This is a genomic window from Fibrobacter sp. UWR3 (assembly GCF_900143055.1).
GTDB lineage: Bacteria > Fibrobacterota > Fibrobacteria > Fibrobacterales > Fibrobacteraceae > Fibrobacter.
Genome location: NZ_FRCW01000003.1, coordinates 287,634 through 345,304 on the forward strand (window position 1 = coordinate 287,634; position 57,671 = coordinate 345,304).

The window sequence follows — 57,671 nt, forward strand, 5'->3', positions numbered from 1 at the left end:
TTTTTTTATTCCAATGTGGAATATATCACACCCCTTTTGTCACGGAAATGTCATTTGGAGGGGAGATCCCCGCCTTCGCGGGGATGACAAAAGAAATTTAAGAGGTCTAAATGCCGTTTTTGAAGTAAATTCGGCAATTTTCTCTTAAAAAAAAAGCTTAAAACCTCTTAAATTTTCGACAAACCTCTTAAAATTAAGAGGTTTTCATTTCGATAAGACCCATTTCTTAGACGCGTTATACCTAATTCGTCCCGCCATTCTGAGACTAGAAAGCAGGTTCTCAATCTTACTCTTTTTCTGACGTTCATCAAGGTTTGCCGGCAAATGTTGTTGCAGCATTGCGAAAATTTGGGACTTGCTCAATTCGCCATAATCCTTCAGATAATCCACGATAATATTTCGGTAATTCGTGTTGCTCAGCCCTTTCGCTTGCGAATGTTCCATTTCCTGGCTAGTCGCCAAAGCAACATATTTCGATATGAAGATATTCTTTCCGCGGCCTTCGACAAGGCCATTCTTTTTCAACAACCTAATTGCTTCTTCCGACAATGCCCTTTTCTTCTGGAGAGCATCAAGTAATACGGCCTCATCCAAGCCAACGGAAGTATTCTCCAAAAGCATTTTGCTGTAGTCTTCGTCGATTATCGTTCCCGGAATACGCAGCACAACTTTATCATTTGTGCTCTCGTAATCAGGCATAGGTAAACAGCGATTACGTTGGCTAAGAAACATTGAATGTATGCCATAACCCTGCGTGTCAATCATCTTCAAATTGACCATTGCCTGAACAAGGAACGGATTTCTGTAACAAGCAGGCGTCCGCTGCCCGCGAATGTAGTCTTCAAAGCGACCTTCAAAGAATGAACCGGCATTTTCGAAACAAAGGCTGTCTTTCTCCTCGGTAACAACAACTCTTGAATTTGCACGATAATCTTGATGAGCAATGCAATTATGCAGCGCTTCCAATATTGTCTTGGTATCGTACTTCCAGACTTCTGCAGGAATTAAGCTTTTGCTTGGATAAATCTTAAATCTGTAGTTGCGAATTTTCGCCAACACATGGTCAGTAGAGAGGAGAAACGGGATAGAAAAAATGTCACCCGCCTGTTCGTCCCCCGAATTCAATCGCCAAACTATCTGGGAGATATGATTTAGATAATGAGATGACTCCTCCCTCCCCAACAACAGTAAGGTAGTTCTCGTAATTTTCCCGTCAATGGTTATTTTCGCCTTATCCAAAAACGCAGCGTCACTTAAAGAATCTATGTATTCCTTTTTGTCGGGATAACGCTCAACAAAGCCCAAACGAGCCCTTTTAATCGCCACAGGATCAAGATCGCATAATGCTGCCTCGGGAATGATTTCCTTACTCCAATCCAACCTAGAATTGTAGATGGTACGCATCCAGTCATGATAATCACGCAAGTTAGTTGTTGAACTATTTACCCTAATATAGGGGACATTCTGAAAGCAAGTCGGTTGCTCGGACGCAGCGGGAATAATAAAGACGGATACGGGGGATTTTTCATTTCCCTTGTAAAAAAAGCGTTCTACCTGAAAGTTAATCTTCGGAGTAATATTCACGCGAAGATAAAGTTCAAGGTGTTGATTTCCTTTCTTGGCAGTCGCAATATCAAATGACGTTCCAACAACTTCATAAGAATTGTCGTCCACACCGAAGAACAAATAGCCATTCTCTTCCCGTTCAAGACACGCACCATTAGAAAGTGCCGAAATGTACTTGCCCAAGTCTTCAGGACTCACATGATTGCTCTTGAACTCCAAGAAACGGTTTTCCATAGCAAACGTTTTTATACAGGAATCCAGCAGTTCTGTTAGCTCTTGGTCTCTAAATGTCATTTATTTTTCCGTTTTATGGCGGGAACGCCCCCGCGAAGGCGGACAGGGACACCCCCATCTATACTATAAAACGATTTCGCGGGGAAAATGAGCCAAACAGGGCGTGAAAATTTTGTTTACACAAATAAGGACGAGACGGTTCGCACACCATACTTCACAAAACAGTTGGCAAAATCAAGCAACAACTTGGCAAACTATTGCTTTTTGTTGGCAAACTTCTTGCGCAACAAAAGCACTGTCAAACCAGGTAATTATTCTGATATTCTAGTCATCGTTATAAATTACCTCGCCGGTAGCCAATAAGGCAATACGTTCCAGGTCAAATACCTTGCCGGCCCTGCCGTCCGGCCGGTCTACCGGCTTTATGACGCAGAACGAGCCTATGCCGTAGACTATATTCACTTCCGAATACAGGTCACGATATTTCAAGGTAAAGTTGTAATTTTCCCACTCGTCATCGTCGTCGTGCCATATGAAGTCGCCGAAGGCCTGGTTATACAGGTTCTGGTAAAAGAACTCCATGCACGTCCAGATTTCTTCCTTGTCCGCGCCTTCATAGCCGTACATCAGGGATTCCTCCTCAAACGACTTTCGTTCTTTTACGAGCTCGATAAGCTTTACCAGCCAGATCCCGCCTTCGAGGCTTCCCATATCCTCTTCGACAAGGGTTTTCCGTGTCATCTAATCGCAGTCCTTGCTGATAATATACTTTTCCTTGTTTAACTTTTAGGGCTTCGCCCAGCCTATTCTAAATATATCCGATTATTGCATTATGCGCAATAGCAACACTTTGGGTGTCTGAGCCGTCCCATCTAAATCATTGTTCGCTTTCCCAATTTCACGGTTTTGTCATTTGAAAGGCGCCTTTATTGCCACTTCAGGTTCAACCGACGCTTCGAAACAGCACAATCCGTCAAATATGAGTCTATCAGAACCTGGTACGGGATTCCCAATTCCTTTGCCATATTCTTAAAGTATTCGATTGCAGACAAGTTAAGTCTAATCGTAATCTGCTTCTTGAGAATCTTGGCATAAGGGTTCTTCACAGCCCTCATCTTCGCGAAGTCATATTCCTTTTTCATAATTCGTCTCCTTTCCGTTCATTCCAATAGTACTGAAATTCCTTTTTCGTAGCCCTGCGGGCACTTATTATACGATGAATTATATGTTCAGCGTCAATGCCACTGCGCTCAGTAAAAACAACAACCAGCGTTCTTAAGTTTGTCGACAAACCAATAAGAATAGACCGATCTTCTTGTGCCGAATGTTCTGCGTCAAAAAACACCCTGGCATGTTCATCTTCAAAACACGTCTTGGCTTCTTCAAACGAAATGTCATGTTTCCTTTGGTTCGCTGCATTTTTTCTTTCGTCCCAGATGAATTCTATCTGCATATAGAACTCCTGGATATAATTACAATATAATTATATTTCACACAGAAAGCAACATTTTCTTGTGGGAAAACTTTACGCTCCATTTTATAGTCCTTTTTCTGCGGGAACGCCCCCGCAAAGGCGAATAGAGACACCCCTATCTATACTATAAAACGATTTCGCGGCGAAAATGAGCCAAACGGGGCGTGAAAATTTTGTTTACACAAAAAGATCCCCGCCTTCGCGGGGATGACGAGAAAGGGTTACAAAGATCCCCGCCTTCGCGGGGATGACGAGAAAGGGTTACAAAGATCCCCGCCTTCGCGGGGATGACGCTTTCAGCGCGGGGATGACGAGAAGAGTCGCGGGGGTCGCCCCCATTTTTTGCAGCAAACAAACCGCGAAAAACGTCTAAAGACGACTCCGGCCAACAAGCATGTCACGCTTTTGTCATTTGAAGGGCGAGAGCCTACAGATTACAAACCGAATAAAGAGGTATATTCACCATCCAATCCTGGTCCTTGTAAGGTAAAAGCGAAAAGCGGATTGACTTTTCGGGATGGAACTTGTCATAGAACGCCTTGAGGCTTTGCGAGCGGACGTTCGTTTCTGCCTTGACTTCCACCGGGACGGCATTCATTCCTATTTGCAAAAGGAAATCTTGTTCGAAGGTCGCCTTATCCGTGCCGTAGTAATATGGTGTATAAGGGGTCTCGCATATAATCTGCTGCAAGACAAACTGTTCTGTCAGGGCTCCCTTGAACTCGACAAACAGACGACTTCCTTCCAAAATTGTTTTGATGTCAAGTTCGCTCATTGCCGAAAGCAGCCCTACGTCAAGCACGAACAACTTATATACCGAGAATTCCTTATATGCAGAGAGGGGCACGCGAGGTTCGTTTACGCGATTTACTTTGTGCACAAGCCCGCTATCAACAAGCCACTGAATTGCCACCTCAAAATCGCCGCTACGGGCACCCTTTTTCATTTTCCCAAAAAAGAATTTCCGGTTTTCCTTGGCGAGCTGCATGGGGATACTATCCCAGACCATGTTTATTTTGGGAAGTTCATTTGCGCTGGCATGCTTTCCGAAGTCGCCCCTATATTGGGTGATGATGGCGTTTTGCGCTTCACGGGCACTCTGAAAATCGCTGTTTTCTCTAAAGGCTTCGACTACTCCCGGCATCCCGCCGACATAGTAATAGTTTTTCAAGTGGTGCGTATATTTGTCGTGGAACACGCTGATTAGCGAATAATCCTTTGTCGCCAAAGCATCGGAGAGCGGCTTTTCACCGACAGCGCACAAGTACTCGCGAAAACTGAGCGGATGGAGCGACAAAAGATCCACTTTACCGACAGGGTACGATACGCCCTTATGCAAGGCGACTCCTAACAGCGACCCCGCCGCCATCACATGGTATTCGGGCGCGTCTTCGCAGAAATACTTCAGCGATTCGAAAGCCTTCAGCGCATTCTGTATTTCGTCCAAAATGATGAGCGTGTCGCCTGGCGTAATGGTCACGCCAGAAGCGATGTTCAGAACCGACAGCAGCCTTTTTACGTCGTAGTCAGATTCGAATTCCTTTGCAACAGACTCGTTATTATAGAAAGAAACATAGGCCACCTTCTTGTAGAATTGTCGGCCAAATTCCTTCATAAGCCAGGTCTTGCCAACCTGTCTGGCGCCCATAAGGACAAGCGGTTTTCGCCTTGGACTATCCTTCCACGCCTTCATTTTTTCTATTGCGAACCGTTCCACAAAGGTACCTCCAGGCTCAATATACATTTTTTCAGGGCTAAAATCAACAATATACTACATTTTTTCGTGACTAAATGGATGTTTTCCACACATTTTTTTGGGGCTTAAAAGAAAAAGCCCGGCGAAAAAGCCCGTTCAATGAACGGGCTTAAAGTGTTTTGTTGCGCGGGTCATGTATCCGGCGAATCGATTTCCTTCTTGAGTTCAAGGACGGTTGACTGGGGGAGCCCCGTATTGCGGGCCACTTTTTCAACAGAATCGCCGTCCAGAAGGAAATTCTTTGCCACTTCCTTCTTCGCTTTCCGGGCTGCGCCGTACTCCCAGTACGACTTGTCGATGTCTTTCATGATGTTGCTGAGCATATGAATTATTTTGCCGAATAAGGACGAGTCGTTTCGTTTTGTCATTTGATGGCGAGAGCCGCGTCCACTTTTTCGGCGGGAACGCCAATGGAACGGAGGTATTCCGCAATCCTAGCCTCACGGGCGGCGTTCTTTTCGCGTTCCTTCTGTGCTCCGAGCTTTTTGCCGCGACGAAGGCCGTTGCGCTCCGCAGCACGGCGACGGTCGCCGGCAGTAACAATACCCAGTGCCTGTCCTATACTCATGCGCATACGCAACTCCTCTACGACATTTTCGTCGATGTACTCTCCCAAAAACCTTCAAGCCGAGAGCAGCGGAAATGCTTGCATTTCCATTGCCGAGGCGAAGGGTTTTCTGCAAATATAGTTCAATTTTTTCGACAAGGGTAGCCCTCGATTCATTTTCCATCTTCGAGAGCATCCGAACAATTTGTTTCACGACACCTTTCAACTTTTCACCATCGAACGCGTACTTCATCACCAACGCGCCAACGGCTGCTTCAATGTTCTTTTCGGCAATACACTTGCTGTCGAGAATATCGGCAAGGTTCACAAGGACACATTCAAAAGGCAATTCGCGACCGTTGAACTCGCCCCTGAACTTCGCACGAAATTCTGCCATAGGGTCCCAGTCCTTCTGGCCGTTGTAGATGATGATAGCCTTCGTCGGGTACCAGCCGAAATCGGACGAGCCCTTGTTCACCATGATCTCGAATACATAGCGGTAGATTTGCGAGAGCACGTCCTTCTTGCGGTAGGACTTATGTTCAAGAAGAATACCCACGAAGATTTCGGGACCGTTCTTGAGACTCGCCTTGAAGGCAAGGTCCGCCTCGCCCCACTCCTTCACATTGCTGTAGTTACCGGGAATGAGTTCAAGGGTTTGCATATCGACTGATGCAAGCATCCTGCGGAGTTCAGGATTCCGGTACTGCGCAAGCCGCAGGAGGGCACGAGCATTCTCAGGGACAGCATAGATGTAACGGAAGAAGGGATCGTGCTTACGACGCACGGACACCTTCGGTTCTTTTTTCAAATCGGCTTTGTTCACAGCCATTTTATGGTCCTTTTGCGCGGCAATGCGACCGCTTCGCGGACAGGGACTCCCCTATCTATACTATAAAACGGTTTCGCGGCGAAAATAAGCCAAAAGAGGTGTGAAAATTTTGTTTACACAAAAAGATCCCCACCGTGGTGGCCACGCGCACTAAGCACTAAAGTGCTAAGTGCTGTCCGCCCGCCTGCGCGAGGATGACGAAAAAGGCTACAAAGATCCCCGGTCAAGCCGGGGATGACGAGAATGGTCGCGAGGGTGACGCTTTCAGCGCGGGGATGACGAGAAAAGAGTTCATTTTGGGTCTAGCAAAATTCCTATATTTACCGCATGCCCGCGAGCAACGAAAAATTCCTGGTCGGCCTTGTCGGCCCCGAAGTCCTCTCCGCAGTAGAGGCGGACGCGGCACACCCCGTGTCCATCGACATCGGGGCATGCAACGCGCTCGAAATCCGCTACGATTTCTTCCCCGAAAAGGAATGGCCCGCGCTTTCGAAGCGAGTGAGGAAAATCGCCCCGCACGCCATGCAGGTAGGCACCATCCGCCTGGAACGGGACGGCGGCAGGTTCCCCGACCGTGACGCGTACTCGCGCATCCCGCTCTGGTCAAAGATTCTCGCCGAGGGCGACGTACCAGAGTGGCTCGACCTGGAGCAGGACTGCCTGTACGACTTCAAGAACCTGAAGAACCTCGCCGACCTGCGCAAGACAAGGGTTCTCGTATCGCAGCACAACTTCTTGCGCATCCCGAGCCAGCAGGAACTGGACGACTTCGCCCGCGACTGCCTGCGCGTGAAGGCTGACGGCCTCAAGATTGCCGCCATGAGCAACGGCGACACCGACTGCGAGCGCCTGTACAAGTTCGCGCGCATCCACTCGCAGAACTTCGAGCTCTTCGCCGCCTTCGGGATGGGCGAAACGGGCAAGGCGAGCCGCGTGTGGTCGCTCAAGGAAGGGGCGAACCTCACCTACGGGTCTATCGGGCAGGCGCAGGCCCCCGGCCAGGTGGACGTCCTGAAAATGGCACGCGCCCTCCGCGAGCTCCCCGGCCTCACCACCCCCGCCGACGTGCTGAATTCCTTCGCGAAATTGTAGTTTTTCTTAAAAAAACGCACTTTTTGCAGTCAAAATCTTATTTTAACTATACATCTATACAAAACCCGGCCTTATTTTGCTAAAATGTTGGTGGAATAGAGTAGAGGAATAGAAACATGCGACTTTCTGAAAGATTCGTCGACAACTGCATCTTGATCAACTCCGCGAGTACGACCAAGGAAGCTGTCCTGAACGAACTGGTTGACACCCTGTGCAACGCGTACAAGCTCGAGCACCGGGACGAGATTTTCGAAGCCGTATGGAACCGCGAGCAGAGCCGTTCCACCGGTATCGGTTGCGGACTTGCCGTCCCCCACGCAAAGATTGACTACGTGGACCGCATGTGCATGGTGGCCGCCACCATCGAGAAGGGGCTCGACTTCCAGTCGTTCGACGGGGAGCCCGTCTACCTGCTTATTCTCATCGTGAGCCCGGGCAACACCGTGGGCCCGCACCTCAAGGCGCTCTCCTCCGTGAGCCGCCTCCTGGCCGACGGCAACGTGCGCAAGGACCTCATCGCCGCCAAGACCCCGGCAGAGTTCCTGACCATCCTCCGCGCCGCCGAGGACAAGTACCTGTAGTTGGTCACTGGTCATTGGTCAATAGTTATTAGATCTGCGCCATCAGGGCCTTGCTTCTGCTAATGACTAACAACTAATGACTATTAACCACGTATCCCTTGACACCCGAAACAAACTTTTATATATTTGCACCCACCTCGGACGGTTAGCTCAGTTGGTTTAGAGCGCTGCTTTCACACGGCAGAGGTCACTGGTTCAAATCCAGTACCGTCCACTCAAGGAAGGCCCGTACATGCGGGCCTTTTTTGTTATCTTATACGCTCAAGAAAACTGCAACCTGCGCACGAGGTCGGGCATCTAAAAGGCATGAACAACAGAAAGGCTATAATTCTCGCAGCCCTCATGACGGCAGCCCTCGCCCAGGCAGACACCTGGACTCTCGAAGCGTGCCTCAAGCAGGCCAAGGAAAAGAGCCTCTCGCTCGAATCCGCGAAACTGCGCGAACAGCAGGCCGAAATCAACATCAAGCAGGCGAGCGTCAGCAACCGCCCCACCGTTTCGGCAAGCATACAGAACACGCTCTACGACCACCCGTTCGTCCACGACGAGGACCACTACCGCCTGAACCTCGGCATTTCGGGCTCGTACACGCTATGGGACGGCGGGGTGAGCGGCGCCACCGTCGAAGTGAACCAGCTCAAGAAGCAGTCCGCGGCACTCGCCACAAAGCAGACCGAACGCAGCATCCAGGAGAGCGTGCTGAACGCCTACATGAGCCTGCTCGCCGCACAGGAAAACCTCCGCACGGCAGACGCCTCCGTGGAACTCTCGCAGGCGGAATTCGAGCACTACGGCAAGCTTTTCGAGGCGGGCTCCATCACCAAGAAGGACCTCACGCAGAGCCAGTCCAACGTTTTGCAGAAGCAGGTGGCGCAACTCTCGGCGCAGCTTGCGGTAAGTACCGCGAAGACAACTCTCCGGCAGCTGCTGGAACTAAGCGACGACGCCGAGTTCGATATCTCCGCGCCGGAATCCGCAATTGCCTCCCCCGATTCTCTTGAACCGCTACCCGCGCTCGCCGACCTCAAGAAGGCGGTCAGGGAACAGCACCCGGGCCTCAAGTCCGACAGCGTCTCGGTCCGCGCGGCGAAGAAGAACACCGAGGTCGCGGGCAAGGGCAGTTCCATCACGGTGACGCTCGGGGCTAACTCCAGCACGGGCCTCCAGGCTTGGGAGTCGGGCGCATACGGCGACCAGCTCAAGTACGGCTGGCAGAACTCCGTATCGCTCGGCATAAACATCCCCATATACGATGGCGGTTCCACGAACAACAAGGTGCTTCTCGCGCAGGTAAGCGAGAGCGAGGCCGGCCTCAGCATGCAGGAAACCGCCAAGAACCTCGAGAACAACATCGAGAAGCTCTACCTGAACGCGGTGAGCGCCGACATGCAGTGGAAGGCGGCAATACTCCAGGTGGAAGCCGAGAACGAGGCGCTCCTGGTGGCCGAGGAACAGCGGAACGCTGGCGCCCTCACCTACACCGACTACCTCACCCAGAAGAACAACCTCGAGAAGGCGCAGGTGACGCTCGTGAACGCGAAGTACACGAGCCTGCTCGCCCGGAAGGTGCTCGACCTGTACCAGGGCAAGCTGGACTAAGGCGCGGGCGACCGTCAAGGCTCGCGGACAACCGCCGCGTTCCGTTCATAAAACTTTACATTACGTGGATAAATTGTCCATGAACTTCTCGTTTACGCGAAGCGAAAAACGCCCCTATTAGAATAAATTTCTTAGTGGCGTAATGGGATAACCAAAAAAGGAGTGTTGAAGATGAAAAATCTTCTGGTTATTGGAGTGTCCCTCGCGGTATCGACCGCTTTCGCATATACCGTAAGCGGCAAGGTCACCGACGAAAGCAGCATGCCCATCAAGGGAGCCCAGGTCACGCTGGTCAAGGAAAACAAGACCACAACAACGGACAACAAGGGCGAATTTACCATTCACGAAGAGGAAGAAACCATCGGGCTGAAGGGAGCCGCGGTGCACAACCCGGGTTTCATCAGCATCAATTCGGGCATCCTCTCGTATTCGCAGAACGGGAGCAGCTCGGTGCAGGTGCGCATTTTCGACCCGCTGGGCAACAAGGTTTTCAGCCAGACGCTCTACGGTTCGGGCCAGGTGGACCTTTCCTCCGGCGTGAAGGCCAAGGGCACGTACTTTGCGCAGGTCTCCATGGGTAGCGCGAAGGAAACCATCCGCTTCAATGCAAGCGGCACCTACACCAACTCTTTCGATAGCGAAGGGCGCGCACTCCTCAAGGAAGTCCAGCAGGGCGAAGCGCTCCAGTTCGTCGCCGAAGGGTACGACACTCTCTCCGTCCCGCTCGGCACGCTCGACACTACGGTAGACGTGAAACTCACGAAGACCACCCCGGCCGAAGAACAGTTTGCATTCGGCTATGCATTGAAGAACGACCCGCGCCCGAGTAAGGGATGCGGCAAGAACTCCACGCTGCAGTCGACTGGTTCCGTCGAAAACGGCAAGAAGTACAACCTGAATGTCGGCGGCAAGAACCGCACGTTCTTCATCACCTTGCCAAAGAACTACGACAACAACAAGCCGCACAAGCTCCTCATCGCTAACCACTGCATGGGCTCCAAGGCCGAAGACTTCGTGCACCACAGCCCGGACTACGACCACCCGACTCCGTACTATGGCCAGCAAGTGCTCGACAAGAACGGCGACTACATTTTCGTCGCTCCGCAGGGTAACGACAACGGTACTTGGAACGGCAAGGAAGACCACCAGTTCGTCGACGAAATGATTACCGCGATGTTCGACAACTACTGCGTTGACACCACCCGCGTGTTCGCCACAGGATTTAGCTTCGGCGCCATGTTCACGAACTCTCTCGCTCAGGACTTGCAAGAAAGACTCCGCGCTGTAGCCGTCTACGCAACTGCAGACTACAACATTTGGCTCCCGTCTGCAGGAACAGGTCGTTATGACGCCAAGAACTTGCCGATTGCCTGGATGGGCGTGCATGGCAAGAGAGACGGCATGTGCAACTACGACCGCGCAAAGACCAGCGCCCTCCCGAGAATCCTCAAGCGTAACGGCAAGGCCGACGCCAATGGCAACTTCACCGATGCCAGCAGCGAAAAGCCGCAAGAATTCAACGGCACAGCAGGCCACCTCTGCTATGACTTCACGACTGTCGACCCGCGCTTCCCGGTCAAGTGGTGCAGTTGGAACGGCGAACACCAGTGGACAGCACATGACGGCCCCAACACGGGTACCGGACAGGGCTGGCAGAACACCTGGGTTCCTGAAGAAGTTCACAAGTTCTTCGAACAGTTCTAAAGAGTTACCTCCATAACCAACCCAGAACGGCTCCCGCAAGGGGGCCGTTCACTTTTTACCTAGATTATCGCGGGAAGGGGATGCCATTTCTAGATTATCGCGGGAAGGGGATGCCGCGGGCATTTTAAAATGAAATGTAGAGTGTTTCGGGTGCGAAACGGCGCGTGCGGCTTTTTGAAACGGCGGGGAGCGGTTTTGGCATGAACACGCTGTCAAAGTGGCTTTTTTCGCTAAAAAACGGCATTTTTGATTTTCACGACGCGCTGGCTCCCGTTTTGGCACGAAGTTCGCTTATAAGGGAGTGAACAAGAAACAAAGGGTCACGCAAAACGGGCCCGCAACCAAAAGAGGTAAAATTATGATCAACGCACAGATTCTCCCGACCGCATTCTATGGCATCCAGAACTTCCTTGACAACCTCAACGCTGAAGCCGCCAAGGGCGAATGCACCTACACGCCGAAGGCCGACTACTACGAGACCGAAAACGGCTTCGCACTTGAAGTCGAGCTCCCGGGCGTCAAGAAGGAAGACATGAACATCCAGGTCGAAAAGAACATCATCACCGTCAAGGCGACGCGTGTCCGCAGCAAGGACGAGAAGTTCACCTTCGAACGCAGCTTCCGCTTGGCCGACGACATCGACACCGAGAACATCAAGGTATCGCTCGAAAACGGCATCTTGAAATTCGACTTGTCAAAGAAGGCACAGGCCGCAGCCCGCAAGCTGACCATCGGCTAATCGATTAAAAGTGTACTCCATTGATCGATCTCCTTAGGGGACTCCCGGTTTACGCCGGGAGTTCTTTTTTTGCGTACATTTTGCCGCCGTTGCGGGTAATTTTGCCGCCGTTGCGGGTAATTTTGCCGCCGTTGCGGGTAATTTTGCCGGCAAAAGCAGACCAAATGCAGACTTTTCGCCCTTTGGGTCTGCTCAATTTCAGACAAATTCACAAAATTTATGTCAAAAAGTGTCTTTTTAACGCATTTTCAGGGAAATTTCGGAAAATTTTCAGTGCAAAAGGGCTTTTGGGCATACTTTTGTTACATATAAATTAAAATTAAGCAGACCAAATGCTCATCCGGAGACCGTTTGGTCTGTCTTTTTCGCAAAACTGCTCTCTGAAACACCCGAAAATTGCACTTTTGCACCCGTTTTTTGTATATTGAAAGCCGTAAGGCCCGCAGGGGGCCGCAGAGATTTGCAAAATGCTTGATAAAGAAGTTCTAAAGACCGTCAGCCGCATTGAACTCAGCGTTCGCGGCACGCTCGACACCGTGATGACCGGCGCCTACCATAGTTCCTTCAAGGGAAACGGCATGGAATTCAGCGAGGTCCGCGAGTACATGCCGGGCGACGATGTGCGTACCATTGACTGGAACGTGACGGCGCGTACCGGCACGCCGTACGTGAAGAAGTTTATCGAAGAGCGCGAGATGACCATGCTCCTGATGGTCGACGCGTCCAGCAGTTCGGAGTTCGGTTCCGGCAAGCAGATGAAGGGAGAGGTCATGGCGACCCTCACGGCGCTCCTTGCCTTTGCCGCCATCAAGAACAACGACAAGGTGGGACTTTTAATTTATACGGACCAGGTCGAACTGTTCATACCGCCGGAAAAAGGCCGTAAGCACGTGCTGCGGCTCATCCGCGAAATCCTCTACTTCAAGCCGCAGCACCACGGCACGAACACGCAGGTGGCGCTGGAGTATGCCGGCAAGATTCTGAACCGCCGTGCCGTCGTCGTGGTGATGAGCGACTTCCTGGACGAAGGTTTCGAGAACGCGTTTAAGATTTTGCGCAAGCGCCACGACGTGCTTGCGGTATCGGTGGTGGACCCGCGCGAAATGGAACTGCCTCCCGCGGGACTCGTGGAACTCGAGGACCCCGAAACCGGCGAAACGCTCCTTATCGATACCGGAGATGCGGCATTTCGCGAGGCGTTCGCCCGCGAGGCAAAGCGCCAGGGCAAGGCGACCAAGGAACTGTTCCAGCGCATGTCGATTGACTTCGTGCGCATCGAGACGCACGACGACTTCAAGGAAACCGTTGCCCCGCTCATCGAGCACTTCAGGCGCAGGGCAAAGGCTGCAAGGGTATAACTCTATGAATCTTATCGAATTCCTGAAAGACATGCCCGTTATAGGCATACTGCGCGACATTCCCCGCGGCGAAGAAGAAGCCTGCGTCAAGACGGCGGCAAGCTGCGGGCTCAAGGCCATCGAAGTCACCATGAACACGGATGGCGCCGAAGGCATCATCAAGGATCTGAAGGCAGCCGCCCGCCCGTACGGCATTTCCGTGGGCGCGGGTACGGTCCGTACCGGAGGCGACCTCGAACGGGCACTCAATACCGGGGCGGAATTCATAGTCACGCCGAATACGAGAAACGACATCATCCGGCTTTCGTGCACGGCCGGGGTCCCGATTATCCCGGGGGCACTCACCCCGACCGAAGTCCAGAAGGCGCACGACCTGGGCGCAACCGCCGTGAAGGTATTCCCCGTCAACTGCGTGGGAGGCCCCGAATACATCAAGGCACTGCGCGGGCCCTTCCGCGACATAAAGCTCATGGCATGCGGCGGCGTGAACGCAGAGAACGTTGGCGACTACTTCCGCGCAGGGAGCAACATCGTCTCGTTCGGCGGGAGCATCTTCAACGCAGGCCTCATGCGCGAAAAGAAATGGGACGAAATCGGGAAGAAACTCACCGTACTTCTCGATGCCGTCAAGGCCGTAATTTAAGGGAAAATTCTACCTGCGGGTGCAAGGCACGCTCGCTACCTGCGGGCGTCGCGCATTTTCTGCTTGTTCATGTACATCGTGGCGTCGGCGCTGTGGAGCATTTCGTCCGTGTCCTTGTAGCCCTCGCTCGAATGCGCGATACCGTAGGCGAACGAAACCGTCCGCTCGATGATAGTCACCGCCTTCACCGCCTCAAGCATGCGCTCGGCACAGATGAACGCGCCGCGCTTGTCGGTGTCGGGGCAAATCACCATGAACTCGTCACCGCCCATGCGGAACAGCAGGTCGGATTCACGCAACAGCTTCTTCACCGCGCTCACTACCGCACGCAGCAGCAGGTCGCCCGCCTGGTGGCCGTAACTGTCGTTAATTTGTTTCAAGCCGTTCAGGTCAAAGTAAATCAGGGCAAACTGCGTGCCGTACCGCGCACTGCGGGCAAACCACTCGCGCAGGGAATACATGGCATGGCGGCGGTTGTACGCGCCGGTCAGGTCGTCGGTCAGGGAAATGTCCCTCAGGTACCGGAGCGTGCGGGCCAGCCGTATATGCACGTTCACGCGGGCCAAAAGAATATCGGGTACCGCCGTCTTGCTCACGAAATCGGACGCTCCGGCATGGAACCCCTTCGTGATGCTGTCGTAATCTTCCCTGTTCGTGAGGAACACTACCGGGAGGTCGTCGAGCGCGAACTTCTGGCGTATGCGCAGGCATACCTCGTAACCGTTCAGGTCCGGCATGTTTATGTCCAAGAGAACCAGGTCGACGCGTTCCGTATCGAGGAAATCCAGCGCCTCCTTGCCCGAACTGCACGTCACGACGCTGTAACCCACCTGCGACAGCATCTCGTTCACCTGCTGCTGCACCTCGGCGCTGTCATCGACCACGAGAATCTTTTCTTCGACCATAGACGGTACTCCTTTCGACCTAATCTATATTCTTAGATACAGCAGAGTCAATGCCCTGCTACATTCCAACATGGAACATATATGGGAACATTACAGGAATTCTAGAGCGGGGGCGCTTTCCACGAGGCCTATGCGGCAGGAAAGTTCCAGAAAAAGCGACAGCGACCGCTTGCGTTCATCGGTAAAGCGGTAGTCGAGCACGCGGTAGTAATCCTCGAGAACGTCCCGAGGCAAATCCACCGGATAGCGAGAAAGCCAGCGGTCGAGCGAGCCCTTCACGTCGGCACGGAAAGCGAGAATGCTCTGTTCCGTCTGCTGCAGGTAACTGTCGAGCACGGGGCGGAGCGGGGCCTGCAGGGCGTTTTTCGAAATGATCCAGGCCCCGAACACGAACGGGAGCCCCTGCCATTCCTGCCAGAGCGCGCCCAGGTCGTAACTGTATGCGAAACGCCCGCGCTCGTTCTCCTCGAGGGCGAGGTCACCGATGAGCAGGCAGGCGTCGTCACTCTCTTCGGCGGCAAGGCCTCCCACGTATTCGGGCCTAATCCCGTAGCGCATCTCGAACAGAATCCGGAGGAGCGCCACCGAGGTACGGCTCTGCGAGGTAACGCGCACGCGACGGCCCGCAAGCGACTCTATCGGGTAGCGGGAAAACAGCTTGACCGAGCGCACCTCGAACGAGCACGACGTGCAGAACACGGGCGAGAGCACGAACGCGCCGGGCTTGAGCGCAAACGTAATCGAGGATGCGGGAGAAAGGTGGATGGAACCGTCCATGAGGCCCGCACTCTGCACGCTCGGCGGGCTATCGACAAACTCCACATCGCACAATTCGCTTTCACGCCCCAGGAAGGCATGAAAAAACGGCGCACACACCAAAAAAGGAATTCTCCCTACACGTAATGCCATGTAAAAAAATTAACTTTTGCCCGTAGCATTTGGTAGGCTACAAAAAGAAAACAACCGCAAATAAAAGACTATCGACTAAAACTGCAATGGGCGTATTTCACGTTAAGAAAACATCTGTAGGCGAAGACCAGAAAAGCCTCGTATTCAAGGGCAAGATTCTCGAAGGCCCCATCAGCAAGGGCATGACCGTCGAGATTCCCGTAACACAGGGAACCGTGGTCCCGATGAAAATATACGACGTAGTCCAGTTCGACAAGCAGAAGGACGAAGACAAGAAAATCGGCCTCGTCGTGGATTTTTACAACCTTCCGGACGATATGGAAGTCATCATGGGCCTCAATATCGCGAACGAAGACCTGAATATCGTTAACACGTAGAACTTGTACAAAGCAAGCGCGGCCAATCCAGGCCACGAACAAAATGGGATGACACAATGAAAAAGGAAAGACTGCGCGGAGTGAATTTGGGCGGCTGGTTCAGTCAGGTGGACTGCATCCAGGAAAAAGATCCCGTGGGTTTCCCTGGGGTCATTCAACACATCAGGACCTTCCTCGGCGCGAGCGACTTCAAGCGCATCCGCGAGGCGGGGTTCAACCACGTGCGCCTGCCCGTGGATTACTTTAACTTGTTCGAAACCGACGACGCGAGCAAGCCGAAGGCAGAGGAATTCTCGCTCCTGGACAAGGCCCTCAGGGAAATCCAGGCGGCAGACCTCGACGTGATTCTGGACCTGCACAAGTGCCCGGGTCACGATTTTCACCTGGGCTGCTCTACGGAACAGGCGTTCTTTGCAGACCCGGCCGCCCGCAAGAAAACTTGCGACATCTGGGCATACATGGCCGAGCGCTACAGCAACGAGTCCCGCGTGATGATGGAGCTCCTGAACGAGCCCGCCGGTAGCGATTCCCGCGTTTGGGATAAAGTAAAGGACGAAATTTTCTGGGCTATCCGCAAGCACGCCCCCAAGAACACGATTGTGGTGGGCAGCAACAAGTGGAACAGCGCGAAGGAATTCGAGTTCCTCACCCCGATGGACGACGACAACGCCATCTACAGTTTCCACACCTACACACCGGTGACGTTCACGCACCAGGGCGCCGCATGGATTCAGGACCCGTTCTTCCACATGGAACGCCCGTGGCCCGGCGACTACGCCGCCCCGACAGGCGATGCGGAAACGCGCCTGAACGTGGAATTCGGCAAGTGGGACAAGGCACGCCTGCAGGCGAGCATCCAGAATGCGCTCGACTTCCGCGCGAAATATGACCTGCCGGTAAGCTGCAACGAGTTCGGCGTGTACGTGCAGGTTCCGCGCCAGTACCAGATTGCATGGATGCGCGACTTCCTCGACATCTTGCGCGAGGCCGACGTGGGATTCAGCTACTGGAACTACAAGAACCTCGACTTCGGGCTTGTATCGAAGGGCGAATCGCTGCACGAGAGCCTCCCGCAGTACAACAACCCCGAAAGGCTCGACCGCGAACTGATGGACATGCTCGCGAAGGGCTAGTCTACAAGGCGCACAACCCCCGCACCCCTATGGCACTCGGCAGGATCAACAAGTTCGAAACCTTCGGGTCGGTCGACGGACCGGGAATCCGGTTCGTCGTCTTTACGCAGGGGTGCCCCATGCGCTGCAAGTTCTGCCACAATCCCGAGACGTGGAGTTTCGGGAATGCAGCCGGCTCGCTTGGGATTTCGGGCAATGGAAGCGCGGGCAGTAATTGCGCGGGCAGTGGAATTGCAGGTAATAACTGCGCGGGCAATGGAAGCGCGGGCAATGGAAGCGCGGGCTACGAGATTTCGGCCGGCGACCTGCTTGCAAAGGCCCTGCGGTACAAGACGTACTGGGGCAAAGACGGCGGGATTACCGTCAGCGGGGGCGAACCGCTTGCACAACTCGATTTTATGCTGGAATTCTTCACGCTCGCGAAAGCGGCAGGAGTCCACACGTGTATCGACACGAGCGGGGTCACGTTCAGGCGTTCCGGCGAAGCGTTCGCAAAAATCGAGCGCCTGATGCAGGTGACCGACCTGCTTCTCGTGGACATCAAGCACATAGACAACGTTGTCCACAAGGAACTTACCGGACACGGGAACGAGAACATCATCGACTTCTTCCGCTACCTGGACGAAATCCACAAGCCTATCTGGATAAGGCACGTGCTCGTGCCCGGGATAAGCGACGACGACGCGGCGCTCGTAAGGACCCGCGACTTCATCCGCACGCTGGGCAACGTAGAGCGCGTGGAGGTACTCCCCTATCACGCGTTTGCCCTCGGCAAGTATGCCGAGCTCGGTATCGAGTACGCGCTCAAGGACACGCAATCCCCCACCGCAGAGCGCGTCGCAAACGCCAACGAGATTCTCGAAACCGCGAAGTACACGGGCTGGAAGAAATAAAGACCCTCGCCTTGAAAGCGTCATTCTCGCACAGGAAACGTCATCCTCGCGCAGGAAACGTCATCCTCGCGAAGGCGAGGATCTTCACGCATAGTCAAACAAATCCTTCCATTCAGGATTCTTTTCGTTTATAAGCCGTTCCTTCCACTCACGATTCCAGTGTTTCAACTGTTTCTCTCTAGCAATAGCATCATTCACAGATTGAAACTTTTCAAAATAAACAAGCCTGTCTACATTATATTTTGCAGTAAACGAATTGGGATCAATTTTTGACTTATGCTCAAGGATTCTCCTATTCAAGTCATTAGTCACTCCAATATAGAGAACCGTTTTCTTATGGTTGCTCAAAATATATGTTGCAAACGGCGTGACATCGTTGCGGTCCATATGCTCCCCTTTTATGTTAAAGACCCTCGCCTTTTTCGTCCACAAAGTGGATAACTCAACTAAGGCAACAAGTTGCCAAGTTTCGTATAGCGAGGGTGACAATGTAATAAAAACGAGGGTGACAATGTACAAAATTTAAGAAAGACCCTCGCCTTTGCGAGGGTGACGACGGTAAAAAAAAAGAGGGGAATGATGTTCAAAATTTAAAAGACCCTCGCCTTTGCGAGGGTGACGGCGGTAAAAAAAAGAGGGGAATGATGTTCAAAATTTAAAAGACCCTCGCCTTCGCGAGGGTGACGACGGTAAAAAAAAGAGGGGAATGATGTTCAAAATTTAAAAGACCCTCGCCTTTGCGAGGGTGACGACGGTAAAAAAAGAGCGAGACAAGACGCAGTATTCAGCAAGGGGTAAGAAACAAGTAAGACGAGGCCACGACCCCCGAAGCCGTAGTTAAACCTACGGCGAGAGGGGGAGTAACGAAGTATTACGCAGTTTATTAGCCCTTGATAGCGTCGCCCATGCTGAACATCGGCATATACATAGCAATGAGGAGGCCGCCGACCGCGCCACCGAGGAACACGATAATGAGCGGTTCAATCATGCTCACGACGGCATCCACTGCGGCATCCACTTCTTCGTCATAGAAGTCTGCGAGCTTCAGGAGCATGCCGCCCAAGTTACCGGTCTTTTCGCCCACGCCGGTCATCTGGATAACCATGGGCGGGAAAATCCCTACTTCGGTCATGGGGTCCGCAATACTCTTACCACCGGCAATACCGATAGATATCCTGCCGATTGCCTTTTCCACGACCTTGTTACCTGCAGTCGAGGCCACGACCTTCAAGGCATCCATCACGCTCACACCGGCGTTCAAGAGAGTTCCAAGAGTACGCGAAAAACTTGCCGTAGATGACTTTATCTGCAAGTCACCGATTTTCGGGACCTTCAGCAGGAACTTGTCGAACGCGAACTGCGCCTGCGGAATCTTCATCACGACCTTCCAGGCGATAATCAACGCAATCAAGGCAAGGAACAAAAAGCCGCCGTTATTCAACAGGAAGTCGGAGATGTTCATCACCACCTGCGTCGGGGCAGGGAGTTCCGCATCCAGCGCCGCGAACTGCTCGGCGAATGTCGGCACCACGAACGTCATAAGTGCAATCACCACCACGATACCCACAATGATAACCATCACCGGGTAGGTAAGCGCCTTCTTCACCTTGCGCTTGAGGCGCATACTGTTTTCCATCGTCTCGGCAAGGCGCTGCAGGATTCCTTCCAAGATACCGCCCGCTTCGCCGGCCGCCACCATGTTGCAGTAAAGGGAATCGAACACCTTCGGGTGCTGCGCCAGTGCATCCGCCAGAGACGAACCGCCGTTGATGGACTGGGTCACCTTGTGAATAACATCCTTCAATGCGGGGTTTTCGCACTGCTCTTCCAGGATGGTCAAGCACTGCAGCATCGGAAGACCGGCAGAACACATCGAGGAGAACATACGCGTAAAGCGGGTCAGGTCCTCGTGCTTGATGCCGTTGCCGATGTTAATCCTGATTTCTTTCGGCTTTTTCTTCAGGCTCACAATCGCAAGCCTGCGGCGCATGAGGAGCGCTTCGGCCTCGGCCTTGTCCTTCGCCTCGAGAGTACCTTCGAAGTTGTTACCCTGCGCGTTCTGCGCCTTGTACAAAAACTCTGCCATCGATTAAACTCCTTCCTTCACGAACAACTGTTCCAGCTGGTCCGGGCTCGGGGAACGAGCGAGCGCCTCGAAGCGGTCCACCTTGCGGTTCTTCACCAGTTCGCAGAGGCACATGTTCATCGTGTTCATGCCGAACTTCTGGCCGATTTCAATCATGGATTCAATCTGGTGAACCTTGTCGTCGCGGATAAGCGCACGAATACCGGGAGTCACGTTCATGATTTCGTAGGCCATCACGCGGCCACCGCCAATTTTGGGGACAAGCGTCTGGCATATGACGCCCTGAAGCACGAACGAAAGCTGGGTTCGCACCGTCTGCTGTTCGCCCTTCGGGAACGCGTCGATAATACGGTTGATAGTCTGCACGCAGGAGTTGGTATGCAGGGTCGCAAAAGCCAAGTGACCGGTTTCGGCAATCGTCAGGGCGCAACGCATAGTCTCGTTGTCACGCATTTCGCCGATGAGCACCACGTCCGGGTCCTGGCGCAAGGCCATCTTCAGGGCAATCGCAAAGCTGTTCGTATCGCTACCGACTTCACGCTGGTTAATCATGCATCCCTGGTGCTTGTGCAGGAATTCAATCGGGTCTTCCACGGTCAAGATATGGTCGTGACGTTCCTTGTTGATCTTGTCGATCATGGCGGCCAGGGTCGTAGACTTACCCGAACCCGTAGCACCCGTCACCAGCACGAGGCCGGAGGGGCGGGTCGTGAACTCGGCCAGAATCTTGGGAAGCCCGAGTTCCTTGAAGGTCTTGATTTCAAGCGGAATAATACGGAGCGCAAGCGCCACGCAGCCACGCTGCAGGTAGGCGTTCGCACGGAAACGCGCGAGGTTCGCGATACCGAAAGAAAAGTCGCATTCCTTATTCTGTTCGAACGACTTCTTCTGCAGTTCGTTCATCAAACTGTACGTCATGCGCATGGTTTCATCGGGCTTGAGCTTGTCGTCGCCGAGGGGGGTAAGCTTACCGGACAAGCGCACCAGCGGGGGCGAACCTGCGGTAATATGCAAGTCAGACGCGCCACGCTTAACCATTTCAGAGAGAAGATCTTGAATATTGTATGCCATATTGCAGAATATAATTTAAAAGTGCCCGAAAAAAACATAAATTCTTGTCATAAATGCGGAATAAGTCCTTTAAAATCGCTGGTTTTATCGTTTTGGCGGCACTTTTGCTGGTCGCCTACAGGGCCATTACCGCAAACGTGGAACCGTTCCGCGAAATCCCGAGCCGCATCGCGAACTTCAGCGCCATCGAGATAGACGGCGGCAGGACGACCTTCGACGAACACAAGGGCAAGGCAACGCTCGTGGTGCTTAGCGCCAGCTGGTGCCCCGCATGCATCGCGGAACTCAACACGCTCAAGAACCTGCACAAGGAATTTTCCGCGAAAGGGCTAAGCATCCTGATGGTGAGCGAAGACGACAACGTGAAAATCGCATCCCGGTTCAAGAAAAAATACGCGATGCCCTGGACCATGGTCCACTGGAACTACGACCTCATGAACGCTCTCGGAAACCCGCGGGTGATTCCCGTGAGTTACCTTGTAGATAGCGACGGCAAGTTCGACTACATCGAAGCGGGCATCATCGACGAGAACCGCATGAGGCGAGCGATCAAAGCGCTAGTAGAGTAAAGCTAGTAGACACGCTTGCCTTGCGGAGCAAGGCTACGGTGTGACGATGGTCAGGCAATCGGGCTCGGGAAAAGAATCACGTCCTTGATTTCATTCTTCCCGAGTGCAAGCATGAATAGGCGGTCTAGCCCGAGCGCCACACCGGAGCAGGCGGGCATACCGGATTCAAGCGCCGCGAGGAAGTTCTCGTCCTTGCGCGGGAGCGGCTTGCCCATCTGGCGACGGATTTCAAGGTCGGCATCAAAACGCCTGCGCTGTTCTGCCGCATCGGTCAGTTCCGTATAGCCGTTGCAGAGTTCCACCTGGTCCACGAAAAGTTCAAAGCGACGCGCCCACGTGTGGCCGTCCTCGCCCACGTAGGTCTGCGCGAGAGCCGCCTGCGACTGCGGGTAATCCAGAATGAACTCCGGACCGTTTTTCGCGAGGGCAGGTTCCACCGCAAAGACCATCAGGTAATCCCACCAGTCCTCGCGGCTCATGCGTTCCGGACCCTCGGGAACGGGGATTGCGCGCTCATTGCAGGCACAGACAAAGTTGTCCATACTCTCGCAGAACGGGTCAACGCCCGCATACTCCCTGAAGGCATCTATCCAGCGGGTGCGACGCGCGTGAATCGGCTGCCCGATAATTTCAGACACGAGCGCTTCCACCTCGTCCATCAACTTTTCTTGCGGCATGCCCACGCGGTACCATTCCACCATGCTGAACTCGCAGTTGTGATGGCTGCCGGATTCATCTTTCCGGAAGGATTTCGTTATCTGGAAGATATCCCCGAAGCCCGATGCCAGAAGGCGCTTCATGTGGAATTCCGGGCTCGTCATCATGTAATGGCCGCCTTCCACCTCAAAGTAATCCAGCTGGGGGTCGGTCCCTCCCGCATTGGAAAGCACGGGCGTTTCCACCTCAAGCACTCCGCGGGCTTCAAAGAACGCGCGCACCTTGTTCATCAAAGCTTGGCGCTTTATCCAGGTATCACGATTGCAAGTAGGAGCAAACATAGTGTGAGCTAAATCATCAATTATCAATTATCAATTATCAATTATTCACCACGCAGCGAACAGAGAGCCAGAAACCCTTATCGACCGGAATCGTGGAGACTTCCTTGTCGGTACTGAACATGGACCTTGCCACACCGCGACCGTCACCTACGTCATTGCCGGTCCAGAAATAGGCGCCCTCGCCCTGGATTACGGAAATGCCGTTCTTGTTCGCGTAACCGCCGAACATCGCCGTAAATGCGTAATCGTCGGAGCCGTTGCTGCGGAGTTTTTCGGCGGCAGCATTCGCCCCGCCCGCATAAATCTCGAGCATCTTCCAGTCGTCATCGGTCGCGAGATGCGTGCCTTCGGGGCAAGCGGCGAGTGCGGCCTCGTGCGTGTACAGGCGACCGTAGGTCTTGCAGTTGTCATCTTCGCGATCATAGCACATGGACTTTTCTTCTACGGCAAAATTCAGGTTCTGCACAAACCAGCGGGTGCCATTGATTTCCTTGACCTTGTACTTCTGGCCATCACGACCATCCTCAAAAATTTCAAACACCGGGCAGCGCGTCGCAAATTCCTTCTCGGCCAGGATTGAATCCACCGCAGGCTGCCACGACGTGCAGAACCGGAAAAGTTCCCCGCCCGGAAGCGCCGTAGAATCCGCCTTGTGCTTATCTGCCCAGCGGGCCACGTATGCGATATCCACAATTTCGGAATCCGGGATGGAGAGCGCCTTGGCGTTCAACTTCATGAGCTTCGAGTATTTTTCGGCAGTCGTCTTCTGCGTTTTCCAGTAGCCTTCCAACAAGCCCGTGCGAAGTTTTTCGTACAAAGGAGAAGGAACGGTCACCCCGATTGTCGTATCGATGAAATGTTCAGGCTCGGATTCGCATGTCGCCTCGCGAACGGAATCCTTCGTGTTGAGCGCGTACTGGAGACAGTCCTCGATACAGGCCTCGCGAGCCTTGCCTTTCTTGGGGCACGGAACCCAGATGCTGGTATCGACCGCCATCCTGAACGGCTTTGCAAAGGCCTTCGTTTTCAGCGCAGCCTTCGAGACGCCTTCAAGAGCATCGAGTGCTTTGGCGTTGCCGTTCTCGCCTTCCATAAGCAGGTAAGAAATCACTTCCGTGCAGGCGTTCATCGCCTTCGCGTTCGAGCACACCTTGGTGCCGTAGCCATACGAGAACTGGGACGGGCACAGGTTAAAGGACTGGTCCGGCATCGCCTTGAATATTTTTTCGTAGACCTTGACCGCATCTTCGGGAGAAAGCTTACCGCAGTAGATTTCTTCGGCGGCACCCTTCTTCACGATTTTCTTTGCAGTCGCGATATCGCCCGCATCGATTGCCTCGCGGAGTTCCGGCTGTGCAAACGCCGTTGTCGCCAAGCCAAACGAAATCGCGCCAATTACGGCAAAAATCTTTCTTGAAATTCTCATAGTAACCCTTCTTTGTTTTTTCGCGACAAATATAGGTTTTTTAGTCATTGGTCATTAGTCATCGGCCATTAGTTGTCAAGCATTTTCTACATTTGTATTCATGAAAGATTCTGATGCAGAAACAGCTTACGATGCAGAAAAAATCCGTAGCGAATTTCCGATGCTTGTCGCAGGCGATAAGGATGCAAAGCCCCTCGCCTTCTTGGACAGCACGGCCACCACGCAAAAGCCCGCATGCGTCATCGACGCGATGGACGACTTTTACCGCGAACACTACAGTTCCGTAAAGCGCGGCGTGTACCGCCTGAGCGCCCGCACCACCGAAGCATTCGAAGCCACTCGCAAGAATGTCGCAAAATTCATTAACGCGAAGACCGAAGACGAAATCGTGTTCACCCGCGGCACCACCGAAAGCATCAATCTGGTGGCGTGGAGTTTCGGCCGCAAGTTCTTCGAGGCGGGCGACGAGATTCTGATTAGCGGGCTCGAACACCATGCAAACATCGTGAGCTGGCAGCTCGTTGCCGAAATGAAAGGCGCGAAAATCAAGGTGATTCCCGTTTTGGACAACGGCGATCTGGATTTGGCAGCACTACCCGGATTACTCACTCCACGCACCAAGATGGTGGCCGTCGCCCACGTGAGCAATTCCGTGGGCACCGTAAATCCGATTGCAGAAATTATCGCGACCGTTCGCGCCGCCGCACCCCAAGCGAAAGTTTTAATTGACGCCGCCCAGAGTTCGAGCCACATCAAGATTGACGTGCAAAAACTCGACTGCGACTTTCTCGCCTTCAGCGGACACAAGATGTACGGCCCCACGGGCGTGGGCGTACTCTACGGCAAGTACGAAGTTCTGGATTCCATGCCCCCCTGGCACGGCGGCGGCGAGATGATCAAGAACGTGACTTTCGAAAAGACGACTTATGCCGACGTTCCCGCACGTTTCGAGGCAGGCACGCCCATGATTGCCGAAGTTATCGGGCTCGGCAAGGCCATCGAATGGATTAATGAAGTCGGCATCGAGAACATTCGCAAGCACGAAGAAGAAATTACGAACTACGCATTGGAACAGCTTGCGCAAATTCCGCAGGTAAAAATCTTCGGGAACCCGAAGGAACGCGGCGCCCTCATCAGCATCACGCTGGACGGCATTGCTGTAAGCGACGCCGCCATGATTCTCGACGAAGAAAACGTTGCGGTGCGTAGCGGACACCACTGTGCCCAACCCGTGATGGACCGTTTCGGCGTCGACGCCACGCTTCGACTCAGTTTCGGTGCGTACACCCTGAAGCGCGACATCGACCGCTTTGTCGCTGGCATCAAGCGCGTTCTCCGACTCTTCGGTTAACCGGGACTCGTATGGGAATCGAGAAAGGCATCTTTAACCGCACATCGCTCCTGCTCGGGGACGACGTGATGGGCGACATCTACCAGAAGCGCGTCATCATCTTCGGTCTCGGCGGAGTCGGCAGCTGGTGCGCAGAAAGCCTGGTGCGTTCCGGCATCAAGGAACTCGTGCTCGTCGATTCTGACCGCGTGTGCGTCACCAACGTAAACCGCCAACTGATGGCCACCACAAAGACCGTGGGGCAAGTCAAGGTTGACGTGCTGAAAAATCGCCTACTCGAAATCAACCCGCACGCCAACATTGTCGCATTGCAGGACATCTACGAAGAAGCGAATACAGACAAATTCCAACTGGACACATTCGACTACATCATCGATGCCATCGACAGCCTCGAAAACAAGATGCAGCTGTTGTGGCACGCCACGCGCACAAAGGCCACGGTATTTTCTTCAATGGGCGCAGCCCTCAAGATGGACCCCACACGAATCAAGGTCGCCGAATTCTGGAAAGTCGCCGGTTGCCCGCTCGCCCGCGCCCTGCGCGACAAGTTCAAGAAAAAGAAAATGGCGCTCAAGAAAAAAGTGCTGTGCGTCTACAGCGACGAACTCCTGAAAAACCGCGGCAAGAATTCTTCTTGCGGAACGGACGCCTGCATGTGCCCCAAGGTGCGCCACGAAAGGAGCGAAGCCGAACTCCAGAATGCAAACCTGGTCGATCACGAATGGTGCAGCAGCAAGGCGCAAATCAACGGCACCATGGCACACTCCACCGCTATTTTTGGATTCATGATTGCAGGCCTCGTGATGCAGGACATCTACAAGAAGGCATTGGCCAGCGCGGAGTAATATGAAATTCCTAATTCAGCGGGTATTGAACGCCCAGGTGGATATCGAAGGGCAGACCGTCGGCAAGATCGGCAAGGGCTACATGATTCTCATCGGCGTAGGCGAAGACGACACCCGCGAAATCGCCGACAGGCTCATCCACAAGATGCTTGCGCTGCGCATCTTCGCTGACGAAAACGGCAAGACGAACCTTTCCATCAAGGATGTCGGCGGAGAGCTCCTGCTTGTCTCGCAATTCACGCTGTACGCGAACTGCAACAAGGGAAACCGCCCCACGTTCAACGGCGCCGGCAACCCGGCACTTGCAAACGAGCTCTACGAATACATTATCGCAGAATGCAAAAAAGAAATCCCCGTCGTGCAGACAGGGAAATTCGGCGCCGATATGCAGGTGAGCCTCACGAACGACGGCCCCTTCACGATTATGCTGGAATAGGCATCCCGGAACTAGAATTCCGGCATGCTGAAATCGCCGTAAAGTTCACGGCCGTCAAACACCCAGACCACCATCTTTTTGCCATCCAGGAATTCCGAACGGTCCTTGAACAAGGTCGGGCCCAAGTTTCCCCCGCCGATACGGCTGCGGGTAAAAGTCTTTATCCCCGTCGCCTGCGCAATGTATGCGCCGATATTGGAAGAACTGTTCCAGCCAAAATCGGCATTGCTGTCGCCAATCACCACAATGGGAGCGTCCTTGGAACCGTGATAGCGCTTCCCTTCCGCATCTACGGTCTTTAGCACGCGCACAGCGTAATCAGGGTAAGAATTGTACTTCAGGTGATAAAGATTTCCGGTACCGGGAACAACCGTATCGCGCAGGAACCATTCTCCCCTCGGGACATCCAAATCCATCTCGTTGATGGTATCGGCAATCATCTGTGCAAGAACCTGCCGACCTGCACTGGTATAGTGGCTTTCGTACGCCTCGAACATGGGCGTTTCCTCGTTCTTTTCAAGAAACTCCTCTACCGCATCGACAACGACAACGCCTTCGTCTTGCAGAGCGTCCACCCATTCCTCATATTGCGGGGCAACGATACCACCCGACAATTCTTCCGAATAATGTTCCGCCTCGATTTGCAGTTTGTCCGGAACAGGCACCACAACCAGTTTGATACCACGCGCTTCCAGGGAATCATTAAAGGCGACAAAAGAATTCAAGTTTTCTTTCCAGTCCACCACCAGATTGACAAGACTTTCCTGCAAGAAAATCCAGCCGTCTTCGCCACTTACCGCACAGCGGGCCTCTTTCAGTTCACCGCCGCATTTTTCAAGATCGTCTTCAATCTGTTCCTGAACTTCCGGCGGGATTTCGGGGCGCAAAGACCACCAAGCCGTGACAAGCATCGCCGCCACCGTCGCAATCCCCAAGAAAACTCCCAAACATTTCCTAATCAACATGGCAGTGTCAAATCTAGAAAAATCCCTGCCCGAAGGCAGGGACAACAACTTGCGTTACTAATCAAAAGCGAGCAAGACAAGGCGCCTTACCGGCCGAAGCGTATCAAGCATACGTGAGGCCGGGGCCAACATCGCATTGCGACGTTTTTCATTAGTAAATAAACAACATCTCGCGATATTTAGGCAGAGGCCACATCTCGTCGGGCACAACCTTCTCGAGGCTGTCCACCACCTTGCGGAGGCCAGCGACGGCAGCGATGATTCCCTCGTGTTCGCCTTCGAGAGATGCTTCAAGCGCAGCAATCGATTCGGTGAGCGAGCGGCAGCCTTCCCCGATGGACTTCACGTAGGTATCGAGTCCCGGGAATCCCTGGTTCAGGGCCATTTCGTTTGTACGTAACGACTTCTCGTAGGCTTCCACCACCTTCGGGAGAATCACGTTCTTCGCGAGGTCGCGGGCGACTTCGCCCTCGATGTGGATTCTCTTGTGGAAGTCTTCCACGTTAATTTCGTAGCGCGAAAGCATCTCGCGGCGGTTCATCACGCCGTACTTTTCGAACAGTTCCACATTCTCGTCCTTCGTGAGCGCCTTGAGGGCCTCGAGAGACGTGCGGATGTTCGGGAGTCCGCGGCGTTCCGCTTCCTTCACCCATTCGTCGGTGTAGCCGTTGCCGTTGTAGAGCACGCGCTTGTGTTCCTTCACGATCTTCTGCAGAATCTTCTGCAGGCCCGTGTGGAAGTTCTTGTCGTCGAGCTTTTCGAGCTGTTCGGCAATCATGTCGAACGCCTCGGCCACAATCGTGTTGAGCACCACGTTCGGTTCGGAGCAGCTCTGGCTACTTCCCGGTGCGCGGAACTCGAACTTGTTGCCGGTGAACGCGAAAGGCGATGTACGGTTACGGTCGGTAGCGTCGCGCGGGAGCGGCGGCAGCATGTCGCTCCCGAGCTTCATCGCGCCCGCCTGCTTGCTGGATTTCGCGGAGCCCTGCTCGATCTGGTCGATAACGTCCATCAGCTGGTCGCCCAGGTAGATGGAGATGATTGCCGGAGGAGCCTCGTGCGCACCGAGACGATGGTCGTTGCCCGCACCCGCGCAGGTCATGCGGAGCAGGTCGGCGTGCGTATCCACTGCATAGATAATGGCACAGATCGCGGTGAGGAACACGGCGTTCTGGTGCGGGTCCTTGCCCGGGTTCAGGAGGTTCCCCTTGCCGTAAGAAAGGCTCCAGTTGTTGTGCTTGCCCGAACCGTTCACGCCGGCGAACGGCTTCTCGTGCAACAGACAAACTAACCCGTAGCGGTCGGCCACATTGCGGAGCGTTTCCATGATGAGCATGTTGTGGTCGCACGCAAGGTTCACCTCCTCGAAAATCGGGGCAAGTTCAAACTGCGCGGGAGCCACCTCGTTGTGGCGAGTCTTCGCCGGAATGCCGAGCCTCCAGAGTTCCTTCTCCACATCGTTCATGAAGTTCAGGATACGGCTCGGGATGCTCCCGAAGTAGTGGTCGTTCATCTGCTGGTGCTTCGCGGGAGTGGCACCGAAGATAGTGCGGCCGGACTGGTAGAGGTCGGGGCGCTGCAGGTAAAAGCGCTTGTCGATGAGGAAGTATTCCTGTTCGGCGCCGAGCGTGACGGTCGTCTTCTTGGGGCCCGCCTTGAAGCAGGTCATGAGGCGGCGGGTGGACTTGGAAAGCGCCTGGAGGCTACGGAGAAGCGGGGTCTTCTTGTCGAGCGCCTCGCCGGTGTAGCTACAGAACGCAGTCGGGATGCAGAGCGTGGCACCGTTGCCGTGGCGCTTGATGAATGCGGGGCTGGTCGGGTCCCAGGCCGTGTAGCCGCGGGCCTCGAACGTAGAACGAAGGCCGCCGCTCGGGAAACTCGATGCATCCGGTTCGCCGACGATGAGGTTCTTGCCGCTCAGTACCATGATGGCCTTGCAGCCGCTCGGTTCCAGGAAGGAATCGTGTTTTTCGGCGGTGGAGCCGGTGAGCGGCTGGAACCAGTGCGTGAAGTGCGTGGCACCGCGGTCCATCGCCCACTTCTTCATGGCGTGCGCGACATCGCCCGCGATATTCGGGTCGAGAGGGGCACCCTCGTCGATAGTCGCCAGGAGTTTTTCGCAGATATCCTTCGGGAGGTAGCTGCGCATGGCTTCGGCATTGAACACGTCCTCGCCGTAAAAATCGACATTGACGGGTTCGGCGGGTTTCGCGGAGGCCGGGATGGCGGTTGCGATATCGTAGATGGTTTTTGTACGCGTAGTGGACATTTTCACGTTCCTTTTCTTTATTACGCGGCAAAATTAGAAAGAGCGTACACGCATTGCACGGAATTTTTCGCCTTTTTCAGCCCCATTTTATTACACTTTTGTAAAATTAGACCATTTTATTACGTTTTTGTAAAGCGCAAACAAGAAAACCGGCGACAAACCCGTGGAAACAACGTATATTTTGGGCATGGAAACCGAACGCATCGAAAAGGAAGCCCTCGAAAAAATCAAGCGTGAACTGCACGGACGCTCCGCGCGGGCCCTTTCCGCGCACATCCACGACGTTCTCGACAAGGCATTCGCCGACCTGCGCGCCGCACACGAGGCGGAATGCGAAAAGATCCGCGGCATCGTGGAAGGCCGCGCGGGTGACATCATCGGCAACACCCGCGAAATGCAGGAGGTCGCGCGGCAGGCAAGGCACATCGCCCCCACCGAGGGCGTCGTTCTCGTCCGCGGCGGCGCGGGCACCGGCAAGGAACACGTGGCCCGCTACATCCACGAACTTTCCGACCGCAAGGCAAGGCCGTTCACCATCCTCAATTGCGACACGCTCGAAGGCAACACCACCAGCGCGTTCGAGGCGGAACTGTTCGGCTACGAGCGCGGCGCGTTCACGGGCGCCACCAGCAGGCACATCGGCAAGGCAGAGCAGGCGAGCAGCGGCACGCTGTTCCTAGATGAAGTCGCGGAACTCTCCCCCGCAAGCCAGGCGCGGCTCCTGGAGTTCATGCAGGGGCGCACCTTCAAGAGGCTCGGGAGCAACATCGAGCAGCGCTCCGACATCCGCATTGTCGCAAGCACCGGCAAGAACCTCGAGGCCCTCGTGCAGCAGGGGCTTTTCCGCGAAGACCTCTACTACCGCCTCAACATATTCCAGATAAACTTGCCCGACCTCTCGCAGCGCAAGACCGACATTCTCCTGCTCGCCGACCACTTTATCGAGAAGATGAACCTCAAGTACGGCAAGAACATCGCGCGACTCAGCACCCCCGCCATCGACATGCTCATGAGCTACCACTGGCCGGGCAACGTGCGCGAACTCGAGAACTGCATCGAGCACGCCTGCCTCGCCACGACCGACGTCGCCATCAACGCCTACGACCTGCCGCCCACGCTCCAGACCGACATCACGAGCGGCACGGCGCTTATCCCCGAAGGCACCGCGTCGCTTACGGCACTCCTCGAAAGCTACGAGAAGGAAATCCTCACCGAGGCGCTCCGCCGCAACAACGGGAACCTGAGCGCCGCCGGCCGCGACATATCCGTAAGCCCCCGCATGATGCACTACAAGGTGAAGAAGTTCGGACTGGCGACGGATTAAACCGATAGTGGATACTCTTGTCGCTTCGCGACTGCGGTATGACGAAGGGAAAAACCGCGATTTTTTGGGAAAAACGACAATTCCGGGCCTGCGACGCAGTTTATCACAACCTTCGTTGAACATTATGCAACGGAAACTTTACCGGGCAGGCCCTCCCCCGGGACGCTCAGCCCTGTATTTAGGTAAATTATGGGCATGGTTGACGTACTCGAATACCTTGAATACCGCGACTTCCTGAAGGACTGGTTTGCCGAGAGCAAGAAGGACAACCCGTTCACCAGCTATCGTTACCTGAGCCAAAAGACCGGCGTGGACCCGGCCTGGCTCGTACGCGTATTCCAGAAGGGCGGGCACCTGAACGAGGACTCGCTCCCAGTATTCATTCGCCTCTGCAAGCTCGACGACCGCAGGGCCGAGTACTTCAAGACGCTCTACCGCTTCAACAAGACGAAGGCGAAGCAGGCGCTCAGCGAACTTTACTACAAGTTAATGGAACTGCGCGAGATGGAAACGCGCGTGCTCACCGAGCCCGAACTCGCCTATTTCGGGAGCTGGAGCTGTGCGGCACTCCGCGCGCTCATCGGAATCACGAAGGACACGAGCGACATTCCGGAACTTGCAGGCCACCTGAACCCGCCCATCTCGCACGACGAGGCACGCAGCGCACTCGAGATCCTCAAAAAACTCGGGCTTGTCGCACCGGACGGCAACGGCGGCTGGAACATCACCGACCAGATTCTTTCTACCGGCGGCGAGGTCAAGAGCCGCGCGGTCCGCGACTTCCACAGGCACACGATAGAACTTGCGCAGGAATCCATCGACCGCCACCAGCCCGAAGAACGCGACATCTCGAGCGTCGTGTTTACCGCGGCTGAAGAGGACCTGCCCGAAATCAAGCACCGCATCGAGGAATTCCGCAGGGGGCTTTTGCAGTTTGCCCGCAAGAGCGAGCGCGCCGACCGCGTTTACGCCCTGAATATTGCGATGTTCCCCCTCTCCGACAGGGTCGATGACCCCGCAACGGCGGAAGATAGCCCGGCTACCCCGAAAAAGGAGGGCTAGGCGATGCGCGGACTTTTCAAAAATATGTATCTTTCGAATGTGCAGAAAGATTTTTCCACATTCGGCCTGGGACTCATCGCGCTAACAACAGCGGCGATGCTTTCTGCATGTTCCGATAGCGACAAAACCGCAGGCGGAGGCCCGAGCGGCACCGAGGCAGGTAACGCCATCACAGCGCAGATTACCGTTGCGGGCCAGCCGGCCGCATTCGCACGCGTAAAACTCAGCGAAAGCGAAAGCCTTGACGCAAGCGAGAGCGAATTCGCCGAAGCGGATTCCAACGGCAAGATCGTCTTCGAGAACGTGGCCGAAGGCACATACACGCTGGAAGCGAAACTCGACAACAAGGCTCTCCAGAAGGAAGTTTCCGTCGAGGGCGACGACGTGGACCTGGGCAAGGAATCCCTCGAAGAGACGGTTTCCATCGAAGGTTCCGTGGGCAAGGGCATGGAAGGCACGGTGAAGGTCCGCGGCATGTCGCATTCGGCAAAAGTTACGGACGGCAAGTTCTCCATGGACTCCCTGCCCGCAGGGCCCATCAGCCTGGTGTTCATCCCGAACGAGAAGGGCGCCGACACGAGCAGCACCTACATGAAGGTTGTCGCGGGCGAAAGTTCCACCGCGAGCACGTTCGCCGAAGAAAGTCGCGCACTACTGCTTGACGACTTCCAGGATTCCAACTACCAGAACCGATTCATGCCCGCACGCACCTACGATGGCGGCTGGTGGTATTTCGCCTATTCCAAAGAAAACGTGACCCCAGAATTCATCACCGACACAGTCCAGCACAGGTTCGAACTCGCGGTCGAAGAAGACGGGAACATCGCGGCCCACGTGGCGGCGACATTCGGCGAGACCATCAAGGATTCTACCGGCGAAGCCATCTGGCCCTGGGCAACGGTCGGCATTGAGCTCGGCAAGAGCAACAAGGCTCTGTGCAACGACATTTCTTCCGTGGATTCCATCGCGTTCCGAGTGAAAGGCGAAGGCGCCATCGTTTTCGGCCTCGTAGACGAGACGCAGAAGAAAGAGGACCAGCTCATCGCGCAGTACGAAATCACGCTCGGCGAGGACTGGGCCCGCTTCAGCGTGCCCCTGGCAGAAATCATCGACCCGCGTTTCTCGTACACCTGCGTGAACCAGCTCGTGTGGAGATTCAAGCCCAACAACGAAGAAAAGACCGTCATCTTCTGGCTTGACGACATCGAGCTTACCGGCGGCAAGCGTCTGAGCATCTGGAAGCGGTAATGTCCGGGGCTCGCGCAGTCACCACAAACCAACCCGATATATACGACAAACTCGAAGAGGTCGTGCGCAAGTACGCATCGACCGAATACCTGCGCCCTATCGCGGACCATACGCGCATTGCGTTTGCGGAAGCGGAAAAGTTTGTTTTAAACTTTTATGAGCAAAAGATCCCCACCTTGGTGGCCATGCGCACTAAACAACAAGTTGTTAAGTGCTGTCCGCCCGCCTGCGCGGGGATGACAAATCAGGGTACAGGGGGCAACGAAGGCGGTGCCGTCCGCGGCACATACAAAGTAATTCTAGATTCGGGATGCGGCACAGGCGAAAGCACGCTAAACATCGCGATAGCAAACCCGGACGTTCCCGTAATCGGCATCGACAAGTCGGCAGCACGCCTCACGAAGGCGGGAGGCGCGGGTTTAAACGGCGCTGCAGGTTTAAACTGCGCCGCCCCGCGAAACGCATTCCTCGTGCGCGCGGAACTGCTCGACTTCTGGCGTCTCGCCCTCGGGAAGGTCAAGGCGGGACAGTGGCACATTCCCTACCACGCGCTCTACTACCCGAACCCCTGGCCCAAGCAGAGCGAAGCCACCCGCAGGTTCCACCTGCACCCGATTTTCCCGACGCTCCTGCAACTCGGAGATACGCTCGAACTGCGCACCAACTGGGAATTATACGCGAGGGAATTCGCGGAGGCGGCACGCGTTGCCACGCCCGATTGTTCAATCGCCCGCGAGCCTTTTGACCCCGAGCGACCCATCACCGCATTCGAGCGCAAATACAAGGAAGCCCGCCAGCAACTGTGGCGGGTTACCATCAATCACGTGTAGATTGAATTACCGGCGGTCGCCCATCCACCGCACGAACGCCTTCAGGTCCTTCGTCGTCTGGACAGTTACCTGCGATTCCTCGCGTACCAGGAATTCCGAAAGCCCGTACTTGTCGCCACTGGAGCCCCAGTCATACGTGTAGCCCAGGCGAGTCCACGGGTAACCGCCCTCAGACTTGTAACTCGCGCTCCAGGTATTGTCGAACCAGTTGCGCAGCCACATCCCGAGGCTATCCAGCTGGGAATCGTCTTCCTCGTTAAAGCGGCAGGTCATCTCGGAACTCGTGACATCCGGGATATACGCCGGGCGGATCATGTCCTTCGGGGAAACCCAGAACATGGTGAAGTGCGTGATGTTCTCCTCGCGCGGGAGCCCGAGCAGCTGGCGCAGGCGAAGCGGCCAGTTGCGCACGCCCTTGCTGTTCATCTTGTACCATTCAAGGAATTCCCTGTCAGAGAACACGCGCATGTCCTTCGTGACCGTATAGGGGGCGCCGTTCTCGAACTGGTCCGGAGTGGAATGCGCCGCAATCATCAGGACCTTGTCCTTTTCGGCATTCCATGTTACCTTGTCTGAATTTGTATCCAGCGAGACGAGCGGGCGGATATCTTCGCAGGAACCGTTCTTCGCCGCCTCGACCGCAGCCTTGTAGTTTTCGGCCAGCAGGGAATCGCGGTTCGCGAAACTCACCTTGCTGCCGTCGGTCTTGAGCACCTCGCAATACGGAATCTTGGACGGGTCGAGCGCGATTTCCGCCTTCTTGAACTCTTCCTCAATCAGGACGTCATTGTGGTCGAACAACCTGTCGCCCTGCACGAACGAAATCACAATCTTGCAGAGGCCGCTTTCAGGAATCACGATGCCCGAGGCACCCTTGTTCTCGGATGTGGTATCGAGCACGAACTTGTTCTCGTTCTCGCCACAGTTGTAGCTGTAACTGTAGAGCGTCGCAGGGCCGGACTTGAGTTCCGCAAAGAAGAAGTTATCCTGTTCCTCGCTCCACGTGGGCTTCACGACAATGGTGGAATCGCCAATCTTTGCGTAGTGCGGAGTCGCCTCGCTGCAGTAGAAGGCCGCCTGCCGGAATATGCCAACAACACCGGTCTTGCCCTTGAACGCAGCCTCATTCTTGTACTTGTAACTATGGGCGCACGCCAAAAGCAATAGCACGGCACCCAGCAAGGCCAACGGAACGATTCTTTTCATTGCGACACTTCCTTTTTACGCGTTTGTCATAAATATATAAGTTTTTCGAGAATCACGCCCGTAAAAATTTGGGAATCCCGGCCCTTTTCGGGGCCACCTTGTATTTGGGCGTTCCCCACCTTGGTGGCCATGCGCACTAAACAACAAGTTGTTACGTGCTGTCCGCCCACTGGCGTGGGTCGGGCTATATTTTATGGGTTGCCCGGTTCTCCACAAAGTGGATAACAGCGACTAAGAACTAAAGTTCTAAGTCTTGTATAACTCCGTTCCCGCCCAACCTCATAAAACGGAGCCTTACACTTGTCATCCCCGCGAAGGCGGGGATCTCCATTGCAAGTCTCCGCCCCAAGGGGTCACTATCCCTAACGCGAATGAATTCAAAAAAGACCGCTCCTGTCAAGTATCCAGCAACCCATAACTCGCAAAGTCAAACGACCCATCAGTATTTGGGTTATTGTTTGAAAAGTCCCACGGAAAACCATCTATTTCAGAAAAATATGGATGAGCCAGCCGTTCCGCAATAATGAACCGATTACTGGGGATTTCTTTTATATTGTTTTCAACATGTTCTCTATGCAAAGGAGGAATATTCGTCCCTTGTGTTGGACCTTGCAGATCCTTGTTTGCATGCTCTATTGTTGAATGGTAAAAATTGAAATCCGCACCACCGCCGAATGCATAATACATGATTTTCCCTCGATTTTTACGTTGTTCAGCCATTAGTTTTTTGTCCGTATTATCAGCAGCAGTTATTCCACGAACGAAGCCACTTCTAAAATCAAGCGATTTCTGTTCTATTTTTGTCAGTGGAGGAAACCCTGAACCATATTTTGGGAGTTTCACATCCATCTTCTTTAGTTTATCCACACATTCCAAGCGATTTCTTCTATACTCCATAGGATAAAAATCTCTCAAAAGAACTTCTACTCCTAAAGGCATAACAGTTTGTGAATATATGCGGGTTTTCTTTTCTCCATTTTCCTGCTTTATTGCTATTGTTGCACAATCAACAGTTCCGCCACCTACATCAAGAATCGTATAAATTCCATCATCAGTAGAATGCTTTTCAATAAACCACAAAGCTTCAGCATAGAGTTCAGGAATTGTATCTAAAGACGAATCAGAAAAATTTTCATTATCATCTATAAATCCATCTATCGCGTCCACAGATAAAAGTTCAAAATCAGATTGTTGGCTCAATGCAAACCCTATATTCAAAGCTCTATCATAAATACCCTTATGTCCATCGCAGAAATTATCTATAGGGCAACCCATATTGAAGAAAAATTTTATATCATCAGTTTTACATTCTCGGCAAATAGAGTCTTTCACAAGTTTGATTACTTTCGCTAAATAAAATGCAGAACAAATCAAGCTTATGCTATTCTTGATTTTCGGATTTTTCTCACAAATTTTACTAGCCGCCAAAAAATCATTGTTTATTAGCCCATACTTGAAATACTCTATTTTTTGAAGATTTTCATCGTTTTTCAATGACAAAGTGTTGTTTTGGGCGGAATAGAATAATACTGAAGGCAGATAATATCTTTCGGGATTATTCGTTTCAAATTGAATGGCGAATTTCCCGTAATCTGAGACACTACAGAACACCTTGGTAAAACTCGTTCCAAAGTCAATTCCAACAATAGCTCTTTTCGATTTGCTTTTTTGGGGAAAAACTATATTTTTTCGTTCAGCATGATGCCGTGTTTTTTTTGTTGTTGAATCTATCACCTTTGACGGCCGAATAATTTCGCTTTTATAACGCTCTTGCACTTTAGGAGGCTCGCGCTTTTCGAGAACATCAAACGGTCTTTCTTCCGCTACGGTTTTTACTCCTGAGGATTTTATTGTCTCTCGTCTATATTTCTCCTGAACTTGTGGAGATTCATGCGTTTTCTCATTTGATGAAAGAAATAAATTCTTAATCAGGTCAAATAATTTCATTGCGTCCTATTCTCCACTACTCAATATACAGCAATCCCAAGCATATTTCTGGATTTTCACATTGAACTGCCAGTTTTTGCTCGACATCATCAATCTGATTTTTTAATCTCTCTTGAATAGACTTGATTATACTTTCCTGCAATTTGATGTAACGTTCTTTTTCTTGTGAAGTTTGTCCCGCATTGCTTTTTATGGTTTCGATACTTTGTTCTGCCTGTTCTATTTTCCTAGCGGCCGTTGTAATTAGGGAAATTTTTTGTTGCTCGCAAACACCTCTGTTATCATCCTCAAATTTTTTTTCATAATTCTGATATTCTTCATTAGCATTATTTCTAATCAAGTCAAGAGCATCATAGGCATCTCTTAAATCACAATACTCGTTCCATCGTTGATTATTCTCACCAAACATATATGCATCAGAAACAATTTTTTCCGCTATTGCAGGTTCTAAACATTCTTGAGAGTCAACATTACACACGTAATATTTTAGCTGATTCTCTTTTTTAAAACCTTTTGCTTTCCATTGCTGAATGTAGTAAACATACATTCCTAGCGGAGCTTCTACATTGTCAGGATGATATTTTATAGATGAGCAACCATAAGGGACTGAGGGTTCGTTTAAACGCTCTTCAGTAATCCATTTTATTAATGGATGAGAATAAGAAATGACTTCTTTAGAACGTTTCACATCATCCTTGATAGAGGCGTCAAAGAGACACAGCGTTTCTTGATTATCAAATTGCAACGATGAGCGCGATCCATCTTTTTTCAGATAATCACTAAACCGTATAGCAGCCTTATGCGACAACTTGATTATTAAAGCATCCTTGTAAATTGCATCATTTTTTATAATACAACCTTGCCATTTTTCAGTTAAATAATCCTCTACATAAAATCGCAAATCAATGGGCCTTATGTACCGTTGCGTTTTATTTGCATTTATAATATTATTTGTAATCAATTCCTGGAAAGCAATGCTATTAGCTGCATTTTTTTCGATATTTTCTTGATCCATCTTTTTCTTGCATATGGTGTCTATAATCTTTTCGTATTGTTCTTTTTTTTGGGAATTATATACAATGTTCCACCCGCCACAGTTCTGTAAATTTTCTTAAACACATTAGAATGGCAAAATATCTGCCTTGCGGTCTTGTCGCCTAGTCACTATATTGTAGTATGGATAGTATGGTGCTATAGAGTAAATAGCATAAGGAGTTAGAATTATGGCTTTGAAGATTAAAGTCCACGAAAGAACACAAGGTTCAAATGAGCATATTCAAGAATCGGATATGTTTGAAATGGCTTGTTTGCGTAAAAAGCGGACAGGATTGCCTGTAAATATCTATGTGGATGATAGTGGTCAATGGAAGGAATCGGGACACGCCAACAGGATTAAATTTCAAAACAACAAAGGCGACCATCCCGTTACACGGGGAATGATACCTATGTCTATAGACGATGACCCTGTTGTATTGGTGGATAACCCTAGAATGGAGTTATCACAGGCTGACGTTAATGCCGTTAAGAAATTTGTTACTGCAAATAAGGATTTGTTAAACAGGTTGGGCGAAGATTTGGACATTGACGATTTTATTAAAGCGATGGTTACAGTATAATACTAGCACAAGGAGTTAGAATTATGGCTTTGAAGATTAAACTGCACGAAAACCGTTCCATTGTTGAACAAGATATATCCGAAATGGCACGGGTCGGATTTGCCGACAAGTTGGAAGTGTCCGTATGGACGGATGATGGCGGTGAAGTTCCACACGTCCATATAACCAATAAGGAACCTCCTAGTAAATCTACAAGTATAAACTTGTGCGTTCAGTTAGAAAAATCCGAATACTTCACACACGGGAAATATGACGGAACTCTAAATGCTTCGCAGCGTAAGGAGTTCAACAAGTTTATGCACCAACCTCACAAGCAGGGAAAGTTTGCGTCTAACTATGAGTATGCGGTATTTCTTTGGAATGACAACAACTCCACACACGAAATCAAACTACGGACTGACGAAAACGGGAATATAGTTATACCCGATTATACCAACATTGCGGATTATAAATCCAACAAAGATAAAGGTTAATTTAATAATCCAAACTACTGACACTTTCTGTCATAAATTTTGTATATATTTTATAGTGGAGGCATCCACTATGAACGACCACGTAACCATCTCGCTCTACAAGATTCTCAAGAAGTTCCCCGACAACGAAACCGCCCGAAAGTTCCTTGAACGGAAGCGTTGGGGTGACACGCCCACCTGCCCGTATTGCAGTTACACACATTCCGTAGCAAGGACAGACAAGAAACTAGGCTTTTACCGTTGCAACCATTGTCGCAAGGAATACTCCGTAAGAACCAATTCCATATTCGCAAACTCCAAGGTAGGGCTAGACAAGTGGGTTATCGCTATGTACTTGATGGTCACGGCTCGCAAGGGTGTATCTAGTATGCAACTCTCCAAGGAACTTGATATAACGCAGAAGACCGCCTGGTTCCTGTGCCACCGCATCCGCTCCGCTATGGGCAACGGGAAATACAGCGGTCTGCTGCAAGGCATCGTGGAAATGGACGAAACATATGTGGGCGGTAAGGAAGCGAACAAGCACAACTCCAAGAAACTGCACGAAGGACGTGGCTCCGTGGGCAAGACTCCCGTGGTGGGCATCGTGGAGCGGGGCGGTCGTGTCCGTTCGTTCGTCACCGCAGACACCACCCAACTCACCTTGCAGGGTTTGGTCGCCTTGAACGTCCAAAAGGGTGCTGTCGTCAATACAGATGAATTTAGGGGATATGGCGACCTGTCCGAAAAGGGGTATGTCCACAACAGGGTGAACCACTCCGCTAAACTCTACGTGGACGGCAAGGCATATACGAACGGCATAGAGAGCGTGTGGAGCCTTGTCAAGCGTGGGTTCTACGGCACGTTCCACAAGTTCACCTTGGAGCACCTGCAACGCTATGTGGACGAGTTTGACTTCCGATGGAACAAGGGGAACTGCAAGGTGCCCACGGACGAGCGCATAGACTCACTTGTGTGTGGTTGTTGGGGCAAGACTTTGAACTATAGGACACTTGTTGCGTAGTATCTTGTTATAAACTCTTGGAATATGTATATTTCTATGGAAACCATTGCAGGAGTTCCGAATGACCGAGAAGTTCGCCACCGAAATAGAAGGGCAGACCGATTTCTATGACAGATTTCTGTCCCGAATCAATCCCAACAAGACTACCGAAGAAATTATCGCCAACAACAATGACGGAGTTCTTAACGGAAATCTGCTTGAGTTCAAACTCACCGTAAAGGACTTGAACGAAGTCCTGTTTCAGTGTGTGAAGTATTTGTCTGCTTTACGCTTAAAGGGTATTCCTGTTCCCGCCAATATCGTGATTATAGACTTGAATGCCACTAGAGCGTATCTTTATAATTCAAATGACTATCTTGGATTTATAGAACAGATTTATATTGGTGGGGCATCAAAGAACAATACGGGGTTTATTGGGAACGACCCTATCAAGATGTTGGACTATTCCAAGGCGTTATATGCGGAAACCTTGATTGCTACCCTAAAGGAAACCAACTTCACTAAAATCCATATAGACGAGAACTGCATTGTCGGTTGGGCAGAACATTATTATAGGAAGAACCAAACTGCTAGGAAGGAGGACTTTCTAGGCGATGAAAAGGGCAAGCACAAGACAGTCGGTGAAATCCGCAACCCGACGATTTTCAAGGATTACATCTATCCGTACGAGGGTGAAACGAATGTCAAGTTCAATTACTTAATGGATAAACTCAATGACACGCTCTTGAAGAAAAATCTTGGGGCTTTCTATACGCACCCGCTATATGCACAAAAGGCTGTTGAACTTGTGCGTATGGCTATCAAGCGTGTCCCCGAAGGGAACGACTATATCATTCTTGACCGTTGTGCGGGAACGGGAAACCTTGAAACGGCTTTGAGCGATGAAGAACTGTCACATTGCATAGTATCTACAATAGAGTATTACGAATACAAGGTCTTGCAGGAACTTGTAGGCTCAAAGGTAAGGGCTATAATACCCCCGATAGAAACGAAAGAAACTTTCAATGCAGGATTAGTCTATGGGTCGGATGCCCTGTCCAAGGAATTTGTAGAAAACGAAGTTATCGCCCAATACGTGAACGACCCTAACTGCACGATAATCCTCTTTGAAAATCCACCCTATTCCGAAACGACATCCATAGAACACCAAAAGAAGAAAAAGGGCAAGGAATCTACCGTGTGGAAGCAGTCCTATATCGTTAAGGAAATGAAGAAGGAAAAAATCAAAGGTACGGCTTCAAACGATTTAGGAAATGCCTTTATTTGGTCGGGATTCAAATACTATCTACGACAGCCTACGGATAGTTTTGTCGTGTTTTCTCCCGTAAAGTATTGGAAAGCCCACCACTTGATAAACAAGAAGATAATTGAAGGCTACGCATTCAACCGTAGGCATTTCCATACGCAGATTGATGCTTGCATTATGTGTGCCTTGTGGAGCAACGAACCCTCGGATATTACGGAGTTCAACATAAAGGGCTACAACATTGATGCCAAGACGGGCACGTTCTTGGACGAAGTGGTATTGCCCGTAAAGCGTTGCTATAGCCTTTACAGCGAAAAATTCTATGACAAGCGGGAATATGCTGACACAAAGGATGGCGTATTGCTAGACTTTGACGGAACCGAAATCAAGAAAGACCGAAGTTCCGTTCGTCAAATTCCATTCTACAACGACAACATTATTGGCTATCTTGCGGTCAAGGGGGCAAACTTTGACAACCCCGATTCTAGTGTCCATCTGTTGAGAACGGCTGAATATGATGGGAACGGCTTTTATATAAGAACAACTAATTTCCTACAATCTATGCCTATGTTTGCAGCAAGTCGCTACATAACATACAATAGAGGGTGGACGGAGCGTTCTAGGATAATGAAATCCGCTGACAAGGCAGACCGATTCTTGGTGGATGCCCAAAGCGGTTGTTTGGACAATTTCTTGTTAAAATGTCTGTTATTTACCTGTATTGAAATGCAGAACCATTGCAGGTCGTTTACAGGTAGTGACGGCAGGTATTACAGGAACGAACTTTGCCTTGACGCAACCCACGGGGAAACCGTAGCATCCAAGGAATTGAAAAGGCTTGAACTGAATGAAACCGAAAGCAGGATTTTCAAGTTATACGAATCCTTGATTGGACACGTAAAAGAAACAAAAGAATACGATAGTGAATTGACCTACGGGATTTATCAAATTGCAGAAGAAATAGATACATCCTATAAGGACACAACATCCAAGAAAGGGAAAACTGTTTATAACAACATACAGGTTCATTCCGATTTAAGGGCTATGAAAGAACTTTGCAAGGAGTATTACAACCGAGAAATTGTCCCGATACTATTTGAATACGAGTTCTTGAAGTAGGGGAACACTACCCGTAGCGGTCTATACCACCAATACTACACCACGTATCGGGTGGAACATTGTATATAATTCCCTTTTTTTTCGATTTCTGTCAAATTTTTGTTCATCAAAATAAGAGCAATATCTCTAATCGGTTCACCTAGAATCTCATCTAAATCTCCGATGGAACTTTCAAATATATCAATGCGTTCATATAGTTTTTGCAACACCCTATCTTCTACGCTGTCTTCGCAATACATATTAATGATATTTATTTTTTCGGACTTCTGCCCAATTCTATCAATACGGCCAATTCTTTGTTCCAATTTCATTGGATTCCATGGGAGATCGTAATTTATTTCCGTATCACAGAATTGCAAGTCAAGACCTTCCGCTCCAACTTCTGTTGAGAGAAGAATCGTTATAGACAAATCATTTTTAAATACATCAATCACCTCTGCTTTATTTTGAGTTATCCCGCCCATCATACTGATGCAATAAATTCCGTCTTCCTTAAATCGTTCCTCAAGATATTTTATCGTGCTCCTGTAAAAAGAGAAAAGAACTATTTTTGAACCGGGATACTTTTCCTGTTGATTTCGAATACATTCTAGTGTTGCTTTATATTTCGAATCTTCACATCTCAATCTTTCATAATCAAATCCATTATTGATTATGATTTCATAAATATCTGGATGAGCATTAATTAAGTCGTCTTCCCCCTTTAACGAACGTTCACCATCTTCAAGCAGAATTTCTCCATTGGAATCATAGCTAAAAAAGCTATCAACCAACGATCTCCACGACGAAATCGTTGCCGGCAGGCAGCTTGCCATTTGTCTTTGGCGTCCAATAATCCTAAAAGTGGTAAGACTTTCTTGTGCAAATGATGCCAATTCCTGCAAAGCCTCTGTCACTTTCGTATAAACAGAACGTTCATATTCACTAAGAGCAAATGGATATTGAATGGGGTTACGTTTGCGAAGATTTTCAAACGCATCACATTTTCTAGTTCTTGTCACATAATTTGAATAAAATACCTTTTGCGCAAAGAGTTCATAATACCTCATGCGTTCTTGATTGTCAGCTATTATTCCCCTCAAATCCTTTTCAAACGCATCAACAAAAGAAGGATTACTTTTGTATGTAGGCCCATCTTTTATCTTCAACAATAAATCTCGAATATTCGTCTCCGGAATTTTATTTCTTAATCCATTGGAGAGTTTTATATAATTCTGCCCTTCCTCCAATTGATATTCAAATGTTCTTTTATCAAAGAAAACATCGGAATCTAGGATTTTTAAAAGGTTAAACAGGTTCGACGATTCTGTTTGTATAGGTGTTGCCGACAATAGCAAAACATGATTTGCATTTTTTCTAAGAGCCATTGTCGTATGATAATTAGCAGTCTCGCTGTTCCTTGCATTATGAGCTTCATCAAAAACAACCAAATCTAATAAAGGATTAAACGAACTATCCATTCTCTTTAGTATATCATTTATTTTTTCTTTGGAATCTTTTCTACGAGATGGATTTTGGTCATCATCTTTTTCTTTAAAGCGAATTCCTTCAATACTTGTAATCAGTAAAAATCTTTTTTCGTTTGGAATTCGCTCTGTTTCTTCAAAATTTTCTAATAGCTCTTTTGCATCAACAATTGTCGCTTCCTTTGAGAAGAATCTAGAAATGTCTTTTTTCCATTTTTCGCACAATGCTGCAGGACAAACAATTAATAATCGTCGGCTATTTTCACGAGCAATTAATTCCTCCCAAATATACATTGCTTCAATAGTTTTACCGAGACCAACCTCGTCTGCAATTAAGAGTTTTCCCGCTGTAGATTCAATAAACTTAAAAACAGGTTTGAACTGATGTGCTAGAAACTCAGTTGCTCTATTTCCCATAGAGTAGTAAATATTCGTCACATCACCCTTTATTCGAATGAATGATAAAATTCGCTTAAGTTCGGCAAGACCAAGAAAATCACCATTTTGAAATTTGTCATCCAAAGATTCTGTCGACTCAAGTTCAAGAAATTCTTCTTTAATAATTGGTTGTTCTTGCTGATTTACGAACACCTTCCATCTCACACTAGAGCCGACCATTCTTTTTTCTAGAATAGTTCCTCTTTTGTTGTCATTGACAATAACAACCAAGTCACCAGGTTTAAACTTGTCGGCCATACCAATCCTCAGATTTTTTCACTTTTTTCTTTAAAATTATATAAATATGGGCGGAAGGAGATTCCCACTTGCACAGGGATAACACAAAAAAAAGAAAAGAACCTGATTTTAGAGCAAAAATGACATTTGCTAAAAAAATTTTTTGAACAATATTTTCCAAAAATCATGCAAAATACCATATTCCGACTCACCGTTTTTGATTTTCACGTAAATCAGCATCTCACTCGCATTTTGTAGACGGCAAATTCACTTTCAACCTTTCCGTCACTTTCTTTATCAACTCTGTCTCAATTTTAGATTCGTTCGGTAAGCGCAACCGTAGTATGAATTCACGAACAAGTCGCCGAACAAAAAGTTCCTCGGAAATCGTCTCATCGGTGAGATTTTCTAGGATTTCGGCGTAGTCATCATATTCTTTAGACGCCTCTGGAAGTGACATTACCCATTCGTAAATTTCTCGGAAGAATGCTTTTAACGATGTTTCATCCAAATCTGGTCTTTGTCTATCATAATAAAAGAAGACTGAATCGGCCAATTCCTCGAATGTGTCGTCTAAAAAGCCTTCTTCTGATTCGCACTCTACGCCATCGCAATAATAGGAAGAGCAAATTTCGTTCCCTTCGGAATCAAATTCTTGGCATAGACCGTTAAATTGGTCTCTAAATATATACATCTGTCTTTTTATACAGCCACTTTCATGATAAAATTTGGCTATTCCGTTTTTGCAAATGAATGATTCTTGGAGAATTCCGTTTTCGTCAAAAATTTCGTATTTGCCATCTACGATTTGTCCATTCTTATATTGTGTTTTAGATTGTAACGCTCCGTTTTCGTGATAGACGAACTCCATTCCATCAGGCAAGAAACCATTCATGTCAACTTCACGACATATAGAGCCGTCATCGTAATATTGTGTAATATGAGAGCCACAAGCATCACCATCAATATACATCGTTGATCTTACGACAGCCCCGTTGGCAGAAAAAATCTTTTCAAAACCTTGTTTGACACCATTTTCATAAGGGGTCTCTTTTTCTAGAGTACCATCTTCTTTATATTCTTTCGCAATACCTTCTGGAACACCATTACGATAAGGAGTTTCGCTCATCATGGCTCCGGATTCAAAGAAATATTTTTCAATGCCATCCTTTTTTCCGTGAATATAAAAGGTCTCGCTTCGCATGGTTCCGCTTCTATAATAAGAATGTTCTGCGCCGTCCTCAAGACCATATTTGCCAAAGAAAGTTTCTTGTGCCAGCGATCCGTCTTCATAATATGTTTTTGACGGGCCAAGAATGAGATCGTCTAAGAACAGGCTTTCTTCCTTAAGACCTCCATTTTCATAATAGACATGCAGCAGACCGTGTTTCTTGCCTTCCTTGAATGTGCATTCAAAGGCTAAATTCCCGTTTTCAAAATAGTCCTTCCGTTCTCCGTCAAGAGAGCCGCCCTTGAAGAAACACTCACGAGCAATCTGTCCATTTTCAAAGTATCCTTTGAATACTCCCGCATAAGCACCGTTTTTTAGGCCGAATATTTTTTTGATGTTCCCGTTTTCAAAAAAGACCGAGCAAAGACCATTTTCCCAATGTTCCTGTTCTAGGACGTTTCCATTCTCGCTATAAACCTCGACAATTCCATCAGCAACGACACCGTAGTTGTATGGACGGCATGTCCGGAGTTGCCCGTTTTCATAAAACTGCTTTTCGTCTCCAATTAACGCACCTGCATAATAAGTACAATCGAGAATAGTGGTCCCACTTTCTGTATAGGTGTATTCGTGGCCATACATTAAACCGTTTTTGAAAAAACGACTCCGTTTTAAGGCTCCACTTTCATAAAACTCGTTTTGTAATCCATCTCTATGTCCGTATTTGAAAGAGGAAGTCCAATTTAGTGCGCCACTTTCGTAGTATTCTCGTTCAAATCCTTCAGGCCTTCCGTTTTTTAGTTGTGTTTCAATCCGAATCCTTCCGTTATCATAGAAGAATTTTTCTGTACCATGTTTCTCGTTGTTCTTGTAAGGACATTCGTAAATAAGATGCCCGTTTCTGTTGTATTTCTTTTGTATTCCTTCGATTTTGTCGTTCGTATATGGCGTTTCAAACATTATATCGCCTGTGTCATAAAATCTCTTTTCTAAACCATCCCGCATACCGTTCCTAAAAAACACTTCTTCTCGAACGCATCCATTTTCATAAAAAGACTTATATGAGCCTTCTATTTTGCCTTGGCTGTATTCGCAAGAAACCTTGATGTTGCCATTTGGGAAATAACTTTTATATAAGCCTTCATAGCTAGTGCTGAAAAGCCCGTATTCAAGAATTAATCTATCTTGAGAATCAAACGCTTTGCATCGACAATTTGACCAAAATTCAGTTAAAGCAGGTTTCCCTTTTTCATCAAAAACAACAACGTTTCCATTTACGGGGCGCCCTTGTTGAAATAAAATTTTGCAGCGCAACTTTCCATTGTCATGGTAAGTTTCTTCAACTCCATCAAGCAAATCGTCCTTAAACATCGCCTTGCGGCAAATATTTCCATTTTCATAGTAGAGAATGCATAGTCCGTTTCTTTTGCCATCTACTATTGGACATTCAAGTTTCGGATTTCCGTTAGGGTAGCTGGTTTTTAAGATGCCATTTTCCATATATGCCCCGCCTTTGATGTTTTCCGTATCGCCATAAATATACATCCATTGCAGCGACAAAATATGACATTTGTGGTATGTATATTTGTAAGGGCAAGGTTCTATGCTGGTAACTTTCCTTATCGTGCTTGGCATATTGGCCCTTTTCGGGGCTGGTGACGCAGGGGATGCCTGCGCCATTACCTTGCTATTGAAGGTTCTGCCGTTCCTGATTATCGTGGGGATTGTGGCGTCGCTGGCGTTCTGCGGAGGGTGATTTTCCAGTAATCCTTTTTGTTCAATAATTACGAGGTCAAAACGCCTTTTTTATGCAAATTTCGACATTTTTGACACTAAAACCTCGTAAAATGCTCGTAATGAACTCGTAAAACGAGCGAAATTTACGAGATTTCTCAGAAAAATAATCTATATTCAAAATATCAAGATAAACCGCTACGAGAAGCAAAAATATTGTTTCGTAGCGAATTATACGAGGTCTTTATGGCGATTCTTGGTCGAAAAAAGGAAATTGGCGAACTGAAGCAACTGTATTCCAGCGACAAGGCCGAATTTGTCGCCGTTTATGGTCGCCGTCGCGTAGGCAAGACATTCCTTATAGACGAAGCTCTAAAAGGATCGATTACATTCCGCCACGCCGGACTCAGCCCGGTAGACGAAACAGGAGCATCAAACAATTCCAAGCAACAGCTTCAGCATTTCTACCAGTCGCTCCAGTTGCAGGGGATGAAAAAAAGCCATTGTCCCAAGAACTGGCTTGAAGCATTCTTTATGCTGGAACAGTTTCTCCAACAAAGGGATGATGGTAAAAGACAGGTCATCTTTTTAGACGAACTCCCCTGGATGGACACTCCCAAAAGCGGTTTCATAACCGCTTTGGAAAGTTTCTGGAACACTTGGGCATGCCATAGACAAAACCTGATGCTTATTGTTTGTGGCAGCGCCAATTCATGGATGCTAGACAATCTCGTCAATAACCATGGTGGTTTATATGGCAGAACCACTTACGAAATCAAGTTGATGCCGTTCACTCTATCCGAATGTGAGGCTTTCTATAAAAGTCAGGGTATTCAGATGTCGAGATACGATATAGCCCAGGCGAACATGATCCTTGGCGGCATTCCCTACTACATGACCTACTTGGCAAAAGGCAAAAGCCTCGCCCAGAATATCGATACGTTATTTTTTGATTCCAACGCCAAACTGAAAAACGAGTTTTCTCGTCTATTCGCATCCGTCTTCACTAGACCAGAAGATATGATTCGTATTGTCCGATTCCTATCGTCTCGTCGAAACGGTTTCACACGTGATGACATTGCTCAAAATACACAATTGTCCAACAATGGAGACTTATCCAAACAACTCAACGCCCTTACCGCTAGCGACTTTATCGAGAAATACTTTCCCTTTGGCGAAAGCAAACGAAAGCCTCATTACAAACTAATCGATCCTTTCTGCCTATTCTACCTGCGTTTCGTAGAAGGTCAAAAAAACATAGACCCGCAATTTTGGATGAATAACGTCGACTCTGCCAAGATAAACGCCTGGCGAGGCTACGCCTTTGAAGATTTGTGCTTTAGACACATAAGTCAAATAAAGCATGCTTTGCAGATTGCAGGGGTTACAACGACACAATCCGCATGGTCGTTACAGGGCGACGACAAACAGGTCGGAGCACAAATAGACCTTATCATATCTCGCAAGGACAACGTAATAAACCTGTGCGAAATGAAATTCTACAGCGAAGAATTCACCATATCTAGCGACTATCACAAGACTCTTGTCCACAGAACCAATCTCTTGCAGCAACAGGTATCTCGCAAAACAGCCGTCCACAATACACTCGTGACAACTTACGGACTCACCTATAATGCCTATTCTAGCGATTTCATGAATACTATCACGCTCGATGATTTGTTCAACACCTAACAACGTCAGCTAAATAAAAAGAGTCCTGCATCAACCACTATTCGGGGTTTTAGGGACGGAGCCACTAGGCGAAGGGGTAGCGGAAGACCCGACTGGGGCGGGTTATATAAAAGACGCCCACTCATTTGAGTGGGCGTGATTATAAGGGCGGGGTCGGGGCTGAAGCGAGGGGGACACTTCCCCCCTTTACTTAACGACGATGTTCACGAGCTTGCCCGGGACCACAATGGATTTCACAACAGTCTTACCAGCAGTAAACTCCTTCACTCTTTCGTTTTCAAGAGCGAGCTTTTCCAAAGCGGCCTTGTCCATGTCCTTGGCGACGGAGGCCTTCGCGCGGACCTTGCCGTTCACCTGGAACACGACTTCCACGGTGTTTTCCACGGCCTTGGAGTGGTCGGCTTCCGGCCAAGCGACGTTCGTGAGCGATTCGTTGTGACCGAGGATGCTCCACATTTCTTCGGCGATGTGCGGGGCAAACGGGTGCAGCAACTTCACGAAGGTTTCACACGGTTCGCGGTAGCGCTTGTCCATCTTCATCATTTCGTTGTTGAAGATCATCAGCTGGCTAATCGCGGTGTTGAAGCTCATGTTTTCGATGTCGCTCGTGACCTTGATGACGGTCTGGTGCATCACCTTCTCGATTGCTTCCGGAGCGGTTTCATCCACAAAGACCGGGGCTTCGTCAGAATCGCCGACAACGGAACGCCAGGCGCGGCCGAGGAAGCGGTTCATGCCTTCGATGCCCTTGGTCTGCCACGGCTTCACGGCATCCAGCGGGCCCATGAACATTTCGTACAAACGAAGGCTATCGGCACCGTAATCGCGCACGACGTCATCGGGGTTCACCACGTTCTTCAAAGACTTACTCATCTTCGCCACAATCTGCTTGAGCTCGATGTCGGTTCCCTTCTTGAAGAACTTTCCGTTCTTTTCTTCGACTTCGTCGGTCGGGACCTTGGAGCCCGCGGCATCTTCGTAAGCGAAGGCGAGAATCATGCCCTGGTTGAAGAGTTTCTGGAACGGTTCGTCGGTAGAGACGAGGCCAAGGTCGAAGAGCACCTTGTGCCAGAAGCGGCTGTAGAGCAGATGGAGCACGGCGTGTTCGGCACCGCCCACGTAGAGGTCCACGGGCATCCAGTACTTTTCGAGTTCCTTCGCGACGAAGGCGTCGCCATTGCAAGCGTCGATGTAACGCAGGTAATACCAGCAGGAACCTGCCCACTGCGGCATGGTGTTCGTCTCGCGGATACCCTTGCGGCCGTTCTTGTCCGTGACCTGGAGCCATTCGGTGGCGTTTGCGAGCGGAGACTGTCCGCCGTCACCCGGCTTGTAGTCCTTGAGTTCCGGCAACAGCACCGGAAGTTCGGAATCATCGACGGTAGAGATTTCGCCGTCTTCCCAGTGGATAATCGGGAACGGTTCACCCCAGTAGCGCTGGCGGCTGAAGAGCCAGTCGCGGAGCTTGTAGTTCACGGTAGCCTTGCCGATCTTGTTCGCTTCGAGCCATTCGATGACCTTCGCGATGCCCTGCTTCTTGTTGAGGCCGTTCAGGCAAAGCGTGTCGTTCTGGCTGTTGATGTAGGTGCCGTCGGCAGCCCAGCAAGCTTCGCCAGCGAGAACCTTCGGGCGAACGTCCTCGGGGCAGCTTGCATCGGGTTCCATGATGCAGATGACGGGCAGGTTAAACTTCTTCGCGAAATCGAAGTCGCGGGTATCGTGAGCGGGCACGGCCATGATGGCACCGGTGCCGTAGCCAGTCAAAACGTAGTCGGCGACCCACACCGGAATCTTCGTGCCGGTGAGCGGGTTCACGGCGTAGCTACCGGTAAACACGCCGGTCTTTTCCTTCGCAAGTTCGGTACGGTCGAGGTCGCTCTTCAAGGCAGCGGCGTGCACGTATTCTTCCACGGCGGCCTTCTGTTCGGCAGTCGTGAGTTCCGGCACCATCGCGTGTTCCGGAGCGACGACCATGTAGGTGGCACCGAACAGCGTATCGCAACGGGTCGTGTAGACGCGGAGCTTCTTTTCGGTCGGCTTGCCGTTAGCGTCGGCGATGGCAAAGTCCACTTCGGCACCGTAGCTCTTGCCAATCCAGTTCTTCTGCATGTCCTTGACGCCCTGCGGCCAGTCGAGCTTGTCGAGGCCCTTCAGCAGGCGGTCGCCATACAGCGGGATACGCATGAGCCACTGCTTGAGGTTACGGCGTTCCACTTCCTTGGTGCCGCACTTTTCGTGGCTGCCGTCGTTCAAGACTTCTTCGTTGGCGCACACAATCTTGCAGTGCTTGCACCACCACACCTGTGCGTCGGCGTAGTAAGCGAGGCGCTTAGAATCCTTGTACTTGCGGACTTCTTCCTTGCCCTTGGCTTCGACATCGGCAGGAATCGGGAGTTCTTCAATCGGGCGGCCCTTCTGCTGGTCTTCATCGAACCAGGTGCCGTAAAGGCGCTTGAAAATCCACTGCGTCCACTTGTAATACTTCGGGTCGGTGGTGTTGACTTCCTTGTTCCAGTCATAAGAGAGGCCGAGGCGCTTGATTTGGCGGCGGAAATTGTCGCAGTTCTTCTTGGTGGTAATGGCCGGATGCGTACCGGTCTGAATGGCGTACTGTTCAGCGGGGAGGCCGAATGCGTCCCAACCCATGGGGTGGAGCACGTTGAAACCGCGGCTGCGCTTGTAGCGGCAGATGATGTCGGTGGCGGTGTAACCTTCGGGGTGGCCCACATGGAGGCCCGCGCCACTCGGGTACGGGAACATGTCCAGGCAGTAATACTTGGGCTTGGACTTATCGGTGCCCGTCTTGAAAGTCTGATGTTCTTCCCAGTAGGCTTGCCACTTGGTTTCGATCTCTTGCGGATTGTACTTTGCCATTGCTTTATACCTCAGGTTGGTTCTGCCAGACGAAAGACGAAAGACGAAAGACGAAAGATTTCGTCAGCAGGTCAATCAGCAGCCGTCAGCAAAGCCTCTTTAAATTTTTCGGGGTTAAATTTAGCAAGAAAAAGGGACGGCGGTCAGCCATCCCGATGTTCAAAGCCCTTAAATGAGAGCGTTAATCTTCAATTAATTCTCCATCTTCATCGATTATTTCTTCCTCTATTACTTCTTCAAAGCAATCCGGGGCTGAATAATATGCCTGAGGCAACCACTGATCACGTTCATACTCATAGAGGGCGCTTCCATACCAAGGAAACTTCTCGGTAACCTCCGCAGGCGGCGTAAAACAGCACTGATTGTCCTTTTCTGGGTCTGGCTCGCCACATTGTTCTTGCAGAGCAGCATCAAAACGATTCTGTTTTGCAATCAGCGAATCAATCTGTGCCTGATTAGTCCGTTCCCAGACGCCATCGCCCTTATACACAAAGGATATTTCACCAGCCTGAGGATTCATTCCTGCCTGGAATATGTTCGACGAACCTTGCTTAACACAAGTGTCACCCACCTGCACGCCGGCAGTATCGCAAGTCAACGAAATATCGCCTTCCACCCAGGAACCGTTTTTACACCTTTTGTATGTATCGTACCCATACTTGGGATTTCCGACCCATTCAACTTTAACTTCACCCTCGTTCTCGGCATTGCAACCATCACCCATAACCGATGAGGAAGAAGCAATTTCATCACTCGAAGAGCCCGGCTGTTCCTCATTGCTTGCAGACGAGGAATCGTCGCCGCAGGCGACAAGTGCCATGGAAGCGGCAAACGCAAACGAAAACGCGCAAAACAAAGTCGTTATTTTATTCATAGTTTTTCTCCTTTATCCCACCAACGTGTAATATACATACAATTATGCATTTCTATAGTCTATTTTCTTTGTAAAGTTTCGTTTACAACATAAATTTATAAGCAGTTCTCCTTGCTGGCCAAGACCGCCACCGCCACAAAAACTATATTTGGCGCATGAATTTCTTCAAGTCCATACTGGCCTTTGCCGCATTCTCGGCTACGGTAGCCCTCGCGCAGGGCGAATACCCTGCCGAAACCGATTCCGCATGGATTGCCTCGCAGAACGGGGGCAGCACCGAACTGAATGACGGTTCCGAAGAACCCAACCCCGAATGCATCGGGGACGGCTGCGGAGAACAGGCAGCACCCGAGCCGGAAAAAGCGGCCGACGCAACCCGCAAGTCTTGGGAAAAGGAAGACGCCAAGGGCCCGGCCGACGAAGACGAATGCACCCCGGCAGATTCCCTGCTCCCCGAATGCCAGGAAGACAACGTCGCAACCTACGATGACGACGCAGACGATGACACCTACGACCGCTATATAAACGACAACTCCGATATTTCCCGTGCAAGCCGCGAAGGGTTCTCCAGCGGATTCTCGCTCGGTTTCAGGGTGGCAGGCGGCCTGAACAAGATTTTCCTGGGCGACGAAATCGATGACTGGGGAATCGGGTACGAGGCCAATGGCGGCATCATCACGTTGACAAAGCTTGGAAACTCCGGGCTGTACGCCTCGGCAGAACTTTCTGTAGGCTACTACCGTTACCGCTACGAAGCAAAACTCGACGAAGAAGACTACAACGAACAGGACGAAGCCACCCTCAACGTGGTGCTGTTCGAGGTTCCCGTAGTGCTCAAGTACGCCATCGGTGGCGGAAACCTCACCCTCGGGCTCGGCGTGGATATCGGCCTCAAGCTCACGGGTTCTTCCAAGTTCAAGCAGACCATCGAGACCAGCACGCTCACCGAGACGGACGAATCCGACGACGACCTTATCCCCTCCGCGTTCGTGGAAGTCGGCGGCATCTTCGAAATCGGCTACACCATCAACAGGAACTTCTCCGTTGACCTGCGATTCAACCAGCGTGTGCTGAACCTCCTGAACCAGGACGTGGTCGCCGTGACCTCGATGACCGGCATGAAGTTGCTCGCATCGCACGTTACCCTCGGTTTTTCGCTGTACCTCTAGCCTAAAAGCCTTAAAATCGGTATAAAATGCCCCGGATAGCCCCGGCGGCAGGTAAAAAAAAATTTGCCACACTCCCTTTGGACAAAATAAATTTATAATAAGGTGGGTGTTTAACTTTGCTTTTATTATAATTCTAGCATGAAATCGAGAATTGCTCCATTCCTGGCAGCGACATTCCTTGCTGTTTTCACGCCATCCTTCGCGGATGAGTTCGACGAGTTTGACAATGATAACAGTGCGGTTTCTGCCGGCAGCAGTGGCTCCGCGGAAGGGACCAGCTACGACGGTTCGCAGGAAAGCGAGTTCGCTGACGACGAGGAGTACGCGGCCGAATACGCACAGTACAAGAAAGAAAAGACTTCCAAGGCGGAAATCAACCGCCAGCGTACCGAGGGCTTTGCGAGGTCCATCCTCCTGGGCGTGCATGCGAACCTCGGCGTAAACACGCTTATCGGGCAGGATACCGACGGCTGGGGACTTGGTTTCCAGGGATCGGCGGGCGTCCTTGTCACCCTGCCGCTCGGCGTGAAGAACCTGAACATGGTTCCCGAGCTGGTATTCTCGTACCGCCATTATTCCTACGCAGCAGAAACCGACTTCGGCGACGACGAGGCGAGCATCGACGTCATGATGTTCGAAATTCCGCTCATCGTTCGCTACACGTTTGCAGACTACAACTTTTTCGTCGGCCTCGGCCTGAACCTGGGCCTGAAGCTCACCGGTTCTTCTGAATTTACCCAGAACCTGGACATGGGCGACGACGAGACCCGAACGAACACCATCCCGACGACAGGATTTGAACTGGGAGCGGCGCTCGACATCGGCTACATGTTGACACGCTGGGTGCAGGTGAACATCCGCGCCGTGCAGGGATTCACGAACCTGCTGAACCCGACCCTGGCCTCCGGTGGCGAGAAGAAATTCGCAGATGCGAACTTCCTGACATCTTACGTGCAGCTCGGCGTGAGCATGCTGTTCTAGCTAGTTATTAGTCATTGGTCAATGGTCATTAGAAAAAGCGGGTATCAAGCCCGCTTATTTCTTTGATAGGTATGCGTCATCCTCGCGAGAAACGTCATCCTCGCGTAGGCGAGGATCCATACAGTTATGGATAGAAAAGCGCCCATGCAAGCATGGGCGACTGCAGGTTTTAATCGCTTATTTTCGGATAGAACTGCGGCGGAGCTTCACGATCTCGCGCTCGATAAGGAACTTCTCCACCGGGAAGAAACTTTCGTGCTCCTTGATGGCATCGAGGTAGATAGCGTTAGCAAGTTCAGGTTCACCCGCGAGCATCGCGATAAGCAGCACGTTGCGGAGGAAGAACTCGTCCATCGCCTTCATCTCGTACTTCTCGTAGAAACCCGCAACGAGGCGGGCGGCCGTATGGTAGTCCTTGGTGCGGGCGCATTCCATGATGTTGAACTCGTCCACGAACGATGCCGGGAAGGCCCCCTCGTCCACAAGCCTGCGGACCTTCACATAGACCTCGTTCGTATCGCGGGCTTCCAGCGGGACACCGCGAATCCACTCGATATAGTCTATGCGGAACTTGGTCCACAGGGGCGAACCTTCCGCGGCGGCAGGCAATGCGGGCATCGCAGAAAGTTCCGAAACGGAATCGGGTTCCTTGACCGTGAAGCCCCTCGCGGAATCGAGTTTCGCCTGCACGTCGTCGAGGTAGGCGTTCAGCGCGAGCTGCTTGTACGGGTCAGCCGCATTCTGCATCATCTGCTTCACGCGGGCAGGGCGGCGCAGCGCGTTCTCCGCGGAATCGAGGTACTCGGGCCAGCACACTTCGCAGCTGTCGAACACCTGCACGATATGCGCCTGCGAATGCACGAAGCGCGCCTCTTCGGCCTTGTTGTCAACCATCGGGGTGAATATGCTGTTCGGGGCCACACCATCCATGAGCGACTGCACCATCTTGGAGGTGAACAGGAAGTTCTGCTCGCCGAAGAATTCCGGGTCGCGGTGGATGCGCTTGAATTCCTTCACGAGCGTGGAGTCGGTGCTGAAGCGAGATATCGCCTTCTGGTAAACGGGCTCGTCGCTTGCGATAATGATGATGTCGGGTTCTTCCGGCGCCTTGTACAGGCTCACGTACGGGAACGCGACATCAAGCGCCTTCAAGATGTTGAGGAACAGTTGGTCGTTAAACTCGTAAGTCTGGATCCACTGCACCCACAGGCCACCCGGCTTGATGTAGCGGCGCATCTTGGTATAGAACTCGTGACTGAAGAGGCTTGCCACGCCGGAGACCCACGGGTTAGAGGGCACGCTGATCATCAGGTCGTACTTGCGGCGGTTCGTGAGGAAGAACGTCTGCGCGTCGTCGATGTAGATGTGTATGCGCGGGTCATCGTAACCGCGGGAATTCCACGGGTAGAACCCCTTCGCGAGGTCCATCATCTCCTGCTCAATTTCCACGCAGTCGAAATCCTTCAAGAGCGGGTCAGCAAGCAGGTAGTGCGCGCCCATGCCGCTCCCGAAGCCGACCATCGCGGCATCGTAGGGCTTATCCTTCACGGCCATGGGCATGAAGGCGGTCGCGGCCTGCGTGAGTTCGTCTCCCTCGATGGGG

General features: G+C 51.0%; 50 protein-coding genes and 1 tRNA gene (1 of these 51 only partly in view). 27 read left to right on the plus strand and 24 right to left on the minus strand.

What is annotated here, in order from left to right; all coding sequences use genetic code 11:
* Positions 1-204: 204 nt before the first annotated feature.
* The 7 genes from BUA44_RS05285 to BUA44_RS05315 all read right to left on the minus strand — a co-directional run bounded on the left by BUA44_RS05285 (position 205) and on the right by BUA44_RS05315 (position 6,409).
* Positions 205-1,860 (minus strand): RNA-binding domain-containing protein, encoded by a 1,656-nt coding sequence (locus BUA44_RS05285; protein ID WP_072809397.1) that lies wholly within the window; start codon positions 1,858-1,860, stop codon positions 205-207.
* A 264-nt stretch (positions 1,861-2,124) separates the two neighbouring features.
* Complete coding sequence (locus BUA44_RS05290; protein ID WP_072809399.1) at positions 2,125-2,541, minus strand: hypothetical protein; 417 nt, start codon at positions 2,539-2,541, stop codon at positions 2,125-2,127.
* A gap of 185 nt (positions 2,542-2,726) precedes the next feature.
* Positions 2,727-2,942, minus strand: a complete 216-nt coding sequence (locus tag BUA44_RS05295) for a CopG family antitoxin (protein ID WP_072809402.1) — start codon at positions 2,940-2,942, stop codon at positions 2,727-2,729.
* Positions 2,939-3,253 (minus strand): BrnT family toxin, encoded by a 315-nt coding sequence (locus BUA44_RS05300; protein ID WP_072809404.1) that lies wholly within the window; start codon positions 3,251-3,253, stop codon positions 2,939-2,941. The genes BUA44_RS05295 and BUA44_RS05300 overlap by 4 nt, the downstream gene beginning before the upstream one ends.
* 448 nt (positions 3,254-3,701) lie before the next feature.
* Complete coding sequence (locus BUA44_RS05305) at positions 3,702-4,991, minus strand: ATP-binding protein (RefSeq protein WP_072809657.1); 1,290 nt, start codon at positions 4,989-4,991, stop codon at positions 3,702-3,704.
* A 170-nt stretch (positions 4,992-5,161) separates the two neighbouring features.
* Positions 5,162-5,353 carry a hypothetical protein gene (locus tag BUA44_RS05310; RefSeq protein ID WP_072809407.1) on the minus strand — a complete coding sequence of 64 codons (192 nt, stop codon included), beginning with the start codon at positions 5,351-5,353 and terminating at the stop codon, positions 5,162-5,164.
* A gap of 117 nt (positions 5,354-5,470) precedes the next feature.
* The gene (locus BUA44_RS05315; RefSeq protein WP_072809409.1) at positions 5,471-6,409 is read right to left on the minus strand and encodes an Rpn family recombination-promoting nuclease/putative transposase; all 939 of its coding nucleotides are present in this window, start codon (positions 6,407-6,409) and stop codon (positions 5,471-5,473) included.
* A 327-nt stretch (positions 6,410-6,736) separates the two neighbouring features.
* Between BUA44_RS05315 and BUA44_RS05320 the strand changes: the two genes are divergently transcribed.
* The 8 genes from BUA44_RS05320 to BUA44_RS05355 all read left to right on the plus strand — a co-directional run bounded on the left by BUA44_RS05320 (position 6,737) and on the right by BUA44_RS05355 (position 14,125).
* Entirely contained in the window at positions 6,737-7,501 is a 765-nt protein-coding gene (locus BUA44_RS05320; RefSeq protein WP_072809411.1) for a type I 3-dehydroquinate dehydratase, read from the plus strand.
* A 116-nt stretch (positions 7,502-7,617) separates the two neighbouring features.
* Complete coding sequence (locus tag BUA44_RS05325; protein WP_072809413.1) at positions 7,618-8,082, plus strand: PTS sugar transporter subunit IIA; 465 nt, start codon at positions 7,618-7,620, stop codon at positions 8,080-8,082.
* A 139-nt stretch (positions 8,083-8,221) separates the two neighbouring features.
* A tRNA-Val gene (locus tag BUA44_RS05330) sits at positions 8,222-8,296 on the plus strand.
* A 92-nt stretch (positions 8,297-8,388) separates the two neighbouring features.
* Positions 8,389-9,681 carry a TolC family protein gene (locus BUA44_RS05335; protein ID WP_072809415.1) on the plus strand — a complete coding sequence of 431 codons (1,293 nt, stop codon included), beginning with the start codon at positions 8,389-8,391 and terminating at the stop codon, positions 9,679-9,681.
* Positions 9,682-9,852: 171 nt separating this feature from the next.
* Entirely contained in the window at positions 9,853-11,385 is a 1,533-nt protein-coding gene (locus BUA44_RS05340) for a carboxypeptidase regulatory-like domain-containing protein (RefSeq protein WP_072809659.1), read from the plus strand.
* A gap of 358 nt (positions 11,386-11,743) precedes the next feature.
* Positions 11,744-12,124 (plus strand): Hsp20/alpha crystallin family protein, encoded by a 381-nt coding sequence (locus BUA44_RS05345; RefSeq protein WP_072809417.1) that lies wholly within the window; start codon positions 11,744-11,746, stop codon positions 12,122-12,124.
* 467 nt (positions 12,125-12,591) lie between these two features.
* Entirely contained in the window at positions 12,592-13,482 is an 891-nt protein-coding gene (locus BUA44_RS05350; protein ID WP_072809420.1) for a DUF58 domain-containing protein, read from the plus strand.
* 4 nt (positions 13,483-13,486) lie between these two features.
* The gene (locus BUA44_RS05355) at positions 13,487-14,125 is read left to right on the plus strand and encodes a bifunctional 4-hydroxy-2-oxoglutarate aldolase/2-dehydro-3-deoxy-phosphogluconate aldolase (RefSeq protein WP_072809422.1); all 639 of its coding nucleotides are present in this window, start codon (positions 13,487-13,489) and stop codon (positions 14,123-14,125) included.
* A 35-nt stretch (positions 14,126-14,160) separates the two neighbouring features.
* On the opposite strand, the gene BUA44_RS05360 is transcribed toward BUA44_RS05355, so the two are convergent.
* Both BUA44_RS05360 and BUA44_RS05365 read right to left on the minus strand, forming a co-directional pair.
* Positions 14,161-15,030, minus strand: a complete 870-nt coding sequence (locus tag BUA44_RS05360) for a GGDEF domain-containing response regulator (RefSeq protein WP_072809425.1) — start codon at positions 15,028-15,030, stop codon at positions 14,161-14,163.
* A 90-nt stretch (positions 15,031-15,120) separates the two neighbouring features.
* The gene (locus tag BUA44_RS05365) at positions 15,121-15,939 is read right to left on the minus strand and encodes a menaquinone biosynthetic enzyme MqnA/MqnD family protein (RefSeq protein ID WP_072809428.1); all 819 of its coding nucleotides are present in this window, start codon (positions 15,937-15,939) and stop codon (positions 15,121-15,123) included.
* Positions 15,940-16,025: 86 nt separating this feature from the next.
* Between BUA44_RS05365 and BUA44_RS05370 the strand changes: the two genes are divergently transcribed.
* Genes BUA44_RS05370 through BUA44_RS05380 form a run of 3 tightly spaced genes read left to right on the plus strand, consistent with a single transcriptional unit; the run spans position 16,026 to position 18,342 of the window.
* Entirely contained in the window at positions 16,026-16,316 is a 291-nt protein-coding gene (locus tag BUA44_RS05370; protein WP_072809431.1) for a hypothetical protein, read from the plus strand.
* A gap of 56 nt (positions 16,317-16,372) precedes the next feature.
* Positions 16,373-17,449: a glycoside hydrolase family 5 protein gene (locus BUA44_RS05375; protein ID WP_072809433.1), complete on the plus strand. Its 1,077-nt coding sequence runs from the start codon at positions 16,373-16,375 to the stop codon at positions 17,447-17,449.
* Positions 17,450-17,478: 29 nt separating this feature from the next.
* On the plus strand, positions 17,479-18,342 hold the full coding sequence (locus tag BUA44_RS05380; RefSeq protein ID WP_072809436.1) for a radical SAM protein: 864 nt from the start codon (positions 17,479-17,481) through the stop codon (positions 18,340-18,342).
* A gap of 84 nt (positions 18,343-18,426) precedes the next feature.
* Here the strand turns inward: BUA44_RS05380 and BUA44_RS05385 are convergent, their stop codons facing one another.
* From BUA44_RS05385 to BUA44_RS05395, 3 genes are all read right to left on the minus strand, one after another.
* Positions 18,427-18,729: a GIY-YIG nuclease family protein gene (locus tag BUA44_RS05385; RefSeq protein WP_072809661.1), complete on the minus strand. Its 303-nt coding sequence runs from the start codon at positions 18,727-18,729 to the stop codon at positions 18,427-18,429.
* A 496-nt stretch (positions 18,730-19,225) separates the two neighbouring features.
* Positions 19,226-20,428 carry a type II secretion system F family protein gene (locus BUA44_RS05390; RefSeq protein WP_072809438.1) on the minus strand — a complete coding sequence of 401 codons (1,203 nt, stop codon included), beginning with the start codon at positions 20,426-20,428 and terminating at the stop codon, positions 19,226-19,228.
* 3 nt (positions 20,429-20,431) lie between these two features.
* The gene (locus BUA44_RS05395) at positions 20,432-21,499 is read right to left on the minus strand and encodes a type IV pilus twitching motility protein PilT (RefSeq protein WP_072809440.1); all 1,068 of its coding nucleotides are present in this window, start codon (positions 21,497-21,499) and stop codon (positions 20,432-20,434) included.
* Positions 21,500-21,552: 53 nt separating this feature from the next.
* Between BUA44_RS05395 and BUA44_RS05400 the strand changes: the two genes are divergently transcribed.
* Positions 21,553-22,068: a TlpA family protein disulfide reductase gene (locus BUA44_RS05400; protein WP_072809442.1), complete on the plus strand. Its 516-nt coding sequence runs from the start codon at positions 21,553-21,555 to the stop codon at positions 22,066-22,068.
* 50 nt (positions 22,069-22,118) lie between these two features.
* Here the strand turns inward: BUA44_RS05400 and epmA are convergent, their stop codons facing one another.
* Positions 22,119-23,066: an EF-P lysine aminoacylase EpmA gene (gene epmA, locus BUA44_RS05405; RefSeq protein WP_255370467.1), complete on the minus strand. Its 948-nt coding sequence runs from the start codon at positions 23,064-23,066 to the stop codon at positions 22,119-22,121.
* Positions 23,067-23,103: 37 nt separating this feature from the next.
* The gene (locus BUA44_RS05410) at positions 23,104-24,492 is read right to left on the minus strand and encodes an FISUMP domain-containing protein (RefSeq protein ID WP_072809444.1); all 1,389 of its coding nucleotides are present in this window, start codon (positions 24,490-24,492) and stop codon (positions 23,104-23,106) included.
* 100 nt (positions 24,493-24,592) lie between these two features.
* Between BUA44_RS05410 and BUA44_RS05415 the strand changes: the two genes are divergently transcribed.
* Genes BUA44_RS05415 through dtd form a run of 3 tightly spaced genes read left to right on the plus strand, consistent with a single transcriptional unit; the run spans position 24,593 to position 27,124 of the window.
* The gene (locus BUA44_RS05415; RefSeq protein ID WP_072809447.1) at positions 24,593-25,843 is read left to right on the plus strand and encodes an aminotransferase class V-fold PLP-dependent enzyme; all 1,251 of its coding nucleotides are present in this window, start codon (positions 24,593-24,595) and stop codon (positions 25,841-25,843) included.
* An 11-nt stretch (positions 25,844-25,854) separates the two neighbouring features.
* The gene (locus tag BUA44_RS05420) at positions 25,855-26,688 is read left to right on the plus strand and encodes a tRNA threonylcarbamoyladenosine dehydratase (protein WP_072809449.1); all 834 of its coding nucleotides are present in this window, start codon (positions 25,855-25,857) and stop codon (positions 26,686-26,688) included.
* A gap of 1 nt (position 26,689) precedes the next feature.
* Positions 26,690-27,124 carry a D-aminoacyl-tRNA deacylase gene (dtd, locus tag BUA44_RS05425; protein WP_072809452.1) on the plus strand — a complete coding sequence of 145 codons (435 nt, stop codon included), beginning with the start codon at positions 26,690-26,692 and terminating at the stop codon, positions 27,122-27,124.
* Positions 27,125-27,135: 11 nt separating this feature from the next.
* Here the strand turns inward: dtd and BUA44_RS05430 are convergent, their stop codons facing one another.
* Together BUA44_RS05430 and BUA44_RS05435 are read right to left on the minus strand one after the other, a co-directional pair.
* Complete coding sequence (locus BUA44_RS05430) at positions 27,136-28,089, minus strand: alginate O-acetyltransferase AlgX-related protein (RefSeq protein WP_072809455.1); 954 nt, start codon at positions 28,087-28,089, stop codon at positions 27,136-27,138.
* 151 nt (positions 28,090-28,240) lie between these two features.
* Positions 28,241-30,358, minus strand: a complete 2,118-nt coding sequence (locus tag BUA44_RS05435) for a glutamine synthetase III family protein (RefSeq protein WP_072809457.1) — start codon at positions 30,356-30,358, stop codon at positions 28,241-28,243.
* 187 nt (positions 30,359-30,545) lie between these two features.
* Here BUA44_RS05435 and BUA44_RS05440 point away from each other — a divergent pair, with 187 nt between their 5' ends.
* The 4 genes from BUA44_RS05440 (at position 30,546) to BUA44_RS05455 (ending at position 34,822) form a co-directional block, all read left to right on the plus strand.
* Positions 30,546-31,682, plus strand: coding sequence for a sigma-54 interaction domain-containing protein (locus BUA44_RS05440; protein ID WP_083579500.1), 1,137 nt, complete (start codon positions 30,546-30,548; stop codon positions 31,680-31,682).
* A 195-nt stretch (positions 31,683-31,877) separates the two neighbouring features.
* Positions 31,878-32,744, plus strand: a complete 867-nt coding sequence (locus BUA44_RS05445) for a TIGR02147 family protein (RefSeq protein WP_072809667.1) — start codon at positions 31,878-31,880, stop codon at positions 32,742-32,744.
* A gap of 39 nt (positions 32,745-32,783) precedes the next feature.
* On the plus strand, positions 32,784-33,992 hold the full coding sequence (locus BUA44_RS05450) for a DUF4198 domain-containing protein (protein ID WP_143151874.1): 1,209 nt from the start codon (positions 32,784-32,786) through the stop codon (positions 33,990-33,992).
* Positions 33,992-34,822, plus strand: a complete 831-nt coding sequence (locus BUA44_RS05455) for a tRNA (guanine(46)-N(7))-methyltransferase TrmB (RefSeq protein WP_072809463.1) — start codon at positions 33,992-33,994, stop codon at positions 34,820-34,822. Before BUA44_RS05450 ends, BUA44_RS05455 begins: the two co-directional genes overlap by 1 nt.
* A 6-nt stretch (positions 34,823-34,828) precedes the next feature.
* On the opposite strand, the gene BUA44_RS05460 is transcribed toward BUA44_RS05455, so the two are convergent.
* The 3 genes from BUA44_RS05460 to BUA44_RS05470 form a co-directional block, all read right to left on the minus strand.
* Positions 34,829-36,028, minus strand: a complete 1,200-nt coding sequence (locus BUA44_RS05460; RefSeq protein ID WP_072809466.1) for a hypothetical protein — start codon at positions 36,026-36,028, stop codon at positions 34,829-34,831.
* Between the two features lie 396 nt (positions 36,029-36,424).
* A complete protein-coding gene (locus BUA44_RS05465) occupies positions 36,425-37,975 on the minus strand; it encodes an acetate and sugar kinases/Hsc70/actin family protein (protein ID WP_072809468.1) in 1,551 nt (516 codons plus the stop codon).
* A gap of 16 nt (positions 37,976-37,991) precedes the next feature.
* Positions 37,992-38,990, minus strand: coding sequence for a hypothetical protein (locus BUA44_RS05470; protein WP_072809471.1), 999 nt, complete (start codon positions 38,988-38,990; stop codon positions 37,992-37,994).
* A gap of 208 nt (positions 38,991-39,198) precedes the next feature.
* On the opposite strand from BUA44_RS05470, the gene BUA44_RS05475 reads away from it, so the two are divergent.
* The 4 genes from BUA44_RS05475 to BUA44_RS05490 all read left to right on the plus strand — a co-directional run bounded on the left by BUA44_RS05475 (position 39,199) and on the right by BUA44_RS05490 (position 43,432).
* The gene (locus BUA44_RS05475) at positions 39,199-39,591 is read left to right on the plus strand and encodes a hypothetical protein (RefSeq protein WP_072809473.1); all 393 of its coding nucleotides are present in this window, start codon (positions 39,199-39,201) and stop codon (positions 39,589-39,591) included.
* A gap of 23 nt (positions 39,592-39,614) precedes the next feature.
* Positions 39,615-40,064, plus strand: coding sequence for a hypothetical protein (locus BUA44_RS05480; protein ID WP_072809475.1), 450 nt, complete (start codon positions 39,615-39,617; stop codon positions 40,062-40,064).
* Between the two features lie 70 nt (positions 40,065-40,134).
* Positions 40,135-41,067 (plus strand): IS1595 family transposase, encoded by a 933-nt coding sequence (locus BUA44_RS05485; RefSeq protein WP_072809478.1) that lies wholly within the window; start codon positions 40,135-40,137, stop codon positions 41,065-41,067.
* 61 nt (positions 41,068-41,128) lie between these two features.
* Positions 41,129-43,432 (plus strand): hypothetical protein, encoded by a 2,304-nt coding sequence (locus BUA44_RS05490; protein WP_072809480.1) that lies wholly within the window; start codon positions 41,129-41,131, stop codon positions 43,430-43,432.
* Positions 43,433-43,467: 35 nt separating this feature from the next.
* Here BUA44_RS05490 and BUA44_RS05495 read toward each other — a convergent pair whose 3' ends face one another.
* Both BUA44_RS05495 and BUA44_RS05500 read right to left on the minus strand, forming a co-directional pair.
* The gene (locus BUA44_RS05495; protein WP_072809482.1) at positions 43,468-45,594 is read right to left on the minus strand and encodes a DEAD/DEAH box helicase; all 2,127 of its coding nucleotides are present in this window, start codon (positions 45,592-45,594) and stop codon (positions 43,468-43,470) included.
* A 220-nt stretch (positions 45,595-45,814) separates the two neighbouring features.
* Entirely contained in the window at positions 45,815-48,244 is a 2,430-nt protein-coding gene (locus BUA44_RS05500) for a toxin-antitoxin system YwqK family antitoxin (RefSeq protein ID WP_178348745.1), read from the minus strand.
* Between the two features lie 103 nt (positions 48,245-48,347).
* Between BUA44_RS05500 and BUA44_RS15610 the strand changes: the two genes are divergently transcribed.
* Together BUA44_RS15610 and BUA44_RS05505 are read left to right on the plus strand one after the other, a co-directional pair.
* Entirely contained in the window at positions 48,348-48,500 is a 153-nt protein-coding gene (locus BUA44_RS15610) for a hypothetical protein (RefSeq protein ID WP_178348746.1), read from the plus strand.
* A gap of 224 nt (positions 48,501-48,724) precedes the next feature.
* Positions 48,725-50,170, plus strand: a complete 1,446-nt coding sequence (locus BUA44_RS05505) for an AAA family ATPase (RefSeq protein WP_072809486.1) — start codon at positions 48,725-48,727, stop codon at positions 50,168-50,170.
* A 186-nt stretch (positions 50,171-50,356) separates the two neighbouring features.
* Here the strand turns inward: BUA44_RS05505 and leuS are convergent, their stop codons facing one another.
* The gene (leuS, locus tag BUA44_RS05510; protein ID WP_072809489.1) at positions 50,357-53,044 is read right to left on the minus strand and encodes a leucine--tRNA ligase; all 2,688 of its coding nucleotides are present in this window, start codon (positions 53,042-53,044) and stop codon (positions 50,357-50,359) included.
* 181 nt (positions 53,045-53,225) lie between these two features.
* Positions 53,226-53,918: a hypothetical protein gene (locus BUA44_RS05515; RefSeq protein ID WP_072809491.1), complete on the minus strand. Its 693-nt coding sequence runs from the start codon at positions 53,916-53,918 to the stop codon at positions 53,226-53,228.
* A gap of 155 nt (positions 53,919-54,073) precedes the next feature.
* On the opposite strand from BUA44_RS05515, the gene BUA44_RS05520 reads away from it, so the two are divergent.
* Complete coding sequence (locus BUA44_RS05520) at positions 54,074-55,087, plus strand: outer membrane beta-barrel protein (protein ID WP_072809493.1); 1,014 nt, start codon at positions 54,074-54,076, stop codon at positions 55,085-55,087.
* A 138-nt stretch (positions 55,088-55,225) separates the two neighbouring features.
* Positions 55,226-56,068, plus strand: coding sequence for an outer membrane beta-barrel protein (locus BUA44_RS05525; protein WP_072809496.1), 843 nt, complete (start codon positions 55,226-55,228; stop codon positions 56,066-56,068).
* Between the two features lie 177 nt (positions 56,069-56,245).
* Here BUA44_RS05525 and BUA44_RS05530 read toward each other — a convergent pair whose 3' ends face one another.
* Positions 56,246-57,671 carry the final stretch of a fused MFS/spermidine synthase gene (locus BUA44_RS05530; RefSeq protein ID WP_072809498.1) on the minus strand. 1,577 nt of this gene lie beyond the right edge of the window, so the window shows 1,426 of its 3,003 coding nt (coding positions 1,578-3,003); its start codon lies beyond the right edge, outside the window; its stop codon occupies positions 56,246-56,248.

What these genes read in the sequence shown, in the direction of transcription:
- BUA44_RS15610 (WP_178348746.1), top strand. Translation starts at nt 48,348, where the DNA reads ATGCTGGTAACTTTCCTTATCGTGCTTGGCATATTGGCCCTTTTCGGG.
- BUA44_RS05455 (WP_072809463.1), top strand. Translation starts at nt 33,992, where the DNA reads ATGTCCGGGGCTCGCGCAGTCACCACAAACCAACCCGATATATACGAC.
- BUA44_RS05525 (WP_072809496.1), top strand. Translation starts at nt 55,226, where the DNA reads ATGAAATCGAGAATTGCTCCATTCCTGGCAGCGACATTCCTTGCTGTT.
- BUA44_RS05325 (WP_072809413.1), top strand. Translation starts at nt 7,618, where the DNA reads ATGCGACTTTCTGAAAGATTCGTCGACAACTGCATCTTGATCAACTCC.
- BUA44_RS05340 (WP_072809659.1), top strand. Translation starts at nt 9,853, where the DNA reads ATGAAAAATCTTCTGGTTATTGGAGTGTCCCTCGCGGTATCGACCGCT.
- BUA44_RS05355 (WP_072809422.1), top strand. Translation starts at nt 13,487, where the DNA reads ATGAATCTTATCGAATTCCTGAAAGACATGCCCGTTATAGGCATACTG.
- BUA44_RS05300 (WP_072809404.1), bottom strand. Translation starts at nt 3,253, where the DNA reads ATGCAGATAGAATTCATCTGGGACGAAAGAAAAAATGCAGCGAACCAA.
- BUA44_RS05420 (WP_072809449.1), top strand. Translation starts at nt 25,855, where the DNA reads ATGGGAATCGAGAAAGGCATCTTTAACCGCACATCGCTCCTGCTCGGG.
- BUA44_RS05295 (WP_072809402.1), bottom strand. Translation starts at nt 2,942, where the DNA reads ATGAAAAAGGAATATGACTTCGCGAAGATGAGGGCTGTGAAGAACCCT.
- epmA (WP_255370467.1), bottom strand. Translation starts at nt 23,066, where the DNA reads ATGTTTGCTCCTACTTGCAATCGTGATACCTGGATAAAGCGCCAAGCT.
- leuS (WP_072809489.1), bottom strand. Translation starts at nt 53,044, where the DNA reads ATGGCAAAGTACAATCCGCAAGAGATCGAAACCAAGTGGCAAGCCTAC.
- BUA44_RS05490 (WP_072809480.1), top strand. Translation starts at nt 41,129, where the DNA reads ATGACCGAGAAGTTCGCCACCGAAATAGAAGGGCAGACCGATTTCTAT.
- BUA44_RS05460 (WP_072809466.1), bottom strand. Translation starts at nt 36,028, where the DNA reads ATGAAAAGAATCGTTCCGTTGGCCTTGCTGGGTGCCGTGCTATTGCTT.
- BUA44_RS05385 (WP_072809661.1), bottom strand. Translation starts at nt 18,729, where the DNA reads ATGGACCGCAACGATGTCACGCCGTTTGCAACATATATTTTGAGCAAC.
- BUA44_RS05465 (WP_072809468.1), bottom strand. Translation starts at nt 37,975, where the DNA reads ATGAAATTATTTGACCTGATTAAGAATTTATTTCTTTCATCAAATGAG.
- BUA44_RS05315 (WP_072809409.1), bottom strand. Translation starts at nt 6,409, where the DNA reads ATGGCTGTGAACAAAGCCGATTTGAAAAAAGAACCGAAGGTGTCCGTG.
- BUA44_RS05310 (WP_072809407.1), bottom strand. Translation starts at nt 5,353, where the DNA reads ATGCTCAGCAACATCATGAAAGACATCGACAAGTCGTACTGGGAGTAC.
- BUA44_RS05335 (WP_072809415.1), top strand. Translation starts at nt 8,389, where the DNA reads ATGAACAACAGAAAGGCTATAATTCTCGCAGCCCTCATGACGGCAGCC.
- BUA44_RS05475 (WP_072809473.1), top strand. Translation starts at nt 39,199, where the DNA reads ATGGCTTTGAAGATTAAAGTCCACGAAAGAACACAAGGTTCAAATGAG.
- BUA44_RS05395 (WP_072809440.1), bottom strand. Translation starts at nt 21,499, where the DNA reads ATGGCATACAATATTCAAGATCTTCTCTCTGAAATGGTTAAGCGTGGC.
- BUA44_RS05345 (WP_072809417.1), top strand. Translation starts at nt 11,744, where the DNA reads ATGATCAACGCACAGATTCTCCCGACCGCATTCTATGGCATCCAGAAC.
- BUA44_RS05410 (WP_072809444.1), bottom strand. Translation starts at nt 24,492, where the DNA reads ATGAGAATTTCAAGAAAGATTTTTGCCGTAATTGGCGCGATTTCGTTT.
- BUA44_RS05285 (WP_072809397.1), bottom strand. Translation starts at nt 1,860, where the DNA reads ATGACATTTAGAGACCAAGAGCTAACAGAACTGCTGGATTCCTGTATA.
- BUA44_RS05375 (WP_072809433.1), top strand. Translation starts at nt 16,373, where the DNA reads ATGAAAAAGGAAAGACTGCGCGGAGTGAATTTGGGCGGCTGGTTCAGT.
- BUA44_RS05480 (WP_072809475.1), top strand. Translation starts at nt 39,615, where the DNA reads ATGGCTTTGAAGATTAAACTGCACGAAAACCGTTCCATTGTTGAACAA.
- BUA44_RS05470 (WP_072809471.1), bottom strand. Translation starts at nt 38,990, where the DNA reads ATGGATCAAGAAAATATCGAAAAAAATGCAGCTAATAGCATTGCTTTC.
- BUA44_RS05520 (WP_072809493.1), top strand. Translation starts at nt 54,074, where the DNA reads ATGAATTTCTTCAAGTCCATACTGGCCTTTGCCGCATTCTCGGCTACG.
- BUA44_RS05365 (WP_072809428.1), bottom strand. Translation starts at nt 15,939, where the DNA reads ATGGCATTACGTGTAGGGAGAATTCCTTTTTTGGTGTGTGCGCCGTTT.
- BUA44_RS05505 (WP_072809486.1), top strand. Translation starts at nt 48,725, where the DNA reads ATGGCGATTCTTGGTCGAAAAAAGGAAATTGGCGAACTGAAGCAACTG.
- BUA44_RS05500 (WP_178348745.1), bottom strand. Translation starts at nt 48,244, where the DNA reads ATGGAAAATGGCATCTTAAAAACCAGCTACCCTAACGGAAATCCGAAA.
- BUA44_RS05360 (WP_072809425.1), bottom strand. Translation starts at nt 15,030, where the DNA reads ATGGTCGAAGAAAAGATTCTCGTGGTCGATGACAGCGCCGAGGTGCAG.
- BUA44_RS05400 (WP_072809442.1), top strand. Translation starts at nt 21,553, where the DNA reads ATGCGGAATAAGTCCTTTAAAATCGCTGGTTTTATCGTTTTGGCGGCA.
- BUA44_RS05290 (WP_072809399.1), bottom strand. Translation starts at nt 2,541, where the DNA reads ATGACACGGAAAACCCTTGTCGAAGAGGATATGGGAAGCCTCGAAGGC.
- BUA44_RS05370 (WP_072809431.1), top strand. Translation starts at nt 16,026, where the DNA reads ATGGGCGTATTTCACGTTAAGAAAACATCTGTAGGCGAAGACCAGAAA.
- BUA44_RS05435 (WP_072809457.1), bottom strand. Translation starts at nt 30,358, where the DNA reads ATGTCCACTACGCGTACAAAAACCATCTACGATATCGCAACCGCCATC.
- BUA44_RS05495 (WP_072809482.1), bottom strand. Translation starts at nt 45,594, where the DNA reads ATGGCCGACAAGTTTAAACCTGGTGACTTGGTTGTTATTGTCAATGAC.
- dtd (WP_072809452.1), top strand. Translation starts at nt 26,690, where the DNA reads ATGAAATTCCTAATTCAGCGGGTATTGAACGCCCAGGTGGATATCGAA.
- BUA44_RS05380 (WP_072809436.1), top strand. Translation starts at nt 17,479, where the DNA reads ATGGCACTCGGCAGGATCAACAAGTTCGAAACCTTCGGGTCGGTCGAC.
- BUA44_RS05415 (WP_072809447.1), top strand. Translation starts at nt 24,593, where the DNA reads ATGAAAGATTCTGATGCAGAAACAGCTTACGATGCAGAAAAAATCCGT.
- BUA44_RS05430 (WP_072809455.1), bottom strand. Translation starts at nt 28,089, where the DNA reads ATGTTGATTAGGAAATGTTTGGGAGTTTTCTTGGGGATTGCGACGGTG.
- BUA44_RS05350 (WP_072809420.1), top strand. Translation starts at nt 12,592, where the DNA reads ATGCTTGATAAAGAAGTTCTAAAGACCGTCAGCCGCATTGAACTCAGC.
- BUA44_RS05515 (WP_072809491.1), bottom strand. Translation starts at nt 53,918, where the DNA reads ATGAATAAAATAACGACTTTGTTTTGCGCGTTTTCGTTTGCGTTTGCC.
- BUA44_RS05445 (WP_072809667.1), top strand. Translation starts at nt 31,878, where the DNA reads ATGGTTGACGTACTCGAATACCTTGAATACCGCGACTTCCTGAAGGAC.
- BUA44_RS05320 (WP_072809411.1), top strand. Translation starts at nt 6,737, where the DNA reads ATGCCCGCGAGCAACGAAAAATTCCTGGTCGGCCTTGTCGGCCCCGAA.
- BUA44_RS05390 (WP_072809438.1), bottom strand. Translation starts at nt 20,428, where the DNA reads ATGGCAGAGTTTTTGTACAAGGCGCAGAACGCGCAGGGTAACAACTTC.
- BUA44_RS05440 (WP_083579500.1), top strand. Translation starts at nt 30,546, where the DNA reads ATGGAAACCGAACGCATCGAAAAGGAAGCCCTCGAAAAAATCAAGCGT.
- BUA44_RS05485 (WP_072809478.1), top strand. Translation starts at nt 40,135, where the DNA reads ATGAACGACCACGTAACCATCTCGCTCTACAAGATTCTCAAGAAGTTC.